The sequence below is a fragment of the Enterobacter cloacae complex sp. 677-3DZ2D5B genome, assembly GCF_004136695.1.
Taxonomy (GTDB): Bacteria; Pseudomonadota; Gammaproteobacteria; order Enterobacterales; family Enterobacteriaceae; genus Enterobacter; species Enterobacter hormaechei_C.
In genome coordinates, this window is sequence record NZ_QFLS01000003.1 from 1 (window position 1) to 57,671 (window position 57,671).

General features: G+C 55.9%; 50 protein-coding genes, 1 rRNA gene and 1 riboswitch (1 of these 52 running past the window's edge). Of the genes, 23 read left to right on the forward strand and 28 right to left on the reverse strand.

Translation table 11 applies throughout. From position 1 onward, the window contains the following. The 3 genes from DD597_RS05235 to btuB all read right to left on the reverse strand — a co-directional run. Positions 1–160, reverse strand: a 16S ribosomal RNA gene (locus tag DD597_RS05235); the annotation flags it as partial. A 386-nt stretch (positions 161–546) separates the two neighbouring features. Further along, positions 547–1,398 (reverse strand): glutamate racemase, encoded by an 852-nt coding sequence (gene murI / locus DD597_RS05240; RefSeq protein WP_129255996.1) that lies wholly within the window; start codon positions 1,396–1,398, stop codon positions 547–549. Beyond that, entirely contained in the window at positions 1,343–3,193 is a 1,851-nt protein-coding gene (gene btuB / locus DD597_RS05245) for a TonB-dependent vitamin B12 receptor BtuB (RefSeq protein ID WP_129255997.1), read from the reverse strand. Before btuB ends, murI begins: the two co-directional genes overlap by 56 nt. A 65-nt stretch (positions 3,194–3,258) precedes the next feature. Continuing rightward, positions 3,259–3,435: riboswitch (cobalamin riboswitch) on the reverse strand. A 104-nt stretch (positions 3,436–3,539) separates the two neighbouring features. Here btuB and trmA point away from each other — a divergent pair. Beyond that, a complete protein-coding gene (gene trmA, locus DD597_RS05250) occupies positions 3,540–4,640 on the forward strand; it encodes a tRNA (uridine(54)-C5)-methyltransferase TrmA (protein ID WP_003862063.1) in 1,101 nt (366 codons plus the stop codon). Between the two features lie 90 nt (positions 4,641–4,730). Here trmA and DD597_RS05255 read toward each other — a convergent pair whose 3' ends face one another. Continuing rightward, positions 4,731–5,090 carry a YijD family membrane protein gene (locus DD597_RS05255; protein WP_003862061.1) on the reverse strand — a complete coding sequence of 120 codons (360 nt, stop codon included), beginning with the start codon at positions 5,088–5,090 and terminating at the stop codon, positions 4,731–4,733. Between the two features lie 9 nt (positions 5,091–5,099). Continuing rightward, positions 5,100–5,738, reverse strand: a complete 639-nt coding sequence (fabR, locus tag DD597_RS05260; protein ID WP_003862059.1) for an HTH-type transcriptional repressor FabR — start codon at positions 5,736–5,738, stop codon at positions 5,100–5,102. A 196-nt stretch (positions 5,739–5,934) separates the two neighbouring features. Here fabR and sthA point away from each other — a divergent pair, with 196 nt between their 5' ends. Further along, positions 5,935–7,335 (forward strand): Si-specific NAD(P)(+) transhydrogenase, encoded by a 1,401-nt coding sequence (gene sthA / locus DD597_RS05265; RefSeq protein ID WP_003862057.1) that lies wholly within the window; start codon positions 5,935–5,937, stop codon positions 7,333–7,335. On the opposite strand, the gene oxyR is transcribed toward sthA, so the two are convergent. The 4 genes from oxyR to argC all read right to left on the reverse strand — a co-directional run bounded on the left by oxyR (position 7,318) and on the right by argC (position 11,808). Beyond that, the gene (gene oxyR / locus DD597_RS05270) at positions 7,318–8,235 is read right to left on the reverse strand and encodes a DNA-binding transcriptional regulator OxyR (RefSeq protein ID WP_008501786.1); all 918 of its coding nucleotides are present in this window, start codon (positions 8,233–8,235) and stop codon (positions 7,318–7,320) included. The genes sthA and oxyR overlap by 18 nt on opposite strands. 306 nt (positions 8,236–8,541) lie before the next feature. Further along, on the reverse strand, positions 8,542–9,915 hold the full coding sequence (argH, locus tag DD597_RS05280; RefSeq protein ID WP_003862053.1) for an argininosuccinate lyase: 1,374 nt from the start codon (positions 9,913–9,915) through the stop codon (positions 8,542–8,544). Between the two features lie 105 nt (positions 9,916–10,020). Further along, positions 10,021–10,797: an acetylglutamate kinase gene (argB, locus tag DD597_RS05285; RefSeq protein WP_086527949.1), complete on the reverse strand. Its 777-nt coding sequence runs from the start codon at positions 10,795–10,797 to the stop codon at positions 10,021–10,023. A gap of 6 nt (positions 10,798–10,803) precedes the next feature. Beyond that, positions 10,804–11,808 carry an N-acetyl-gamma-glutamyl-phosphate reductase gene (gene argC / locus DD597_RS05290; RefSeq protein WP_023323883.1) on the reverse strand — a complete coding sequence of 335 codons (1,005 nt, stop codon included), beginning with the start codon at positions 11,806–11,808 and terminating at the stop codon, positions 10,804–10,806. Positions 11,809–11,896: 88 nt separating this feature from the next. Here argC and argE point away from each other — a divergent pair, with 88 nt between their 5' ends. From argE to DD597_RS05305, 3 genes are all read left to right on the forward strand, one after another. After that, the gene (gene argE / locus DD597_RS05295) at positions 11,897–13,048 is read left to right on the forward strand and encodes an acetylornithine deacetylase (RefSeq protein ID WP_129255998.1); all 1,152 of its coding nucleotides are present in this window, start codon (positions 11,897–11,899) and stop codon (positions 13,046–13,048) included. Between the two features lie 271 nt (positions 13,049–13,319). After that, the gene (ppc, locus tag DD597_RS05300) at positions 13,320–15,971 is read left to right on the forward strand and encodes a phosphoenolpyruvate carboxylase (protein WP_017383108.1); all 2,652 of its coding nucleotides are present in this window, start codon (positions 13,320–13,322) and stop codon (positions 15,969–15,971) included. 102 nt (positions 15,972–16,073) lie between these two features. Next, on the forward strand, positions 16,074–16,922 hold the full coding sequence (locus DD597_RS05305; protein ID WP_045343486.1) for a helix-turn-helix transcriptional regulator: 849 nt from the start codon (positions 16,074–16,076) through the stop codon (positions 16,920–16,922). On the opposite strand, the gene DD597_RS05310 is transcribed toward DD597_RS05305, so the two are convergent. The 5 genes from DD597_RS05310 to DD597_RS05330 are packed head-to-tail and all read right to left on the reverse strand — an operon-like array spanning position 16,909 to position 21,872. Further along, on the reverse strand, positions 16,909–17,265 hold the full coding sequence (locus tag DD597_RS05310) for a PTS fructose-like transporter subunit IIB (RefSeq protein ID WP_129255999.1): 357 nt from the start codon (positions 17,263–17,265) through the stop codon (positions 16,909–16,911). The two genes, DD597_RS05305 and DD597_RS05310, sit on opposite strands and share 14 nt — an antisense overlap. Before the next feature lie 2 nt (positions 17,266–17,267). Then, entirely contained in the window at positions 17,268–18,143 is an 876-nt protein-coding gene (locus DD597_RS05315) for a [formate-C-acetyltransferase]-activating enzyme (protein ID WP_129256000.1), read from the reverse strand. Beyond that, on the reverse strand, positions 18,109–20,406 hold the full coding sequence (locus DD597_RS05320) for a formate C-acetyltransferase (RefSeq protein ID WP_129256001.1): 2,298 nt from the start codon (positions 20,404–20,406) through the stop codon (positions 18,109–18,111). Before DD597_RS05320 ends, DD597_RS05315 begins: the two co-directional genes overlap by 35 nt. A 51-nt stretch (positions 20,407–20,457) precedes the next feature. Then, positions 20,458–20,778: a PTS fructose-like transporter subunit IIB gene (locus tag DD597_RS05325; RefSeq protein ID WP_045346531.1), complete on the reverse strand. Its 321-nt coding sequence runs from the start codon at positions 20,776–20,778 to the stop codon at positions 20,458–20,460. 14 nt (positions 20,779–20,792) lie between these two features. Next, positions 20,793–21,872: a PTS fructose transporter subunit EIIC gene (locus DD597_RS05330; protein ID WP_048209933.1), complete on the reverse strand. Its 1,080-nt coding sequence runs from the start codon at positions 21,870–21,872 to the stop codon at positions 20,793–20,795. A 305-nt stretch (positions 21,873–22,177) separates the two neighbouring features. Between DD597_RS05330 and ptsP the strand changes: the two genes are divergently transcribed. The 3 genes from ptsP to DD597_RS05345 are packed head-to-tail and all read left to right on the forward strand — an operon-like array spanning position 22,178 to position 26,472. After that, complete coding sequence (gene ptsP / locus DD597_RS05335) at positions 22,178–24,679, forward strand: phosphoenolpyruvate--protein phosphotransferase (RefSeq protein WP_129256002.1); 2,502 nt, start codon at positions 22,178–22,180, stop codon at positions 24,677–24,679. Between the two features lie 14 nt (positions 24,680–24,693). Next, the gene (gene fsa, locus DD597_RS05340; protein ID WP_023315033.1) at positions 24,694–25,356 is read left to right on the forward strand and encodes a fructose-6-phosphate aldolase; all 663 of its coding nucleotides are present in this window, start codon (positions 24,694–24,696) and stop codon (positions 25,354–25,356) included. Positions 25,357–25,368: 12 nt separating this feature from the next. Further along, on the forward strand, positions 25,369–26,472 hold the full coding sequence (locus DD597_RS05345; protein WP_023315034.1) for a glycerol dehydrogenase: 1,104 nt from the start codon (positions 25,369–25,371) through the stop codon (positions 26,470–26,472). Positions 26,473–26,564: 92 nt separating this feature from the next. Here the strand turns inward: DD597_RS05345 and katG are convergent, their stop codons facing one another. The 4 genes from katG to metB all read right to left on the reverse strand — a co-directional run bounded on the left by katG (position 26,565) and on the right by metB (position 33,602). Beyond that, positions 26,565–28,745: a catalase/peroxidase HPI gene (katG, locus tag DD597_RS05350; protein WP_003862046.1), complete on the reverse strand. Its 2,181-nt coding sequence runs from the start codon at positions 28,743–28,745 to the stop codon at positions 26,565–26,567. 144 nt (positions 28,746–28,889) lie between these two features. Further along, positions 28,890–29,780: a methylenetetrahydrofolate reductase gene (metF, locus tag DD597_RS05355; protein WP_003862045.1), complete on the reverse strand. Its 891-nt coding sequence runs from the start codon at positions 29,778–29,780 to the stop codon at positions 28,890–28,892. A gap of 226 nt (positions 29,781–30,006) precedes the next feature. Then, a complete protein-coding gene (locus DD597_RS05360) occupies positions 30,007–32,439 on the reverse strand; it encodes a bifunctional aspartate kinase/homoserine dehydrogenase II (protein WP_129256003.1) in 2,433 nt (810 codons plus the stop codon). A gap of 2 nt (positions 32,440–32,441) precedes the next feature. Next, complete coding sequence (gene metB, locus DD597_RS05365; RefSeq protein ID WP_003862043.1) at positions 32,442–33,602, reverse strand: cystathionine gamma-synthase; 1,161 nt, start codon at positions 33,600–33,602, stop codon at positions 32,442–32,444. 275 nt (positions 33,603–33,877) lie between these two features. On the opposite strand from metB, the gene metJ reads away from it, so the two are divergent. After that, positions 33,878–34,195 (forward strand): met regulon transcriptional regulator MetJ, encoded by a 318-nt coding sequence (metJ, locus tag DD597_RS05370; RefSeq protein WP_003862042.1) that lies wholly within the window; start codon positions 33,878–33,880, stop codon positions 34,193–34,195. A 42-nt stretch (positions 34,196–34,237) separates the two neighbouring features. Here metJ and DD597_RS05375 read toward each other — a convergent pair whose 3' ends face one another. Beyond that, entirely contained in the window at positions 34,238–34,918 is a 681-nt protein-coding gene (locus tag DD597_RS05375; RefSeq protein ID WP_022652056.1) for an oligogalacturonate-specific porin KdgM family protein, read from the reverse strand. A 321-nt stretch (positions 34,919–35,239) separates the two neighbouring features. Then, positions 35,240–35,452, reverse strand: coding sequence for a 50S ribosomal protein L31 (gene rpmE, locus DD597_RS05380; RefSeq protein WP_003862040.1), 213 nt, complete (start codon positions 35,450–35,452; stop codon positions 35,240–35,242). A gap of 200 nt (positions 35,453–35,652) precedes the next feature. Here rpmE and priA point away from each other — a divergent pair, with 200 nt between their 5' ends. From priA to rraA, 7 genes are all read left to right on the forward strand, one after another. Then, positions 35,653–37,848 (forward strand): primosomal protein N', encoded by a 2,196-nt coding sequence (gene priA, locus DD597_RS05385; RefSeq protein WP_022652057.1) that lies wholly within the window; start codon positions 35,653–35,655, stop codon positions 37,846–37,848. 119 nt (positions 37,849–37,967) lie between these two features. Further along, complete coding sequence (cytR, locus tag DD597_RS05390) at positions 37,968–38,993, forward strand: DNA-binding transcriptional regulator CytR (RefSeq protein WP_022652058.1); 1,026 nt, start codon at positions 37,968–37,970, stop codon at positions 38,991–38,993. A gap of 92 nt (positions 38,994–39,085) precedes the next feature. Continuing rightward, the gene (ftsN, locus tag DD597_RS05395) at positions 39,086–40,054 is read left to right on the forward strand and encodes a cell division protein FtsN (protein ID WP_003862037.1); all 969 of its coding nucleotides are present in this window, start codon (positions 39,086–39,088) and stop codon (positions 40,052–40,054) included. Between the two features lie 94 nt (positions 40,055–40,148). Continuing rightward, a complete protein-coding gene (hslV, locus tag DD597_RS05400; protein ID WP_003862036.1) occupies positions 40,149–40,679 on the forward strand; it encodes an ATP-dependent protease subunit HslV in 531 nt (176 codons plus the stop codon). A 9-nt stretch (positions 40,680–40,688) separates the two neighbouring features. Further along, on the forward strand, positions 40,689–42,020 hold the full coding sequence (gene hslU / locus DD597_RS05405) for an HslU--HslV peptidase ATPase subunit (protein WP_003862035.1): 1,332 nt from the start codon (positions 40,689–40,691) through the stop codon (positions 42,018–42,020). 68 nt (positions 42,021–42,088) lie between these two features. Next, positions 42,089–43,009 carry a 1,4-dihydroxy-2-naphthoate polyprenyltransferase gene (menA, locus tag DD597_RS05410; RefSeq protein ID WP_022652060.1) on the forward strand — a complete coding sequence of 307 codons (921 nt, stop codon included), beginning with the start codon at positions 42,089–42,091 and terminating at the stop codon, positions 43,007–43,009. A gap of 92 nt (positions 43,010–43,101) precedes the next feature. Beyond that, complete coding sequence (gene rraA, locus DD597_RS05415; RefSeq protein WP_003862032.1) at positions 43,102–43,587, forward strand: ribonuclease E activity regulator RraA; 486 nt, start codon at positions 43,102–43,104, stop codon at positions 43,585–43,587. Between the two features lie 80 nt (positions 43,588–43,667). Here the strand turns inward: rraA and zapB are convergent, their stop codons facing one another. Continuing rightward, on the reverse strand, positions 43,668–43,907 hold the full coding sequence (zapB, locus tag DD597_RS05420) for a septal ring assembly protein ZapB (RefSeq protein WP_003862031.1): 240 nt from the start codon (positions 43,905–43,907) through the stop codon (positions 43,668–43,670). Between the two features lie 399 nt (positions 43,908–44,306). On the opposite strand from zapB, the gene DD597_RS05425 reads away from it, so the two are divergent. From DD597_RS05425 to fpr, 4 genes are all read left to right on the forward strand, one after another. Continuing rightward, entirely contained in the window at positions 44,307–45,152 is an 846-nt protein-coding gene (locus DD597_RS05425) for an MIP/aquaporin family protein (protein ID WP_003862030.1), read from the forward strand. Positions 45,153–45,173: 21 nt separating this feature from the next. Beyond that, positions 45,174–46,682, forward strand: coding sequence for a glycerol kinase GlpK (gene glpK, locus DD597_RS05430; protein WP_129256004.1), 1,509 nt, complete (start codon positions 45,174–45,176; stop codon positions 46,680–46,682). Positions 46,683–46,805: 123 nt separating this feature from the next. Beyond that, the gene (glpX, locus tag DD597_RS05435) at positions 46,806–47,816 is read left to right on the forward strand and encodes a class II fructose-bisphosphatase (protein ID WP_023315041.1); all 1,011 of its coding nucleotides are present in this window, start codon (positions 46,806–46,808) and stop codon (positions 47,814–47,816) included. 96 nt (positions 47,817–47,912) lie between these two features. After that, positions 47,913–48,659, forward strand: a complete 747-nt coding sequence (gene fpr, locus DD597_RS05440) for a ferredoxin--NADP(+) reductase (RefSeq protein WP_003862024.1) — start codon at positions 47,913–47,915, stop codon at positions 48,657–48,659. Here the strand turns inward: fpr and DD597_RS05445 are convergent, their stop codons facing one another. Further along, the gene (locus tag DD597_RS05445; RefSeq protein ID WP_003862022.1) at positions 48,660–49,079 is read right to left on the reverse strand and encodes a DUF805 domain-containing protein; all 420 of its coding nucleotides are present in this window, start codon (positions 49,077–49,079) and stop codon (positions 48,660–48,662) included. 112 nt (positions 49,080–49,191) lie between these two features. Here DD597_RS05445 and DD597_RS05450 point away from each other — a divergent pair, with 112 nt between their 5' ends. After that, a complete protein-coding gene (locus tag DD597_RS05450) occupies positions 49,192–49,788 on the forward strand; it encodes a DUF1454 family protein (RefSeq protein WP_003862020.1) in 597 nt (198 codons plus the stop codon). Between the two features lie 111 nt (positions 49,789–49,899). Beyond that, positions 49,900–50,667, forward strand: a complete 768-nt coding sequence (tpiA, locus tag DD597_RS05455; protein ID WP_003862019.1) for a triose-phosphate isomerase — start codon at positions 49,900–49,902, stop codon at positions 50,665–50,667. A 47-nt stretch (positions 50,668–50,714) separates the two neighbouring features. Here tpiA and DD597_RS05460 read toward each other — a convergent pair whose 3' ends face one another. The 6 genes from DD597_RS05460 to cpxP all read right to left on the reverse strand — a co-directional run bounded on the left by DD597_RS05460 (position 50,715) and on the right by cpxP (position 56,859). Continuing rightward, positions 50,715–52,019, reverse strand: a complete 1,305-nt coding sequence (locus DD597_RS05460; protein WP_032608110.1) for an SLC13 family permease — start codon at positions 52,017–52,019, stop codon at positions 50,715–50,717. Between the two features lie 73 nt (positions 52,020–52,092). Further along, the gene (locus DD597_RS05465) at positions 52,093–52,836 is read right to left on the reverse strand and encodes a CDP-diacylglycerol diphosphatase (protein ID WP_003862014.1); all 744 of its coding nucleotides are present in this window, start codon (positions 52,834–52,836) and stop codon (positions 52,093–52,095) included. A 111-nt stretch (positions 52,837–52,947) separates the two neighbouring features. Next, positions 52,948–53,937 carry a sulfate ABC transporter substrate-binding protein gene (locus DD597_RS05470; protein WP_003862012.1) on the reverse strand — a complete coding sequence of 330 codons (990 nt, stop codon included), beginning with the start codon at positions 53,935–53,937 and terminating at the stop codon, positions 52,948–52,950. A 230-nt stretch (positions 53,938–54,167) separates the two neighbouring features. Beyond that, positions 54,168–55,130, reverse strand: a complete 963-nt coding sequence (pfkA, locus tag DD597_RS05475) for a 6-phosphofructokinase (RefSeq protein WP_003862009.1) — start codon at positions 55,128–55,130, stop codon at positions 54,168–54,170. 184 nt (positions 55,131–55,314) lie between these two features. Next, entirely contained in the window at positions 55,315–56,199 is an 885-nt protein-coding gene (gene fieF / locus DD597_RS05480; RefSeq protein ID WP_022652064.1) for a CDF family cation-efflux transporter FieF, read from the reverse strand. Positions 56,200–56,352: 153 nt separating this feature from the next. Beyond that, positions 56,353–56,859: a cell-envelope stress modulator CpxP gene (gene cpxP, locus DD597_RS05485; RefSeq protein WP_003862006.1), complete on the reverse strand. Its 507-nt coding sequence runs from the start codon at positions 56,857–56,859 to the stop codon at positions 56,353–56,355. Between the two features lie 150 nt (positions 56,860–57,009). Between cpxP and cpxR the strand changes: the two genes are divergently transcribed. Next, positions 57,010–57,671, forward strand: partial view of an envelope stress response regulator transcription factor CpxR gene (gene cpxR, locus DD597_RS05490; RefSeq protein WP_003862004.1) — the 5' portion only. It continues 37 nt past the right edge of the window; 662 of the gene's 699 nt are visible here — the first part of the coding sequence; it begins with the start codon at positions 57,010–57,012; the stop codon falls past the right edge of the window.

Below are 57,671 nucleotides of genomic sequence, written 5' to 3' on the forward strand. Positions count from 1 at the left end.
TCCAGTAGTTATCCCCCTCCATCAGGCAGTTTCCCAGACATTACTCACCCGTCCGCCACTCGTCAGCAAAGCAGCAAGCTGCTTCCTGTTACCGTTCGACTTGCATGTGTTAGGCCTGCCGCCAGCGTTCAATCTGAGCCATGATCAAACTCTTCAATTTAAAAGTTTGATGCTCAATGAATTAAACTTCGTAATGAATTACGTGTTCACTCGTTGAGACTTGGTATTCATTTTTCGTCCGAGGACGTTAAGAATCCATGTCACTTTGAGTGCCCACACAGATTGTCTGATAAATTGTTAAAGAGCAGTTGCAACGCGGCTTTCAGCACATCGTTGCGAGGTGGCGTATATTACGCTTTCCTCATTCAGAGTCAAGCAATTATTTTTACTTTTCTCTGTTGGCGTTCATCTCTGAACCCCGCTGTCCCGGCGGCTTGCAAGCCGTTGTTCCGTGTCAGTGGAGGCGCATTATAGGGAGTTCTCAGACGTTGACAACCCCTCTTTAAAAAAAAACGTTCAACCGTCTCTTTTTTGCTCAAAACCGTGCTACAGCGCCAGTTTTTCGAGCGTTTCAAAGCCATAACGACGTAAAACGGGCAAAAGTTGTTCGGTTTCTTTTGTTATCGCTATACAAAAAGCGATGTTCGCATCAGCGGATTTCGCATCCGGCGCCTCGTGTTCCAGCAACCAGGCCGTCCGACGCGCAATCGCAGCACCGGAATCCACCAGCCGGGTCCCTTCAGGCAGAACCTTTAACAGCTCTTCCTGTAATAGCGGGAAATGGGTACAGCCGAGAACAACCGTATCCGGTGGTTCCTGCATCCGCAGCCATGGACGCAGAATACGACGCAGCTCTTCAAGCGATACCGTCTCGCCGTGCAGTTTCGCTTCCGCCATTTCCACCAGCTCCGCGGAGCCGAGCATGGCGATCTGGCATTCATTGGCAAAGCGCTCAATAAGCTCACGCGTATAAGGACGTTTTACCGTACCACGCGTAGCCAGCAACCCCACAATGCCGTTCGCCGTCAGACGCGCCGCAGGTTTGATTGCCGGAACAACGCCCACAACCGGGAACGGGAATTTTTCGCGCAGGGCAGGAAGAGAGACCGTGCTTGCCGTATTACAGGCAATGACCGCCAGCGCCAGGGGGTAGCGCTTTTGTACCGCGGTGACGATTTCAACCACACGCTCAACAATAAAGTCTTCACTCTTTTCCCCATACGGGAACGCGACGTTATCGAAGGCGTAGATGTAATGGAGATCCGGCAGGAGCTGCCGAATCTCATCATAGACCGAAAGCCCACCGACGCCGGAATCAAACACCAGCACGGTGGGACGCGGATCAGAAGGTGTAGCTGCCAGACAAGGTGTATTCCCGTCCTGCAGTTTGGTAGCCATAAACTGTCTCGTAATCTTTATCGAACAGGTTGGCTATTTTACCACGAACTGTGAGATGAGAGGTGACAGGATATGAAACCGCGACGTCCCACAGGCTGACGCCGCCCATTTTGACGCGTTCTGTTGCATACGTATTCGGATCAACGGCAACGTCATAGCGAGTGCCCAGATAACGGTACGCCAGATTCCAGTCGAGATCCCACACCTGCCAGTCAAGCTGATACTTAACCTGCTGCTTTGAGCGACGTGCCAGGACTTCGTTGGTTTTCGCATTGCGCGGGTCGACGTAGTCATAGGAAATTTGGTGCCCTACCGGTCCGGTATCGAACTGCGCCGTCGCCTCAATCCCTTTGATGCGAGCCTCATCCACGTTGTAATAACGGTAGGTCCGCGGGTCGCTGTTAATCAGGTTATCAATATCATTACGATAACCCGTCACGCGCCAGTTTACCGGCCCCGTCAGGCCTTCAAAACCACCTTCCCACTGCTTACTCTCTTCTGGCTTCAGGTCCGGATTGCCGTAATCCTTACTGTGGATCTGGCTCATGGTCGGCGCTTTATACGCTGTGCCGTAAGAACCGATGATGCGATACCCGTCGATGAACTCCCATGCGGCGCTGGTCTGCCAGGTGGCATGATTGCCAAAGTTAGAGTTATCGTCATTACGCGCCGCCGCTTCCAGCGTCACGCTGTTGAACTGCTGCATCGCCGAAAGGAACACGCCGGTATTACGTTGTTCGTAACCTTTTTCCAGATAGCCCGTACCCGCCTGGGTTTTCTGCTTCTGCCAGTCCAGACCCGCGCCGATATTGCCGTGCCCCACTTCAACCGTATTCAGCCACTGGGTGGTGTACTGCTTCACGTCATCCATGGTTGCGGAGTCAGCGTAGCGGCCTTTTTTCGGATCATAGTTCTGATCTTTGCTACGGCCATACCCTGCCACCAGCTGTGACTGGAAAATACCCTGGTTATAGCGCAACCCGGTGTCCCAGTTCTGGCTGTAAACCTGACGCGTGTCCGGCCGCCCATCAATGCCGGTCGCGCCATAGTGATCGTAACCGTCATACGCGGAGCGGTTATCGTAGCCAAAACCACGGACGAATCCGCTGACGCTGTCGGTAAACTGCTGCTCCACCGAGCCAAACAGCGATTTACTCATAAAACCATCGCGGTCTGGCTGGCGCGGGGCATCTTTTGCGGCAATATCAAAACCACGGGTATAGGTATAATCACCGGCCATGGTGATTTTGGTTTTATCGAACACCTGCTGGAAGGCACCGTTATAGCTTTGATACCCCTTTGAACCGACACCCGCAGAAATTTCCGCACCCGGCTTGTCGCGCCCGGTAATGATGTTAATCACACCGCCAATCGCGTCGGAGCCATACAGCGCCGAACGTGGGCCGCGAATGTACTCAATACGCTGAATCAGCGACGTCGGAATTTGGCTTAAATCGGGAACGTTGCTGATCCCGGCATTATTCAGAGGGATACCATCAATCAGTACCAGAACATGGCGGGATTCCGTACCGCGAATAAACGTTGAAGAGGTCGACCCCATCCCGCCGCTTTGTGCGATGTCCACACCCGGCAGGCGTGACATGATTTCCACAACACTCGTTGCCTGCCAGCGTTCAATATCCTCACGCGTCACGACGGAGGTCGGAGCCAGAACGGTTTTTGCTGGTTGTTCGAAACGGTTTGCTGTCACCACCAACGAGTCGGCGCTTTCCTGCGCCCAGCCCGAAAATGCCGTGACGGAAAACACCGTCAACAGCGATACTTTTTTAATCATTGTTAAAGCATCCACAATATAAGAAGGATGCCGCAGGCCTCACCGATAGCACGCGATGATGAAACCAAATGCGACGTGATCCCGGCAGGTCTTCGGGCTGGGTGGCGTTATACGGATGAAGACTTCCCATTTTCACAGTGTCTACAACTCTCATCCCGCCAGTCTTTACCGCTGCGCGTCAGCTCCAGATTTGCACTGGATTCCCTTTTCACTCTAAGGAGACCGGAAACAGAATGCTACAATTAGACACGTATAGATGTCCAGATAGCTATTAGCCATTAAATCTGGACATCCACTGCACAATCCCTACAATCCCCGCGTAATTCTTTATCACTCAGGACGCATCATGACCCCCGAACACCTCCCGACAGAACAGTACGACGCACAGCTGGCAGAAAAAGTTGTCCGCCTGCAAAGTATGATGACGCCTTTCAACGCGCCCGTTCCCGAGGTGTTTCGTTCTCCGGTCAGCCACTACCGTATGCGCGCTGAGTTCCGCATCTGGCACGATGGCGATGACCTGTACCACATCATTTTCGATCAGCAGACGAAATCCCGTATTCGCGTAGACAGTTTTCCGGCGGCGAGTGAGCTTATCAACCAGCTGATGACGCTGATGATCGACGGTGTGCGCAACAATCCGGTACTGCGCAACAAGCTGTTCCAGATCGACTACCTGACCACCCAAAGCAATCAGGCCATTGTTTCTCTGCTCTATCACAAAGCACTGACTGACGAGTGGCGCGAGCAGGCAGAAGCCCTGCGCGATGCGCTGCGCGCGCAGAATATCAACGTGCACCTGATTGGCCGCGCGACCAAAACCAAAATCATGCTGGACCAGGATTACATCGACGAGCGTCTGCCGGTGGCAGGAAAAGAGATGGTTTACCGTCAGGTGGAGAACAGCTTCACCCAGCCGAATGCCGCCATGAACGTGCAGATGCTGGAGTGGGCGTTGAAGGCGACGGAAGGGTCTAAGGGCGATCTGCTGGAACTCTACTGCGGTAACGGCAACTTCTCGCTGGCGCTGGCGCGTAACTTCGAACGCGTGCTGGCGACGGAAATCGCCAAACCGTCGGTGGCAGCCGCGCAGTACAACATCGCCGCTAACCATATTGATAACGTACAAATTATTCGTATGGCGGCAGAAGAGTTTACCCAGGCGATGAACGGCGTACGCGAGTTTAACCGCCTGCAAGGGATTGATTTGAAGAGCTACCAGTGTGAGACAATTTTTGTCGATCCGCCGCGCAGTGGCCTGGACAGCGAAACCGAGAAGATGGTGCAGGCGTACCCGCGTATTTTGTACATCTCCTGTAACCCGGAGACGCTGTGCAAGAATCTGGAAACATTAAGCCAGACGCACAAGGTTGAACGTCTGGCGCTGTTCGATCAGTTCCCGTATACGCACCATATGGAGTGCGGCGTACTGCTTACTGCACGATAATCTTTAGGCCGGATAAGCGTAGCGCCATCCGGCATTTTTTGGCAGGTGGCGCTTCGCTTACCTGCCCTACAACGACTACAAAACCCTTCTCTACTCCGGCAACTCGCTCTTGCGGCTACGCATGCGAGAGCCAATCCAGAACACCAGCGCCACAGACAGTACCGCAGGCAGGAAGTTAGAGCCAATATCCGGATACTCCGCGCGCACCACCGTGCTATAAAGCAATACACCCAGAATAAAACAGGCTGCGGCCAGTCCCGGTAACCCAACTGGCATCGTGCGGTTCAGATAACGTTGATGCAGGCAGTACACCGTCAGCACCAGCGCGATAATCGGGAAAATCGAGAACGGTACAATTGAGCTGAAAACCGCCGCAAACGTACCATTAATGGATAAGCCAGCGATCAATGCCAGCAACAGCGTTCCTTTATCCTGACCTGACTGTTTCATTACTCACCTTCACTCATCGTTTTGATGTGCCAACTTCTCTTGTTCACGGCGATACCAGTAGTACGCGCCTTTAGAAATCATCCGCAGCTGCAATACCAGTCGCTCTTCGAGTTGCTTACGTTGTTCAATGCTGACATCCAGCGCTTCAGCACCCGCGCTGAACACAATCGTCACCATCGCCTCAGCCTGTGCTTCAGTAAACGCACGCGGCATATGGTTTTCGAGTTCAAGATAGTCGGCAAGTTCCGCGATGAAATGCTGAATTTCACGCGCGACGGCGGCGCGAAACGCGGCTGACGTTCCGGAACGCTCACGCAACAGCAGGCGAAACGCGTTAGGGTTATTGCCGATAAATTCCATAAATGTCGACACGGAAGTGCGGATCACGCTGCCGCCCTTGGCGATACGCTGACGCGCCTGACGCATAAGCTGGCGCAGCATCAAACCGCTCTCGTCGACCATGGTCAGGCCCAGTTCATCCACATCACGGAAATGACGATAGAAGGACGTTGGCGCAATCCCGGCCTCGCGCGCCACTTCACGCAGGCTCAAACTGGCAAAACTCCGCTCAGCACTCAGTTGACTGAATGCGGCTTCCACCAGCGAACGCCGGGTTTTCTCTTTTTGTTGTGCTCTTACGCCCATCACGATAGTTGAATCCTTCCAAAGGCCCGTTGGCACTATACCAGAGAATAAAATTAATCTGTTTACCTGACTTTGTGAATGATTGTTTACGCGCGGTTTGTGCTCCACTGCCCGAAAAAAGCACAACGATAATTGGGTTACCCTGGCAATGATGTTATGATTCTGTTGCTTTTATGTATAAGAACAGGTAAGCCTTGCCATGCCACATTCCTACGATTACGACGCAATAGTTATTGGTTCCGGCCCCGGCGGCGAAGGTGCTGCTATGGGTCTGGTAAAACAGGGAGCCAGAGTAGCGGTTATTGAGCGCTACCATAATGTCGGCGGCGGTTGCACCCACTGGGGCACCATCCCTTCGAAAGCCCTCCGCCACGCCGTTAGCCGCATTATCGAATTTAACCAGAACCCTCTTTACAGCGACCACTCCCGACTTCTTCGCTCCTCCTTTGCCGATATCCTGAATCACGCAGACACGGTCATTAACCAGCAGACGCGCATGCGTCAGGGTTTCTATGAGCGCAACCACTGTGAAATTCTGCAAGGGAACGCGCATTTTGTGGATGAACACACCCTGGCGCTGGAGTGCCACGACGGTTCGGTTGAGACGCTCACCGCTGAAAAATTTGTGATCGCCTGCGGCTCCCGTCCTTACCATCCGGCAGACGTGGATTTCTCGCACCCGCGCATTTACGACAGCGACTCCATCCTCAGCCTGCACCACGAGCCACGCCATGTGATCATTTATGGTGCGGGGGTGATTGGCTGTGAATATGCGTCGATCTTCCGCGGAATGGAGGTCAAAGTTGATTTGATCAACACCCGCGACCGGCTGCTGGCGTTCCTCGATCAGGAGATGTCAGATTCCCTCTCCTACCACTTCTGGAACAGTGGCGTGGTGATTCGCCACAACGAAGAGTACGAGAAAATCGAAGGCTGCGATGACGGTGTGATCATGCACCTGAAATCCGGTAAGAAGCTGAAAGCCGACTGCCTGCTGTATGCCAACGGCCGTACCGGCAACACGGATTCATTGCAGCTGGAGAATATCGGGCTTGAAACCGACAGCCGCGGTCAGCTCAAGGTCAACAGCATGTACCAGACTGCGCTGCCGCACGTTTACGCGGTGGGCGACGTGATTGGTTACCCAAGCCTGGCCTCCGCCGCTTACGATCAGGGCCGCATCGCCGCACAGGCGCTGGTGAAAGGTGAAGCGACGGCGCATCTGATTGAAGATATCCCGACGGGCATCTACACCATTCCGGAAATCAGCTCTGTCGGCAAAACCGAGCAGCAGCTGACGGCCATGAAGGTGCCTTACGAGGTGGGTCGTGCCCAGTTTAAACATCTGGCGCGGGCGCAAATCGTGGGAATGAGCGTAGGTACACTGAAGATCCTGTTCCATCGCGAGACGAAAGAGATCCTCGGTATTCACTGCTTCGGTGAACGCGCGGCGGAAATCATTCATATCGGCCAGGCGATCATGGAGCAAAAAGGTGGTGGCAACACCATTGAGTACTTCGTTAACACCACCTTTAACTACCCGACCATGGCGGAAGCTTATCGGGTCGCTGCGCTGAACGGCTTAAACCGCCTGTTTTAACGCGCTGTCAAAATGGCCATCCATCGCACCGCGGATGGCCTCTGCCAGCTGCTCATAGCGGCTGCGCAGCGGTGACCCCGGACGATAAACCAGACCAATGGTGCGACGCGGCTCCGGCTTAATACACGGCAGATAGACCACGCCATCACGTTTACGCTCGTGCGGCACCGCCAGCGCCGGCAACAGCGTAATACCGCTTCCCGCCGCCACCATATTACGCAGCGTTTCCAGGCTGGTTGCGCGGAAATGGGTATCTTCATCGGCACCCGCTTCGAAGCAGAAGCCCATCGCCTGATCGCGCAGACAGTGGCCGTCTTCCAGCATCAGCAGTTTTTCACCGGCCAGATCGGCCATCGGTACGCGATCGCGGTTCGCCCACGGGTGATCTTCATAGATCGCCAGCATCATCGGCTCATCGAACAGCGGTACTTCAATAAACGCTTCACTCTCTTTAACGAGCGCCAGAATCGCACAGTCGAGCTTACCGCTGTCTAACTGCGCCAGCAGCTGATGGGTTTGCGCTTCATGCAGGTACATTTCGAGTTTCGGGAACGTCTGGTGCAGCATCGGAATGATGTGCGGCAACAGGTACGGGCCAACGGTTGGGATCAGGCCAATATGCAGCGGGCCGGACATCGCTTCCCCCTGCTGGCTTGCCATTTCCTTGAGCACTTTGACCTCGCGCAGTACGGTGCGCGCCTGATCCACCAGCAGCAGACCTGCCTGGGTGAACAGTACCTTACGACTGGTGCGCTCCAGCAGCATCACGCCCAGCTCATCTTCCAGCTTGCGGATCTGACCGCTCAGCGTTGGCTGGCTGACATGGCAGGAGTCTGCCGCGCGGCGAAAATGGCGATGCTCAGCTAACGCTACCAGGTATTCAAGATCACGAATATTCATTATTCATCCTCCGTCGCCACGATAGTTCATGGCGATAGATAGCATAGCAACGAACGATTATCCCTATCAAGCATTCTGTTGAATAATACATCACATAGACGAGGCGGCACGTGTTTGACCCTTGACGTCCCCGCACCGTCAGCGAGTTTCTCTCAAAACTCGAAAAAACTAAAGCCAACGTGAACTTTTGCGGACCCCGTGGTCCGCTTTTTTTTGCGTAAAAAAAAGCCCAGCACTAAGCCAGGCTCCGTTTTTCTCCCTCTCCCAGTGGGAGAGGGCCGGGGTGAGGGCACCAGCCCGCACGGTTTAAACCAACCGGTTTTTCGCATCCGCAATCGCCTGCGCTACCTGCTTCGGTGACACGCCGCCTTTCGCTGCACGCTTATCCAGGCAGGATTGCAGGGCCAGAATCGGGTAGACATCATCCCCGATAACCGCGCTGAATTTTTGCAGGTCGGCAAGCGCCAGCTCTTCAAGGGCTTTACCCTGACGAATCGCTTCCACTACCGCTTCACCCACAATATGGTGCGCCTCGCGGAACGGTACGCCTTTCGCCACCAGGTAGTCCGCCAGCTCGGTAGAGTTAGCATACCCCTGCTGCGCCGCTTCCTGGCAGCGCGGACGTTTCACCTGAATGCCGTCCAGCACCAGCGCGCCCATATGCAGACAGTCCAGCCAGGTGTCGAGCGCGTCGAACAGCCCCTCTTTGTCTTCCTGCATGTCTTTGTTGTACGCCAGCGGCAGCCCTTTCAGGGTCATCATCATACCGGTCAGCGCACCCTGCACGCGGCCACATTTCCCGCGGATCAGCTCCAGCGCGTCCGGGTTTTTCTTCTGCGGCATCAGGGAGGAGCCGGACGTAACACGGTCGGACAGCTCCACAAACCCGGCTTCGCCAGAGTTAAAGAAGATCAGGTCTTCGGCAAAGCGCGACAGGTGCACCATCCCGATAGACGCATTTGAGAGCAGTTCCAGCACGTGGTCACGGTCAGAGACGCTGTCCAGACTATTGCGGGTGGCGGAGGCAAAGCCCAGCCAGCCTGCCAGCTGCTCACGGTCAATTTCATAAGCCGTGCCGGCAAGCGCGCCGCTGCCCAGCGGGCTCACGTCCAGACGCTTTAAGGTATCCTGTAAACGGCTCTCATCACGCGCCAGCATCTCAACATAGGCCAGACACCAGTGCGCGAACGTCACCGGCTGCGCGCGTTGCAGGTGGGTATAACCCGGCATCACCGCGTCCTGATTGTTCTGCGCGGTGTCCACCAGCGCGCCCTGCAACTGACGATTCGCCGCCAGCAGTTCGCCGACGGTCTCTTTGCACCACAGCTTCAGGTCGGTCGCCACCTGGTCATTACGGCTACGCCCGGTATGGAGCTTTTTACCCAACTGGCCGACTTTGTCGATCAGTTTGCCTTCCACCCAGCTGTGAATATCTTCAGCATCGCTCTGGAGGATTTGCTGCGGATCCAGACGCACCTCTTCCAGCAGATTGTTCAGCGCCTCTTCCAGCTGCTGCTGTTCGTCTGCGGTCAGCACGCCAACGGTCACCAGCGCTTTGGACCAGGCCACAGAGCCGACAATATCCTGTTCGGCCAGGCGGTAGTCGAAGCGCAAAGAGTCGTTGAACTGTTTGAACCGCTGATCCGCTGCCTGTGTAAAACGCCCACCCCAAAGTGCCATAACGAATTTCCTTAATGATGATATTTTTGCCCGGTGGCGCTGCGCTTACCGGGCCTACAAAATTCACGTAGGCCGGATAAGCGAAGCGCCATCCGGCACAGAATCTTAAGCCAGAATACGCGTACCAATCGGCGTACCGTTAAACAGCGCCGGGAGTTGCTCCGCGTGCCGCCAGGAGGCGATATCCACCGGGCGGCCCAACGTGCGGGCCGCATCCAGCGCCGCATTCACTTTAACAATCATGCCGTCGGTGATAATGCCTTGATCGATCAGCTGCTCGGCTTTTGCGGCGGTCATTTCCGCAATACGCTGGCCTTTGCCGTCCAGTATGCCGCTCACGTCGGAGAGCAGGATCAGGTCTGCGCCCAGCGTGGCCGCCAGCGCGGTTGCCGCCTGGTCAGCATTAACGTTCATCAGCTCGCCCTCTTCGGTCACGCCGATTGAGCTCACCACCGGCAGAAAACCGCCTTCCAGCAGGGTGTTAATCAGCTTAGGCGAACCTGGCTGCGCCAGTCCAACATGGCCGAGCTCTTCGTCAAGCTGGGTCACTTTTACGCTGTCACCGTCGCCCAGACAGAGGCCAACGGAAGCGATATGGTGTTTCTTCGCCCATGCCAGCAGCGTTTTGTTCGCCGTGCCCGCCAGCGCGCCGGTAATGATGTCAATCTGGTCAGCAGGGGTGACGCGCAGGCCATTTTTCTTTTTCACCGGCAGGTTGAGCCCTTTCATCAGCTCATCCACCACACAGCCGCCGCCGTGCACAATAACCAGCGGACGTTGGTGTGATTCACGATAGTTCACCAGTGCGTTAAACAGGCGCTCCAGCGCTTCTTCGCTGTCCAGCAGTACACCACCGAGTTTGATAATTAATGGGTTCATCATCACACCTTAAATAAGAGCCTGCGTTTCAGGGAAGCCGAAACGAATATTTGCACACTGCATTGCCTGTGCGGCAGCGCCTTTGAGTAGGTTATCTTCTGCTGCCACCACGATGAGATGCTCACCCTGCACGGCAAAGCCGATATCGCAGAACGGCAGGCCGACCACATTTTTCAGCGCCGGCACGCCTTTGTCGTACAGGCGCACCAGCGGTTTGTCCGCATACGCCTGCGTGAAGACCTCGTTCACCTGTTCTTTGTTCACACCCGGCTTCAGGCGGCAGGTAATGGTTTCGAGGATCCCGCGCGGGAAGCTGCCCAGATGCGGGGTGAAAATGACGTCCGCGCCCAGATGCGTCGTGATTTCAGGATGATGACGGTGGTTAAACACGCCATACGGCTGAAGGCTCACTTCGCAGAAGCTGTTGGAAATCGCCGCCTTGCGTCCTGCACCGCTCACGCCGCTGGTGGCGTTGATCACCGGCCACTGGTTCAGATCCAGCAGGCCCGCGTCGATCAGCGGCTTCAGGGAAAGCTGCGCCGCCGTCGGGTAGCATCCCGGAACGGCAATCAGGTTCGCTTCTTTCAGTTTATCTGCGCTCCACTCCGCCAGGCCGTAGACCGCTTTTTCAAGCAGATCCGGATGCTGGTGGGTGAAACCGTAATATTTTTCGTAGAACGCGCCGTCGTTAACGCGGAACGCGCCGGAGAGATCGAACACCACGCATCCGGCTGCCAGGAACTGCGGCGCCAGGTCGTGACTGACCTCGTGTGCGGTGGCTAAAAACACCACGTCAACGCCGTCGGTAAACTCGCTGATGTCAGACATGGGCTGCAAAGGCAAATCAACCACGCCCTTAAGTTGTGGATGCAAATCGGAAATTAACTTTCCGGCATCATTGCTTTGCGCTGACACGGTCAAAGCGGTTATGGTCATATGAGGGTGGCGATTTACGTAGCTTACAAGCTCTGCGCCCGCATAACCGCTAGCGCCTACAATCAGCGTATTCAACATCGGGTTCCTTTATGCTCAACGTTAATGTATTTTTATTCACATTTATTGCATGAATATTGATACTATCACGACCTAAGGTGTGTCAACAATGAAAATGAACTTACCGCCATTTATCGAGATTTACCGCGCCCTGATCGCCACACCCTCCATCAGCGCGACGGAAGAAGCCCTGGATCAGAGCAATGAGTCTTTAATCAATCTGCTGGCGGGTTGGTTTAGCGATCTTGGGTTTAACGTTGAGGTTCAGCCCGTCCCCGGAACACGCCACAAATTTAACCTGCTCGCCAGTACCGGACATGGCGCGGGCGGCCTGCTGCTGGCTGGCCACACTGACACCGTGCCGTTTGATGATGGCCGCTGGACGCGCGATCCGTTCACGCTGACCGAGCATGACAACAAGCTTTATGGTCTGGGCACCGCCGACATGAAAGGCTTCTTCGCCTTTATCCTCGACGCGCTGCGTGACGTGGACGTGACGAAGCTGAAAAAACCGCTCTACATTCTGGCGACCGCCGATGAAGAGACCAGCATGGCGGGCGCACGTTATTTCTCTGAAAACACATCGATTCGTCCTGGCTGCGCGATCATCGGCGAACCGACCTCTCTGCAACCGATTCGGGCGCACAAAGGCCATATTTCTACCGCGGTGCGCGTACTGGGCCAGTCTGGCCACTCCAGCGATCCGGCGCGCGGCGTGAACGCCATTGAGCTGATGCATGACGCGATTGGCCGCATCATGACCCTGCGCGACGATCTGAAAGAGCGCTATCACTACGAGGCGTTCACCGTGCCTTACCCAACGCTTAACCTCGGCAGCCTGCACGGCGGTGATGCGTCCAACCGTATCTGCGCCTGCTGCGAACTGCATATGGATATCCGTCCTCTGCCGGGCATGACGCTAAGCGATCTGGATGGCTTACTGAACGAAGCGCTGGCACCGGTCAGCGAGCGCTGGCCGGGCCGTCTGACGGTCTCCGAACTGCATCCGCCGATTCCAGGCTACGAATGCCCGCCTGACCATCAGCTGGTTCAGGTAGTGGAAAAACTGCTCGGCGAGAAAACCGACGTGGTGAACTACTGCACCGAAGCGCCGTTTATTCAGACGCTGTGCCCGACGCTGGTTCTGGGCCCTGGCTCCATCAACCAGGCACACCAGCCGGACGAATATCTCGAAACCCGCTTCATCAAGCCCACCCGCGAACTCATTACCCAGGTTGTGCATCACTTCTGCTGGCATTAAAACCGCACCGAAAAGTCCCCTCTCCCTGTGGGAGAGGGTTAGGGTGAGGGCAACAAATCGCATGATCACCGTCACATTTCCATAAGCATCTCTTATCTGACGCAATGCGAATTAAATTTCGTAAATTGCCCGCATTTATTCGTCTGCTGAACCGTTTTCGCAGCAATTGACGACGGGGGTTTTACGTGGCTTTATAAAGGGAGATGACAAAATAATGTCCAGAAGATTTTCGCCTGGGCATAAACAAAAATGATGGGGTGACTGGGTTTTTATGAACGAACAATATTCCGCGTTGCGTAGTAATGTCAGTATGCTCGGCAAAGTGCTTGGAGATACCATCAAAGACGCACTGGGGGAGAACATCCTCGACCGCGTTGAAACCATCCGCAAGCTGTCCAAATCTTCCCGCGCCGGTAATGAGGCCAACCGTCAGGAGCTGCTTACCACCTTGCAGAACCTCTCCAACGATGAGCTGCTGCCCGTTGCCCGCGCCTTCAGCCAGTTCCTGAACCTGGCAAACACCGCTGAGCAATACCACAGCATTTCGCCAAAAGGCGAAGCGGCCAGCAACCCGGAAGTCATTGCCCGCACCCTTCGTAAACTCAAAGACCAGCCCGACCTCAACGAAGCGACCATCAAAAAAGCGGTGGAATCCCTTTCGCTGGAGCTGGTGCTGACCGCACACCCAACCGAAATCACCCGTCGTACGCTGATCCACAAAATGGTGGAAGTGAACAACTGTCTGAAGCAGTTGGATAACAAAGACATCGCCGACTACGAACGTAACCAGCTTATGCGCCGCCTGCGCCAGCTGATTGCCCAGTCCTGGCACACCGATGAAATTCGTAAGCATCGCCCAAGCCCGGTCGACGAAGCCAAGTGGGGCTTTGCGGTGGTGGAAAACAGCCTGTGGGAAGGGGTACCCAACTACCTGCGCGAGCTGAACGAACAGCTGGAAGAAAATCTGGGCTATCGCCTGCCGGTCGACTTTGTGCCGGTTCGCTTCACCTCCTGGATGGGCGGCGACCGCGACGGCAACCCGAACGTGACGGCGGAAATCACCCGTCACGTCCTGCTGCTGAGCCGCTGGAAAGCAACCGACCTGTTCCTGAAAGATATTCAGGTGCTGATCTCCGAGCTGTCGATGGTGGAAGCGACGCCGGAACTGCGCGCGCTGGCCGGTGAAGAAGGCGCCAGCGAGCCGTACCGCTTCCTGATGAAAAAGCTGCGCGGTCAGCTGATGGCCACTCAGGCCTGGCTGGAAGCGCGCCTGAAAGGCCAGCGCCTGCCGAAGCCGGAAGGTCTGCTGAGCCAGAACGAACAGCTCTGGGAGCCTCTATACGCCTGCTATAAATCGCTCCAGGCTTGTGGGATGGGCATCATTGCCAACGGCGAACTGCTCGACACCCTGCGCCGCGTGAAGTGTTTCGGCGTGCCGCTGGTGCGTATCGACGTTCGTCAGGAAAGTACCCGTCATACCGAAGCGCTGGGCGAGCTGACCCGCTACCTCGGCATTGGCGACTACGAAAGCTGGTCAGAAGCCGACAAACAGGCGTTCCTGATCCGCGAGCTGAACTCCAAGCGCCCGCTGCTGCCGCGCAACTGGGAGCCAAGCAATGACACCCGCGAAGTGCTCAACACCTGTAAAGCGATTGTAGATGCGCCGAAAGGATCTGTGGCCGCCTACGTGATCTCCATGGCGAAGACCCCGTCCGACGTGCTGGGCGTTCACCTTCTGCTGAAAGAAGCGGGCATTGACTATGCTCTGCCGGTAGCACCGCTGTTTGAGACTCTCGACGACCTGAACAACGCTAACGACGTGATGACCCAGCTGCTGAACATCGACTGGTATCGCGGCTTTATTCAGGGCAAACAGATGGTGATGATCGGCTATTCCGACTCCGCGAAAGATGCGGGGGTGATGGCAGCCTCCTGGGCGCAGTATCAGGCGCAGGATGCACTGATCAAAACCTGTGAGAAAGCCGGTATCGAGCTGACCCTGTTCCACGGACGCGGTGGCTCAATTGGTCGTGGCGGTGCGCCTGCACACGCGGCGCTGCTCTCTCAACCACCAGGAAGCCTGAAAGGCGGCCTGCGCGTGACCGAGCAGGGCGAGATGATCCGCTTCAAGTACGGCCTGCCGGAAGTGACCATCAGCAGCCTGTCGCTTTATACCAGCGCGATCCTCGAAGCCAACCTGCTGCCGCCGCCGGAGCCAAAAGAATCCTGGTGCCGGATTATGGACGAACTGTCTGACATCTCCTGCGATCTGTACCGCGGCTACGTGCGTGAAAACAAAGACTTTGTCCCTTACTTCCGCTCGGCCACGCCTGAACAGGAGCTGGGTAAACTGCCGCTGGGCTCGCGTCCTGCAAAGCGTCGCCCGACCGGTGGCGTTGAATCCCTGCGCGCCATTCCATGGATCTTCGCCTGGACGCAAAACCGCTTAATGCTGCCAGCCTGGCTGGGTGCCGGTGCGGCGCTGCAAAAAGTGGTGGAAGACGGTAAGCAGAGCGAACTGGAAACCATGTGCCGCGACTGGCCATTCTTCTCTACCCGTCTGGGAATGCTGGAGATGGTCTTCTCGAAGGCCGACCTGTGGCTGGCGGAATATTACGATCAGCGCCTGGTGAAGCCGGAGCTGTGGGCGCTGGGCAAAGAGCTGCGCGAACTGCTGGAAGGCGACATCAAAGTGGTGCTGGACATCGCTAACGACTCCCACCTGATGGAAGACCTGCCGTGGATCGCCGAGTCTATCCAGCTGCGTAACATCTACACCGACCCGCTGAACGTTTTACAGGCAGAGCTGCTGCACCGTTCGCGTCTGGCGGAAGAGGAAGGTAAAGAGCCGGATCCACGCGTTGAACAGGCGCTGATGGTGACGATTGCGGGCGTTGCGGCGGGTATGCGTAACACCGGTTAATCGGTTTTGCCGGGTGGCGTTTACGTTTACCCGGCCTAAAATAGGCTTTTCGTAGGCCCGGCAAGCACCAGCGCCGCCGGGCAATACCCTGGTATCCACACCATGCACCACGACATTACCCAGATCCTGACTAACCTGATCAACGGCACAACGCCGCTGCGTCAGGTGCATTTTGCAAACTCCGCTACCTCCGCCCCCGAACTTGCCTTGCAGGTCGATTTTCCACGTCTGGAGATCGCGATCGAAGGTTCGATGAAAGACCAGGCTGGCTGCGTTTTACAGCAGGGTGATGTTTTATACGTCCCGGCTGGCGGCTGGAATAATCCACAATGGCAAGCACCCGCAACAACGCTGAGCATCCTGTTTGGCAAACAGCAGCTTGGGTTTAGCCTTTTGCACTGGAATGGTATAGACGTGCGAAACCTGACAAAGCAGCACGTTGCCCGCCGCGGTCCCCGTATTGGATCGTTACTTTTACAGACGCTTCATGAAATGCAGATGCAACCGCATGAGCAACAAACCGCGCGGCTGATTATTGCCAGCCTGCTTAGCCACTGCGTCGACCTGCTGGGTAGTCAGATCCAAACCGCCTCCCGCAGCCAGGCTTTGTTTGAAGCAATTCGGGTCTATATTGACGAACACTACGCCACTCCCCTTACCCGGGAATCCGTCGCGCAGGCGTTTTATATCTCCCCAAACTACCTGTCGCATCTGTTCCAGAAAACGGGCGCAGTGGGTTTCAATGAGTACCTGACGCACACCCGACTGGAACACGCGCGCCAGTTACTGAAAGGATATGATTTGAAAGTGAAAGAGGTGGCGCATGCCTGCGGATTTGTCGACAGCAACTATTTCTGCCGGTTGTTTCGTAAAAACACCGAGCGTTCGCCGTCAGAATACCGTCGCCAGTATCACAGCCAGCTCACCGGGAAGGTCATTAGTCCAGAATGACCTGAGTATGCTGCGGAGCGGCTAACATTTTACGCACCGCCCCCATCACCTTTTGTGGGTCGCGTAAAAAGGCGCTAATACCGCACTTCACGTAGCGCGCATGCTCGAAACGTTCGCTGCCCGCCAGTTCGATATCGGTAATGAGCAATACGACATCGGCTCGCCGTATGTCGTCTTCCGTAAGCTCGCACTCAACACCCAGCGCTCCCTGCGTCTCAATGTTAACGCTCCACTTATCCTGCTGGCAGAGCTTTTCCAGACGTTCGGCAGCCATATAGGTATGTGCGACGCCACTGACACACGCGGTCACCGCCACCAGATGACGTCCCGTTATCACTGTCATGTTCAGCCTCCCACGGTAACATTGAAACCTTCGCGCTCTGCCAGTTGACGCATCGCTGACACCTCATCTTCTGTCGGAGGGGTCGCTTGCCGCATTCCCCACTCCTGTCCCAGCAGACGGTATTTTGGCTCCCCATACTGATGAAAGGGCAATAAATGCAGTTGCCGTATTCCTGAAGGTAGCAGGAAAGCCAGCACGCGCGCCATGTTCGTTTCGTTAAGCGTATAGCCAGGAATAAGCGGCACACGAGGAATCACGTTTATCCCGTCAGCCACCAGCTGGCGGAAATTATCCAGCACTCTGGGAAGATTCATTGCCACAATCGATTGGGCCAGATCCGCGTCCATGATCTTTAAATCAAACAACACTTCATCACACTGGCGAGCCAGCGGCATTAATCGGGACAAAGGGGCATCGCCTGCCGTTTCGATGGCCGTATGCACGCCGAAACGGCGTAAACCCTGTAGAAATTTTGTCGCGAAAGGCGCATGCAGCAACACTTCGCCACCCGAGAGCGTCACCCCACCTCCAGAGGAACGAAAGAAAACATCGTCTTTCATTACCTCGCTTACCAGCTCCTCCAGCGTAACATCCCGCCCGATAGGCTCAAATGCGCCGGAGGGGCACTCATCGACGTCCCGCAAACAGGGGTCGCAGTGAAGACATTTACTTTCTCTACGTACCGTCTCGATTTTCGGTGAAATCGACTCCGGATTCGCACACCACGGACAACGGTGAGGACAACCTTTAAAAAAGACCACCGTACGGATGCCGCGACCGTCATTCAATGAGTAGCGCTGGATATTGAAAATACGCGCCACCTCGGCGTGCGTTTCAACCACGTCACAGCTGATGCGCTGTGCGGCGGATAATGTCATCCTGGATCTCCTTCGATAACTCAACAAAGAAGGCGCTGTAGCCAGCAACGCGCACCACCAGCCCGGCAAAATCCTGTGGACGCTGTTGCGCTTCACGCAATGTTTCCGCGTTCACCACGTTGAACTGGATATGCTGCAACTTAAGCTGGGTGAAAGCACGAAGGAAATCCGCCAGCTTTTGCAGCCCGGCATCGCCTTCCAGCGTCGCAGGGGTAAATTTAACGTTTAACAGCGTACCGTTAGATAACAGATAGTTATCCAGCTTGCTTACCGATTTAAGTACCGCCGTTGGGCCCTGCATATCTTGCCCAAGCATCGGCGAGAGCCCACCGTCAGCCAGTTGCTCTCCGGCAAAGCGGCCATCCGGTGTAGCTCCCACCACTGCCCCCAGCGGCACGTGTGCCGATACGGTATAAGAGCCTGGCGTGAACTGTCCGCCGCGCGGGTTCCGGTATTTTTCGACCTCTTTACAGTAATGGCGCAACAGTTCAGCGCTGATATTGTCGACATCATCGATATCATTGCCGTATTTTTCGAAGCGATTGATCAACCTTGCACGCACCTTTTCTCCCTCGGGGGTGGCAAAGTTCGCTTTTAACACGGCTAAGAGCTCATCAAAACTTAAGCGCTGCTGTTCAAAGACCAGCCCTTTCAGGGCGTGCAGTGAATCACTCAGATTGGCTATCCCGATCCCCTGAACGCCAGAAAAGTTATATCGCGCCCCGCCGTCGGTAATATCTTTCCCTGATTCAAGGCAATCGCTGATAAATGAAGAGAGCAACGGTACCGGTGCCCAGTCTCGATGGCCGATATCGCAAATGTTGCTCCCCTCAACCATCAGCGCAATGTAGTGGTTAATTTTGGCCCGAATATGGTCCAGCAAGCCTTCATAACTCAGCGTTGAATTGCCTTCGTTCTCCAGCATCGCGATTTCCATTACTTTCAGCAGGTTAAACATCGCGATATCGTGCAGACCGTAGGTTTTACCCGGAATTGACAGTTCTACACAGCCTACCACCGCGTAGTCGCGCGCATCCTCCAGCGACACACCCCGATTCAGGAAAGCGGGTACCACCACTTCATCATTGAAAATCTGCGGAATACCAGTGCCCAGGCGGATCGTCTCTGCCGTTTTAAGCAGGAAAGGTCGGTCGATAAGTTCATTAACCCGTACGCCAAGGTTCGGTTGAGGAAGCTGAACGCTTTGGTAAGCATCCAGGCACAGGAAGGAAAGCACATTCACCGCGTTACGCCCGCTTTCCGTCAGTCCGCCCAATAACGCGGTATACCCGGTCGGGAAGCCGGCAAAATAACGGGCGCTGCTGGTCGAGCGCAAGAGCACCACGTCGTTACACTTCACCCACAGCGATTCCAGCAGCTCTTTCAGAAATGCCGGGTCGTCTCCCTGCGTTAACGAGGCCTGATAAAACGGCAGCATATACTGGTCGAAGCGCCCAATAGAAAGCGAGCTGGCGTTAGATTCGTATTGCAAAATGACGTTCATATACCAGAACAGCTGACACGCCTGCCAGAACGTTTGCGGCTTATGCTCCGCGTTGTGCCGCGAGATTTCGGCAATCTTTCGTAGCTCTTCACGCCGTGAAGCGTCATCACAGACGGTTGCAAGCGTTTCAGCCAGCGCAGCATAGCGCAGAATATGGCGCTGGGAGGCTTCAAGCAGAATCAGCGCGGCGGCATAGAACGTGTTCTGAGCATCGCGGGCACAATATTCTCGCATTTGCTCCACCAGCGCACCCAGCCCGTTATTCAGCAGGCGCGGATAATCAATAATGATATGCCCCTGCCCTTTGTCCGTCTGGTTGACGCTGAAAATTTGCGTCCCTACAGCGGCTTTCACCTCATCCGTCATCTGGCTGTTGATGAAATCTTTCATCGACCGTTTTTCCCAATAGGGATACAGCACGTCGCGGTAGATCTGCTTATCCGCTTCGCCGATCTCGAAGCGGTCCTGCGGACGTGTGGAAAACTGGTCCAGCTCCTTAAGTAGCCAGTACGGATCCATCTCAGGGGACATAATGCCCGCGCGCGGTTTAACGGTGCGGTTTCCGGCAATCAGTTCCTCATCACGAATCGCGATATTCACATGGTCAAGAATGTACGCCGTGGCTTTTGCTCGCCTGAGGATAACCGGCTCGCCCTCCGTCTGTTGATGGCTGGCGGTATAGAGCAAAGCACGCTCAAGCGAGATTTCACGTGGACTGGCAAAAAGTGCGTCTTTCAAACGCTGGATACGATTCGTCATGAGGGAACTCCTGTAACGGAAAACGAACCCGCCCCGAAGGGCGGGAGAGCGTCAGGCGATTTGCGCCAGGTGGGCATCAATTTTGTTCATGATGGCGTCGGCGCGTTTTACCGCGTCGCTGATATTGACGCGTACAATGGTTTTCCCGGCAAAGCGCTCTTCGAATTTAATGCCGATATCTTTGGTCAGGATCACCATATCGGCGGCGGCAACGTCTTCTGCCGTCAGTTCGTTCTCCAGGCCAATTGACCCCTGCGTTTCAACCTTCACTTCCCAACCTTTAGATTTGGCGGCACTTTCCAGCGCTTCGGCCGCCATGTAGGTATGGGCAACGCCTGACGGACAAGCTGTTACTGCGATAATTCGGGCCATGTTCTTTTCCTCAATCAGTTAATTTCGAAATCCAGATCCAGGTCGTCCTCTTTTTCCTCGACCTGTTTTGCATTCTTGCGGGCAAAACTCTTCAGCACGTTAACGCTAATGGCCGTCACAACAGCCCCCACGGCAACCGCCACGATGTAGCCCAGCTTGCCCTCCACCACAGGGAGAACGATGAGCCCGCCCCAACCGGCATAGCATTGTGCGCCCATCACGGCGGCCGTCACTGCGCCACATGCGGATCCCAGCATGATGGAGGGAATAACGCGCAGAGGATCAGCAGCAGCGAACGGAATGGCCCCTTCGGTGACCCCCACGCAGCCCATCACTAATGCAGCCTTACCCGCTTCACGCTCTTCACCGGTAAAATTCTTGCGATTAATCAGCGTCGCCAGGCCTAATCCTAGCGGTGGTATGCAAATAGCCACGGCGGCAATTGCAACGACGGTATAGACGCCCTGCGCAACGCAAATCAGCATGAAGGCATACGCCACTTTGTTGACCGGGCCGCCCATATCGAACGCCAGCATGAGACCGATAATAATGGCGAGTACCACAATGCTGCCCTGCTGCATTCCTTGCAGCCACTGGGTAAGGCCGGTGGTCAGTGCGCCTACAGGCTCGCCCAGCCCCCACATCATGATGCCTGCTGTGATAAACGTGCCGATAATCGGGATGATGAAGATAGGCATGACGGAGCGCAGCACTTTCGGGACCGGCAGTTTTTTCAAGTACCAAACGACAATCCCACCGAAAATCCCGGCGATAATCGCGCCAAAGAACCCGGCACCGAAGCTGTTGCCCACCCAGGCGGCAATTGCACAGGGAGCCAGCGCGGCACGTTCTGCAATGGAGTAGCCGATATAGGCGGCGAGGAATGGCACCATCAGCGTTAACCCCACCACGCCGATATCAAAGAGCTTTTTCAGGTTGGGATCGGTTGCGGCATCGGGCACCGCGCCTTTGCCATACAACATGACCGAAACCGCCAGCAAAATGCCGCCCGAGACCACAAACGGGATCATGTGCGACACCCCAGTCATCAGATGCTGCCGCGTGTTCTTGAGAATATGCACCAACTCTTTCATATGTCGCTCCTGGCCTAAAACCATAAAGATGTTGTGGCAAACAATAGGCAATCAGGAAGACGGCGGACAGGAGACAAAAAGGCCATTTACTGGATTTTTGTAATGTCGAAATAAAAATGCGATCCGCCTCGACATTTCTGATAGACGTTACGCATAAGACAAAGGACCACAACCTGTGAGTCAAATCTCACTTTCCACGTGACATTACATTTGTCCAGCTTTTGGCAGATTTGTCACATGGCGCGCGTCATCAACACACTCGTATGCTGTTGCCCAATGAATGAGGATTGATTTCAGGAGTGTGTATGGCTCTCGTAGTGGAATTTACCTGTGAATTACCCAACGGTGTTCACGCGCGTCCGGCAAGTCATGTGGAAACGCTGTGCAATACGTTTATCTCGCAAATCGAATGGCACAACCTGCGCACAGACCGTAAAGGGAATGCCAAGAGCGCACTGGCAGTCATTGGCACCGATACGCTGGCAGGCGATGCCTGTCGTCTGGTGATCCAAGGTGAAGATGAGCAGAACGCCTATCAGCAACTGGAACAATGGCTCCGGGAAGAGTTCCCACACTGTGATGCGCCGCTCGCAGAAGCCATTAATATTGAGCGCGATCCGCTGCCAGAATCCCTCGCGCGCCTTAATCCAACGCTTTTCCGCGCCCTGCCCGTTTGCAGCGGTAGCGCCCAGGGCGTGTTGACCTTGCTGGCCTCGCTGGATCTCAACGCACTGTCAGATTTAGCCGAAGCGAAAGACGAAGGAGATGAGCAGTTAGCACTGGATAATGGTCTCACCCTGCTGGTGAAAAACATTGAGCTGCGCGCGCTGGACAGCGACAGCACCGCCAGCGCCATTCTTGAAGCCCATCGTTCGCTGGCTACGGATACCTCGCTGCGCCAGCACCTCCTGTCAGGGGTCAACCGGGGCTTAAGCTGCGCTCAGGCCATCATCGCCACGGCGAACCATTTCTGCGATACGTTCTCTCGTTCCAGCAGCACGTATTTGCAGGAGCGTGTGCTGGACGTACGCGACGTCTGCTATCAGCTTTTACAGCATATCTACGGTGAAGCGCGTTTCCCGTCTCCGGGGCAACTGACGCAGCCGAGCGTCTGCCTTGCTGACGACCTCACGCCCGGCCAGTTCCTGGAACTGGATAAAACCTTGCTAAAAGGGCTGCTGTTAAAAAGCGGTGGAACAACCTCGCATACGGTTATTCTTGCACGTTCCTTTAATATTCCGACGCTGGTGGGCGTCGACAATGAAAGCCTGCTGCAGTGGCGCAATCAATCCGTATTTATCGATGGCAATGCTGGTGCCGTCGTGGTCGATCCCAGCGATGCGGTGGCGCGCTACTACCGACAGGAAGCACGGGTACAACAGGCACTACGCGAGCAGCAGGGCATCTGGCTGGACCGGGAAGCCAGAACCGCCGACGGCCTGCGGGTTGAGATTGCCGCGAACATCGCCCATGCGGTGGAAGCGCAGGCAGCCTTTGAGAACGGCGCCGAGGGCGTTGGCCTGTTTCGCACCGAAATGCTTTATATGGACCGCAGCAGCGCGCCCGGTGAAAACGAGCTCTACAACATTTTCTGTCAGGCACTGGAAAGTGCAAACGGGCGCAGCATCATCGTGCGGACCATGGATATCGGCGGCGATAAGCCGGTAGAGTACCTGAAGATCCCGGCCGAAAATAACCCGTTCCTCGGTTACCGCGCCGTACGTATTTACGAAGAGTATGCAGTGCTTTTCACCACCCAGCTTCGGGCGATCCTGCGCGCCTCTGCTCACGGCAGCCTGAAGATCATGATCCCGATGATCTCTTCCATGGAAGAGATCCTGTGGGTGAAAGAGAAACTTGCCGAAGCGAAACAACAGCTCCGCGCTGAGCATATTCCGTTTGATGAGAAAATCCCGCTTGGCATCATGCTGGAAGTCCCTTCGGTGATGTTTATCATCGACCAGTGCTGCGAAGAGATTGATTTCTTTAGCATCGGTAGCAATGACCTGACGCAGTATCTGCTGGCTGTTGATCGCGATAACGCCAAAGTCACACGCCATTACAACAGCCTGAACCCGGCCTTCCTGAGGGCGCTGGATTACGCGGTACAAGCCGTCCATCGCCAGGGGAAATGGATTGGCCTGTGCGGCGAACTGGGTGCAAAAGGCTCGGTGTTGCCATTGCTGGTGGGTCTGGGTTTGGACGAGCTGAGCATGGGGTCGCCCGCTATCCCGGCAACCAAAGCGCGTCTGGCTCAGCTTGATAGCCGCGCCTGCCGCCAGTTGCTGAATCAGGCCATGGCGTGTCGCACTTCGCTTGAAGTGGAGCACCTGCTGGCGCAGTTCCGCATGAATCAGCAGGACACACCTCTGGTTACACCTCGCTGCATTTCACTGGACAATGACTGGAACAGCAAAGAAGAGGTCATGAAGGGAATGACCGATAACCTGCTGCTCGCAGGACGTTGCCGCTACCCACGCAAGCTGGAGGCCGATCTGTGGGCACGCGAAGCGGTCTTCTCCACCGGGCTCGGCTTTAGCTTTGCTATCCCGCACAGCAAATCGGAGCACATTGAGCAATCCACCATCAGCGTTGCACGCCTGAAAGCCCCCGTCATGTGGGGAGATGAAGAAGCACAATTCATCATCATGCTAACGCTGAATAAACACGCCGCGGGCGATCAACATATGCGTATTTTCTCCCGACTGGCACGCCGCATCATGCATGAGGATTTCCGCAATGCGCTGGTTAACGCCAGCTCAGGGGAGGCGATTGCTTCCCTGCTACAACACGAATTAGAACTGTAAAACGAGGAAGAGTGATGGAACTGTACCTGGATACCGCCAACGTAGCGGAAGTTGAACGCCTGGCGCGCATTTTTCCCATTGCGGGCGTTACCACCAACCCGAGCATCATTGCCGCCAGCCGTGAATCCATCTGGGACGTGCTGCCGCGCCTGCAAAAAGCCATTGGGCCGGAAGGCATGCTGTTTGCTCAAACCATGAGCCGCGATGCCGAAGAAATGGTGGCGGAAGCAAAACGGCTGAACAATGCCCTGCCGGACATCGTGGTAAAAATTCCCGTCACTGCACAGGGGCTCATCGCGATTAAGGCGCTGAAGAAAGAGGGAATTACCACGCTGGGCACCGCCGTTTACAGCGCCGCTCAGGGTTTACTGGCCGCGCTGGCAGGCGCGAAATACGTTGCGCCGTACGTCAACCGCGTCGACGCACAGGGCGGCGACGGTATTGGCATGGTACAGGAGCTGCAGTCCCTGCTGGAACTGCATGCGCCGGAAAGCATGGTGCTGGCTGCCAGCTTTAAAACGCCGCGCCAGGCGCTGGATTGCCTGTTGGCAGGATGTGAGGCAATCACGCTTCCCTTAGACGTAGCGCAACAAATGCTCGACACACCAGCGGTAGAGTCAGCCATAGAGAAGTTCGAGCAGGACTGGAAAAACGCGTTTGGTAACCTCAACCTCTAAGGGAGAACTGTTATGGACCGTATTATTCAATCGCCGGGGAAATACATCCAGGGTGCAGATGTTCTTACTCGCCTCGGCGACTACCTGAAGCCGCTGGCGAATCGCTGGCTGGTGGTGGGCGATAAATTTGTGCTGGGTTTTGCTGAAGAAACCCTGCGTCAGAGTTTTAAAAAAGCCGGACTCCATGCCGAAATCGCACCGTTTGGTGGCGAATGTTCGCAAAATGAAATCGATCGCCTGAAAAAGCTGGCCGACAGCGCCGACTGCCTGGCGGTGCTGGGTATCGGCGGCGGAAAAACGCTGGATACCGCCAAAGCGCTGGCGCACTTTATGGACGTGCCGGTGGCTATTGCCCCGACCATTGCCTCCACCGATGCGCCGTGCAGCGCCCTCTCCGTGATTTATACCGACAGCGGTGAGTTCGATCGCTACCTGATGCTGCCGCACAACCCGAACATGGTGATTGTCGATACCAAAGTGGTGGCAGGCGCACCTGCGCGCCTGCTGGCCGCCGGGATTGGCGATGCACTGGCAACCTGGTTTGAAGCGCGCGCCTGTTCGCGCAGCGGCGCCACGACCATGGCGGGTGGCAAGTGCACGCAGGCAGCGTTAGCGCTGGCAGAGCTGTGCTACAACACGCTGGTTGAAGAGGGCGAGAAAGCGATGCTGGCGGCAGAGCAGCATGTCGTCACACCGGCGCTGGAACGCATTATCGAAGCCAACACCTATCTCAGCGGGGTGGGCTTTGAAAGCGGCGGGCTGGCGGCGGCGCACGCCATTCACAACGGCATGACGGCGGTGCCGGATGCGCATCATTTTTACCATGGTGAAAAGGTCGCGTTCGGCACGCTGACACAGCTGGTACTGGAGAACGCGCCGGTTGAAGAAATTGAGACCGTCGCCGCGCTTTGCCACAGCGTTGGGCTGCCGATCACCCTGGCGCAGCTGAACATCAAAGAGGATATTCCGGCCAAAATGCGGCTGATCGCGGAAGCGTCCTGCGCCGAAGGTGAAACCATTCACAACATGCCTGGCGGCGTCACGCCGGATCAGGTCTATGCGGCGCTGCTGGTGGCCGACCAGTATGGACAGCGATTCTTGCAGGAGTGGGAGTAACGAAAAAAGCCGGGTGGCGCTGCGCTTACCCGGCCTACATGGCACTTTAATTTGTAGGCCGGGTAAGGCGTAGCCGCCACCCGGCACATGGGTTACTTCACGTCAAACCGGTCCAAATCCATCACTCGCGCCCACGCGGCAACAAAATCACGGACGAACTTCTCGTGTGCATCACTGCTGGCGTAAACTTCGGCCAGCGCACGCAGGACGGCGTTTGAACCGAAGACCAGATCGGCGCGGGTGGCGGTGTATTTCACTTCTCCGCTGGCGCGATCGCTACCGGCAAACAGCTCGTTTGAGTCATCGGTCGCTTTCCACTGGGTGTTCATATCCAGCAGATTAACGAAGAAGTCGTTGCTCAGCACGCCCTCGCGGTTGGTAAACACGCCATTCTTGCTGCCATCGAAGTTTGCACCCAGTACGCGCAGACCGCCGATTAGCACCGTCAGTTCCGGCGCGGTCAGGGTCAGCTGCTGGGCTTTGTCGATCAGCAGCGACTCGGTGGTGGACACATCCACCTGCGCACGGTAGTTGCGGAAACCGTCGGCAACCGGTTCGAGCAGGTTAAACATCTCGATGTCCGTCTGGTCCTGACGCGCATCTACGCGGCCTGGGGTAAACGGTACGTTGACGTAAACGCCTGCCGCTTTCGCCGCCTGCTCAACGCCCACAACACCTGCCAGCACGATGATATCGGCCAGTGAGGCTTTATTAGTGGTGCGCTGAATAGCTTCCAGAGCCGGTAACGCCCGTACCGCCGCGGCGTTCACATCCCAGTCGCGCTGAGGCGCCAGCGCCAGACGCGCGCCGTTAGCGCCGCCACGCTTGTCGCCGCCGCGGAAGGTCGATGCCGACGCCCAGGCCACGGAAACCAGCTCGCTCACGGAGAGACCAGAGGCCGCGATTTCCGCTTTCAGACTTTCAATATCTTCCTGCGTCGGATGGAACACCGGCTGAGGCAGCGGATCCTGCCAAATCAAATCTTCTTTCGGCACTTCCGGGCCAATGTACCGCGCTTTTGGCCCCATATCGCGATGGGTCAGCTTGAACCACGCGCGCGCAAAGGCTTCGTTGAAGGCCTGCGGATCGTTCAGGAAGCGACGGGAAATTTTCTCGAATTCCGGATCAAAACGCAGCGTCAGGTCGGTGACCAGCATGGTTGGCTTGCGTTTTTTCGACGGGTCAAACGGGTCAGGCATAATTTCCGGCGCATCCACGGCTTCAAACTGAATGGCGCCCGCCGGGCTACGCGTCTGCACCCATTCGTATTTGAACAGGTTCTCGAAGAAGTAGTTGCTCCACTGGGTCGGGGTTTGAGACCAGATAACTTCCAGCCCGGAGGTGATGGCGTCAGCGCCAATACCGGTGCCGTGCGTGCTGGCCCAGCCCAGGCCCTGCGCTTCAATCGGTGACGCTTCCGGGTCAGTGCCCACATGCGTGGCTTCGCCTGCGCCGTGCGTTTTACCGAGCGTATGGCCGCCTGCAATCAGCGCGACGGTCTCTTCGTCGTTCATGCCCATGTTGCCAAAGGTAGCGCGGATCGCCGCCGCCGCAGACAGCGGTTCACCGCTGGCGTTTGGCCCTTCGGGGTTAACGTAAATCAGGCCCATTTCAGTGGCCGCAAGCGGGCGCTTCGCCAGCGCTTCCGGGTCACGGTGGGTCAGCCAGGCTTTTTCATCGCCCCAGTTCACGTCCAGATCCGGTTCCCAGACGTCTTCACGCCCGGCACCGAAACCAAAAGTGCGGAAGCCGGAGTTCTCCAGCGCCACGTTACCCGCGAGGATAAACAGGTCGGCCCAGGAGATTTTTTGTCCGTATTTTTGCTTAACTGGCCACAGCAGACGGCGAGCCTTATCCAGGCTGACGTTATCAGGCCAGGAGTTCAGCGGCGCAAAACGTTGCTGGCCGCGCCCCGCGCCGCCGCGACCGTCAACGGAGCGATAGGTACCCGCACCGTGCCAGGCCATACGAATAAACAGGCCCGCATAGCTTCCCCAGTCGGCAGGCCACCACGGTTGTGAGTCGGTTAAAAGGGCTTTGAGATCGCCCTTAAGGGCGGAATAGTCGAGCTTGCTGAATTCTTTGCGGTAGTCGAAGTCTTCACCCAGCGGGTTCGAACGGTTGGAATGTTGGTTTAGAAGATCGATGCGGAGTTGTTTAGGCCACCAATCTTTGCTGCCGGTACCTGCACCCGCGCTGTGATCGACGCCGCCCTGGTGGAACGGACATTTGCCGGCGGATGCCGCGTTATTGGTCTCGTCTGACATGCTCATCGCTATGCTCCCTTTACAGTGTTACCGTTACGATATACACCACTAGCGATAAGAGATAGTTGAATTAATCCACAGATTCGATAGCTAATACCTTTTAACTCTCTGTTCGATTAAAAAGCCCTCGTTTTATGAGGGCTTTTTACTTTACAGCGCCGGGCGAACACCGAGCGTATGGCAAATGGCATAGCTCATTTCCGCGCGATTCAGGGTATAGAAATGGAAATCTTTCACCCCTTCGCGGCTTAAAATCTTCACCATGTCCATCGCGATATTGGCCCCCACCAGCTTGCGGGTTTCCGGGTCGTCGTCCAGCCCTTCATACATTTTGGACATCCACAGCGGAATGCGCACGTTGGTCATATCCGCGAATTTCTTCGCCTGTTTGAAGTTCGAAACCGGCAGAATACCAGGGATGATTTCGACATCAATACCTGCCGAGACGCAGCGGTCACGAAAGCGCAGGTAGCTTTCAACGTCAAAGAAGAACTGAGTAATCGCACGGTTAGCACCAGCCTCCACTTTACGCTTCAGGTTGAGCAGATCCGCCTGGGCACTTTTGGCTTCCGGGTGAACTTCAGGGTAGGCGGCCACGGAGATATCAAAGTCGGCAACGTCTTTCAGCAGGCCGACCAGATCGGCGGCAAACATCTCTGGCTTACCGCTGCCTGGCGGGAGGTCGCCGCGCAGGGCCACAATGTGGCGAATGCCGTTATTCCAGTAGTCCTGGGCAATGGCGCGCAGTTCATCACGGGTGGCGTCGATACAGGTCAGGTGCGGCGCCGCTTCCAGACCGGTTCGGTCTTTAATGCCCTTAATGATGCTGTGCGTGCGGTCACGCTCACCGGAGTTGGCGCCGTAGGTCACGGAGACGAACTTCGGCTTGAGGCTGCTCAGGCGATCGATAGAGCTCCACAGGGTTTGCTCCATTTCACTGGTGCGCGGCGGGAAAAATTCAAAAGAGACGTTAATCTGGCCGTTTACTTCGGCCAGGCTCTGGTTCAGTGCTTCCCGCTGGTTGGCGTGAAAAAAGCTCATACCCTACCCCTATCAATCGCGTGTCATTGTCTGTTGTGTTGTGAACTTCTATACGTTTAGACGTCCAGATGTAAAAATGACGGAAAAGCGGGATGACGTCAACAGAAATAATCAACATTAACGGTGAGGTTTGTTCAGGGAAGATGAAGGGCATTCATGATGGGGGTGAGTGCGGTCTGATACCCTCACCCCGACCCTCTCCCACAGGGAGAGGGAAATGCAGACGTTACAGCAGCTTAGCCAGACGATTAATGTCGGACTGAATGGCTCCGGCGGTGACATCGCGCCCCGCGCCCGGGCCACGGATCACCAGCGGGTTATCGCGGTACCAGCGGCTTTCGATGGCGAAGACGTTGTCGCATGGCAGGAGCGCCGCCAGCGGATGTTCAGGACGCACGGCCTCCACGCCCACGCGCGCTTTACCGTTCGCCTCGAAGCGCGCCACGTAACGCAGCACCAGCCCCATCTCGTTAGCTGCTTCCAGACGTTGCACCATCTGCTCGTTCAGCTCGTCGCCGTTCTCGAAGAAGTGATCGACGGACCCTTCCTCGCAGCCCGCAGGCACCAGCGACTCAACGCGTACCTGACCCGGCTCAATGTCGTAGCCGGCTTCACGCGCCAGGATCACCAGCTTGCGCATCACGTCTTTACCGGCAAGGTCAACGCGCGGATCCGGCTCGGTTAAACCCTGCTGCCACGCCTGATCCACCAGGTCGGTGAACGGCACGGTGCCGTCAAATTGCAGGAACAGCCAGGAGAGCGTGCCGGAGAAGATCCCGCTCAGCGCCAGAATGCTGTCGCCGCTTTCAATCAGGTCGCGTACGGTATGGTTAACCGGCAGACCTGCGCCAACGGTGGCGTTATACAGCCAGTGACGACCCGTTTTTTCGAACGCGTCGTGGATCTGGCGATATTTATCAGTGCTGCTCGCGCCCGCCAGCTTGTTGGCGCTGATGACGTGGAACCCGTGGCTGGCGAAATCCAGATACTGATCGGCCAGCTGCTCGCTGGCGGTCACATCCAGCACTACCAGATCGTCATACGGGTGCGCACGCATCCACAGGAACAGCGACTCTTCATCTTGCTCGACGGCTTCATCATTAAAGAAGGCCAGCGCGCGGCTGGCATCCAGCCCTTCGTAGTTCAGCAGGCTGCGGCGGCTGTCCACCACGCCTGCGAGAATGAATTCGAACCCGGTACGCGCCGAGAGCGTGACCTGTTCGCGGGCGAACAGCTCCAGCCAGCGGGAACCGATGTTGCCTTTACCAAACAGCACCAGGCCGATGCGTTTTTCCGCACGGAACAGGGAGGTATGCAGGCCCTGAATCAGGCTTTCGGTTGGCCCTTTACGCAGAACGGCAACCAGGCTGATGCCCTCTTCTGATTGCCAGGTGAACTCCACCGGCTGGCCTTTCAGCTGCTGCCAGAAGCGGTGGCAGTGGAGCGGGTTACGGGTGACGCCCGCGCCCACCATCGCCACCAGCGCCAGCCCCTGACGCAGGCGAAGCTCGCCCGGCAGGCCCGCTTCATCCAGAATTTTCAGGGCGCTGTCCACCACTTCGGCGGTATAGCAGAACTGCAACAGCTGGCGATCGTTATGCACGCCAACGGCCAGCGGACGCACCTGAGCACGTTTCAGGATGGTGTCGATATCTTTGTGCGCCAGTTTGAAATCCTGGCCCGCAGGCACATGGAACTCAATCAGGCAGATGTCATCGTGGCTGGTGACAATGCGCGCGCCCGTACCGGATGCCAGCACGCGCTCGATGCGGGTGGAACCCTGATCCGGCGTGTAACTACAGCGTAGTTGCAGGTCGATGTCGCTGCCGGAAACCGGCTGTAGCGTGCGCGCGTGCAGCACCGGGGCCGCCAGACGCGCCAGCTCGCTCGCTTCGTCGAGACGCAGCAGCGGCAGCAGGCAGGCATCTTTCACTTTGCGCGGGTCCGCGCTGTACACACCGGCCACGTCGCTCCAGATGGTGACGCGGGACACGCCCGCCAGGGCACCAATCTGTGTTGCCGAGTAGTCAGAGCCGTTACGGCCCAGCAGAACGGTTTCGCCGGCATTGCTGCGGCTGATAAAGCCGGTGACGACAATACGTTTACCGGGATGTTGCACCAGCAGCTGTTGCAGCAGTGGGTAGGACAACCCTTCGTCCACCTGCGGCTGCGCGGCACGTTCGGCACGCAGGAAATCACGCGCGTCGAGCCAGGCGGCTTCCACACCCAGGTGTTGCAGCACGGCGGCCATCAGGCGCGCAGACCACACTTCACCGTGGCCAACCACTTCGGCATACACCGCATCGGTAATGCCGCTGTCCAGCAGAGCGGCCAGACGCTCAAGGTCGTGCGTAAAAGCGCTAATCAGCCCGTCCGCCACGTCCGCAGGCAGCAAACCGGCAATCAGTTCGCTCTGGTAACGACGTAAGGACTGTTGCACCTGATGCGCAGAGAGGCGATCGGTCTGGCTCAGTTTCAGCCAGCTAATCAACTGGTTGGTGGTGCTGCCTGCCGCAGAGACAACCATCATGTCCCCCGGCTGTGAATACTCGGTCATGATCCCTGCGACACGCAGGTAACATTTCACATCAGCAAGACTACTACCACCAAACTTGTGCAGCTGACGACCCTTCGCCCCTGCCTGCGCTATCACACTCATGATTACCCCTTGGCTGCGACCCGGAAGCCATTTTCCAGATCGGCAATTAAATCTTCAGAATCTTCAATACCGGTCGAGATACGCAGCAGCGTCTCGGAAATCCCGGCGGCGGCACGTGCTTCGGGTGCCATACCTGCGTGCGTCATAGTTGCGGCGTGGGAGATCAAGCTTTCTACTCCCCCTAAGGATTCCGCCAGCGTAAACAATGACAACCCGCTCAGGAAGCGACGCAGCGTTTGCTCGTCACCGTCCAGTTCAAAACTTAACATCGCGCCAAATCCTTTCTGTTGGCGCGCGGCAATCTCGTGCCCCTGGTTTTCCGGCAGCGACGGGTGATAAAGCTTTTTCACCAGCGGCTGGTTTTTCAGGAAATCCACGATCGCCTGGGCATTACGCTGCGCCACGTCCATACGCGGTGATAGCGTGCGAATACCGCGCAGCAGCAAATAGCTGTCGAACGCGCCCGCGGTGACGCCAATGTTATTGGCCCACCATGCCAGTTCGGTGACAACGTCGGGATCTTTGGCAATCACCACGCCCGCCACCACGTCAGAATGGCCGTTCAGATATTTCGTGCATGAATGCAACACCAGATCGGCACCCAGTGCCAGTGGGTTCTGAAGGGCCGGACTGAGGAACGTATTATCCACTACACTTATCGCTCCCGCATCCCTTGCGAGCTGACAAATTTTCGCAATATCGACTACGCGCAACAATGGATTGCTTGGACTTTCCACCAGAACCAGCTTCGGCTGCTCGGCAAGCGCCTGTTTCAGCGCCTGTTCGTCGTTTTGATCGACAAACAGCACACGGTAGCAGCCACGTTTCGCCAGGCTATCAAACAGACGATAGCTGCCGCCGTAACAGTCGTGTGGTGCCACCAGCAGATCGCCAGGTTTCAGGAACACCGTGGTTACCAGGTGAATGGCAGACATGCCGGTATTGGTTAATACCGCCCCTGCGCCGCCTTCCAGTTCCGCCAGCGCTCGCTGGGTGACGTCGCGCGTAGGATTGCCGCGACGCGAGTAGTCATGCGCGCGAGGTTCATTAAATCCGGTGAAATTATAGGTACTGGAGAGATGAATTGGCGGGACAACGCAGCCGTACTGCTCGTCATCATTCAATCCGCTACGCACTGCGATGGTGGCCTGTTTACGCGTCATGGTGAGGCTTCCTGGCGAATGAGGTGAAAAGTCAGGCACCAGAGTAAACATTGAAAGTATGGACGTCAATACATCTGGACATCTAAACTTCTTTGCGTATAGATTGAGCTATGCGCAAATAGCCGTTAAAATTATATGCTTTAGGACACGCTACAGCGGCAATATCCGTGCCTCGGTATCGTCTCTACGGTAAACTACGCAAGATTACGGTTCAAAACTGATGGTTACGGGTTTTGCACCTTTAGATTAATGACTGAGAGGATTAAAGGTATCTCATGGCTGAATGGAGCGGCGAATATATCAGCCCATACGCTGAGCACGGTAAGAAGAGTGAGCAAGTCAAGAAAATCACGGTGTCCATTCCTCTGAAGGTGTTGAAGATCCTCACCGATGAACGTACGCGTCGTCAGGTGAACAACCTGCGTCACGCCACCAACAGCGAACTGCTGTGCGAAGCGTTCCTGCATGCGTTTACCGGCCAACCGTTGCCGAACGATGACGATCTGCGTAAAGAACGCAGTGACGAAATCCCGGAAGAGGCGAAGGTGATCATGCGTGAACTGGGTATCGACCCGGAGACCTGGGAATACTAACAGCGATGCGGTCCCGCTGAGGGTGCTCAGCGGGATGGTTTCTCAGAAGTTGTAACCTAAGCCGACACGCAGACGCGTTTGTCGGTCGTCAGTGGTAGCAGTGTTATAGCCGGAAGAGACATTACCCACCTCCACGAATGGCACCCACGAATCGATGTTATACGCCACGCGGAAGTTATATTCGTAATCCTCTTTTTTGTTGTTATACAGATCTTCGTTGTCGGCGAATTTATAAATTCCGTTCAGCTCAAACATCCAGTTATCAATATTATATCCCAGCCACATTTCCGGGCGATATACCAGTCTGTCATCTTTACCGTCTGCATTACGGCGGGTATATTCGGTACGATAACGGAACGCCGTCCACCAGCTTTCATTAATATTATACTGTACGCGTAAATAGGGTTTATAAATAGCCATGTCGTCACCCATTTCAACCGCGACACCCGGCTGCCAGATAAATCCCTGCCAGGTAAACTGGTAGCTGGCAGTATATTCGTTGCTGTTACTCTCCATATTATTGAGCGCATCATTAGATTGCTTTTCGTCTGAGCGTGAGACGGCCTCTACGGCCACACCAAAGCCCGTCCCGAAACGGTGTGACATGTACACACGGTCATAGTTACGTCCATCGTCGTAATACTCGTGTCGGTAATCAACATATCCCGCCTGCGCCGCGCACGATAGTAATGGAAGCACGAATAAAAGTTGCTTCAGTTTCATCCTTTTTCCCTCAAAGTAAATACACCCTGAAAGCCATCGCTGTTGAAATGGCAAATAAGAATTTATGTCGAGCGCAGTGTAATTTTACACCCAGAGGGAAACCTTTTATTTATTGCCATATCCGGCAATAAAATGGCAAACAGGCCAAGAATACAGAGATAAAGCTCACTATCCGTATAAATAGGAATATATTAAGACACGGTGATTATTTTTCGGAAAAATTAAAATATATATTTGAAGAGGAAATATAAATACAGAATTAATTCAGGAGAGATATTACAGGCACAAAAAAACCGCCCGGAGGCGGTTTCTTCTGGATGCTTATTTAGCGCCCGGGATGCTGAAACGCTTGTTGAAGCGGTCAACACGGCCACCGGTTGCAACATCACGCTGCTTACCAGTGTAGAACGGGTGGCATTTGCCGCACACGTCCAGGTTCAGATCGTGACCCACGGTAGAGCGGATCTGGATAGAGTTACCGCAAGAGCAGTTTGCAGTAATCATTTCGTATTTCGGGTGAATATCTTTTTTCATGGGAGAACCTCAGTTAAGGCCGCGTCGCTCTTCCAGCCCTAACGCCAGACACCACGCGATGTTGAATGTAAGTTCTTTGGCGTAAAATACACCAAAGGCGGCGAATCATACAGAATTTGACCAACGTATGCAAACTGATCCGCACGCCGCTTTCACTAATGTGTATACTAACGCGCCACTTTTCAAGTCAGGAAGATTCGATGCCCGTCGCTCACGTTGCCCTGCCCGTTCCGCTTCCCCGCACCTTTGACTACCTGCTGCCCGACAGCATGAGCGCCAAAGCGGGCTGTCGCGTGACCGTGCCGTTTGGCAAACAGCAGCGCGTGGGGATCGTGGTGTCCGTCAGCGACAAAAGCGAACTGCCGCTTAACGAGCTGAAATCGGTTGTTGAGGTGCTGGACAGCGAGCCGGTTTACTCCACCAGCACCTGGCGACTGCTGCTGTGGGCGGCAGATTATTATCATCATCCGATTGGCGACGTCCTGTTCCATGCCCTGCCCATTATGCTGCGCCAGGGTAAGAGCGCCAGCCACGCGCCAATGTGGTACTGGTTTGCCACCGAGCAGGGCCAGGCGGTGGACATTAACAGCCTGAAGCGCTCGCAAAAACAGCAGCAGGCGTTGGCCGCGCTGCGCCAGGGAAAAATCTGGCGCCATCAGGTCGACGAGCTTGAGGTAAGCGAAACCGCGTTGCAGGCATTAAGGAAGAAAGGGCTGAGCGAGCTGGCCAGTGAAGCACCTGCCCTTCACGACTGGCGCGACGGCTTTTCCGTCTCGGGCGATCGTCTGCGTCTGAATACCGAGCAGGCCACCGCCGTAGGCGCGATTCACAGCGCTGCCGATCGTTTTTCCGCCTGGCTGCTGGCGGGCGTCACCGGCTCCGGTAAAACCGAAGTGTATCTGAGCGTGCTGGAAAACGTGCTCGCGCAGGGCAAACAGGCGCTGGTGATGGTGCCGGAAATCGGCCTGACGCCGCAAACCATCGCGCGTTTCCGTGAACGTTTTAATGCGCCCGTTGAGGTTCTGCACTCCGGCCTGAACGACAGCGAGCGCCTCAGCGCCTGGCTGAAAGCGAAAAACGGCGAAGCGGCGATTGTGATCGGCACCCGTTCATCGCTGTTTACGCCGTTTAAAAATCTCGGCGTTATCGTGATCGATGAAGAGCATGACAGCTCCTATAAACAGCAGGAAGGCTGGCGCTATCACGCCCGCGACTTAGCCGTGTACCGCGCCCACAGCGAGCAAATCCCCATTATTCTCGGGTCTGCCACCCCCGCGCTTGAAACGCTGCACAACGTTCGCCAGCGTAAATACCACATGCTGCGCCTGACGCGCCGCGCGGGAAATGCCCGCCCGGCCATTCAGCATGTGCTGGATCTGAAAGGTCAGCAGGTGCAGGCCGGGTTAGCGCCTGCGCTGATTAGCCGCATGCGTCAGCATTTGCAGGCGGGCAACCAGGTGATCCTGTTCCTGAACCGCCGCGGCTTTGCGCCTGCGCTGCTGTGCCACGACTGCGGCTGGATCGCGGAGTGCCCGCGCTGCGATCACTACTACACCTTCCACCAGGCTCAGCGCCATTTGCGCTGCCACCACTGCGACAGCCAGCGTCCGGTCCCCCGTCAGTGCCCGTCCTGCGGCTCAACGCACATCGTGCCGGTCGGTCTGGGAACGGAACAGCTTGAACAGGCGCTCGCGCCCTTCTTCCCGGATGTGCCCATCTCCCGTATCGACAGGGATACCACCAGCCGTAAAGGGGCGCTTGAGCAGCAACTGGCGGAAGTACATCGTGGCGGCGCGCGTATCCTGATTGGTACTCAGATGCTGGCGAAAGGGCACCACTTCCCGGACGTGACGCTGGTCGCCCTGCTGGACGTCGACGGCGCGCTGTTCTCCGCGGATTTTCGCTCCGCCGAGCGTTTCGCCCAGCTTTATACCCAGGTTGCCGGTCGCGCTGGTCGAGCGGGTAAGCAGGGCGAGGTGGTGCTGCAAACGCACCACCCTGAACATCCGCTGCTGCAAACCCTGCTGCACAAAGGCTATGACGCCTTCGCGGACCAGGCGCTGGCCGAACGTCAGACGATGCAGCTTCCCCCGTGGACCAGCCACGTTATCATCCGTGCGGAAGACCATAATAACCAGCAGGCGCCGCTGTTCCTGCAACAGCTGAGAAACCTCCTGCAAGCCAGCCCGCTGGTGGATAATCAGCTGTGGATTTTAGGCCCGGTACCCGCGCTCGCCCCGAAACGCGGCGGCCGTTTCCGCTGGCAACTCTTACTTCAGCACCCCTCGCGTATCCGTTTACAGCAGATCGTCAGCGGCACGCTGGCGCTGATCAATGCCCTGCCGGAAGCGCGAAAAGTGAAGTGGGTTCTGGACGTCGATCCGATTGAAGGCTGAAGACGGATCGAAAAATTTAATGCGCCTCACACTTTTTATGAAAATTCTGTAACCGATTCCATTAACTATCTGTAAAAATGGTGCGGTCCGCAGTTCGGTGTTCAGGCGAGGAGAAGACGTTGAAGTCCAGGAAAGAGGTTGCCTCGGCGACCATGAAAGACGTTGCCGAGAAAGCACAAGTCTCAACAGCAACCGTGTCCCGCGCATTGATGAACCCTGACAAAGTCTCCCAGGCGACCCGAAACCGGGTTGAAAAGGCGGCGCTTGAGGTCGGTTATTTTCCGCAAGCCATGGGGCGTAACGTAAAACGCAACGAATCCCGCACCATTCTGGTGATCGTGCCGGACATCTGCGATCCCTTCTTCAGCGAAATCATCCGCGGCATTGAAGTCACGGCCGCCGCCCAGGGCTATCTGGTGCTGATTGGCGATTGTGCCCACCAGAACCAGCAGGAAAAAACGTTCATCGACCTGATCATCACCAAGCAGATTGATGGCATGCTGCTGCTTGGCTCACGCCTGCCGTTTGATGCCAGCATTGAAGAACAGCGCAATTTACCGCCGATGGTCATGGCGAACGAATTCGCGCCGGAGCTGGAGCTGCCAACCGTTCATATCGATAACCTCACCGCCGCGTTCAACGCCGTGAACTATCTTCAGGAAATGGGGCATAAGCGCATCGGTTGTATCGCCGGACCAGAAGAGATGCCGCTGTGTCATTACCGCTTGCAGGGCTACGTTCAGGCGCTGCGCCGTACCGGGGCTATCGTCGATCCGCACTACATTGCGCGCGGTGATTTCACCTTTGAAGCGGGCGGGCAGGCGCTGGAAAAATTGCTGGCCTTGCCAGAACCGCCTACCGCGGTCTTCTGCCACAGCGACGTGATGGCGCTAGGGGCGTTATCCTACGCCAAACGTCACGGCCTGCGTGTGCCGCAGGACCTGTCGATAATCGGTTTTGATAATATTTCGCTTTCGGAGTTTTGCGATCCGCCGCTTTCGACCGTTGCACAGCCGCGGTATGACATTGGCCGGGAAGCGATGCTGCTTTTGCTGGATCAGCTGCACGGTCAAACAGTTAGCAGTGGGTCACGGCTACTGGATTGTGAGCTAATTGTGCGCGGCTCTACCCAGGCATTAACTTAAAGTAAATACCTTTCGACACCCTTATCTGGTCAAAGCCCCGTCGCTTAAGTAACATGGCGGGCTGACGAACGAATAAATACAGCGAAACGATAGTGGCACAACGAGATTATGTACGTCGCGGCCAGCCGGCACCTTCGCGACGCAAAAAGAGTAGTTCAAAAAGCAAGCAACGTAGCCTGTCTGCTGTCTCCCCAGCCATGGTCGCCATTGCTGCGGCCGTGCTGGTGGCCTTTATTGGCGGCCTCTACTTCATTACGCATCATAAAAAAGAAGAGTCTGAAGCCCTTCAGGGTAACAAGGTCGTCGGCAACGGCCTTCCTCCTAAACCTGAAGAGCGCTGGCGCTACATTAAAGAGCTGGAAAGCCGCCAGCCTGGCGTACGTGCGCCTACCGAGCCTTCTGCCGGGGGTGAAGTGAAGAATGCCGATCAGCTGACGGACGAACAGCGTCAATTGCTCGCTCAGATGCAGGCGGACATGCGCCAGCAGCCTACGCAGTTGAACGAAGTGCCGTGGAACGAACAAACCCCGGCGCAGCGTCAGCAAACATTGCAGCGCCAGCGTCAGGCTCAGCAGCAAACGCAACAGCAGCAGTGGACGCAGACGCAGCCGGTACAGCAGCCGCGTTCACAACCGCAGCAGCAGACGCGTACCGTACAAACTCAGCCTGTCCAGCAGCAACCGAAGGCGCAGCCGCAGAAGCAAACGGCACAGCCGTATCAGGATCTGTTGCAGACGCCTGCGCATACCACTGCGCAACAGCCAAAAACGCAGCAGGCTGCGCCGGTCACCAAAGAGACCGAGGTGCCGAAGCAGACGGCTGAGAAAAAAGATGAACGCCGCTGGATGGTTCAGTGCGGTTCGTTTAAAGGCGCCGAACAGGCAGAAACGGTGCGTGCTCAGCTGGCATTTGAAGGATTTGACTCACGCATTACCACCAATAACGGCTGGAATCGCGTAGTGATTGGACCGGTCAAAGGCAAAGAAAACGCAGACGGCACCATTTCCCGTTTGAAAGTGGCTGGCCACACAAACTGCATTCGACTCGCCTCCGGGGGTTGAAACCCCCAAAATCCCCCCCATCTATCATTTAATTCAGCCCTGAGCACAGGCTCAGGGCTTCTGTTTCCCGAATCTGTAACCAGGGGGTCTGCTCGTGACAACAATAGTAAGTGTACGCCGTAACGGCCAGGTGGTAATTGCCGGTGATGGCCAGGCCACGCTGGGTAATACCGTCATGAAAGGCAACGTGAAGAAAGTACGTCGTCTTTATAACGACAAAGTGATCGCCGGTTTCGCAGGCGGCACGGCTGATGCCTTCACGCTGTTTGAACTGTTTGAACGCAAACTGGAAATGCATCAGGGTCATCTGGTGAAAGCCGCCGTTGAGCTGGCAAAAGACTGGCGTACCGACCGCATGCTACGCAAGCTCGAAGCGCTGCTGGCCGTGGCTGACGAAAACGCCTCGCTGATCATCACCGGTAACGGCGACGTAGTTCAGCCTGAAAACGACCTGATTGCCATCGGCTCTGGCGGCCCGTACGCCCAGGCCGCAGCCCGTGCGCTGTTGGAAAATACCGACATGAACGCGCGCGATATCGCGGTGAAAGCGTTGGATATTGCAGGTGATATCTGCATCTATACCAACCACAATCACACCATCGAAGAATTACCGTCTAAAGCGTAAGGATCGCCCATGTCTGAAATGACCCCACGCGAAATTGTCAGCGAACTGAACAAACACATTATCGGCCAGGACAATGCCAAGCGCTCCGTGGCTATCGCACTGCGTAACCGCTGGCGTCGCATGCAGCTCGACGAAGAGCTTCGCCACGAAGTGACGCCAAAAAATATTCTGATGATCGGCCCGACCGGTGTGGGTAAAACCGAAATCGCCCGTCGTCTGGCCAAACTGGCTAACGCGCCGTTCATCAAAGTTGAAGCCACTAAGTTCACCGAAGTGGGCTATGTGGGTAAAGAAGTGGACTCCATCATCCGCGATCTGACCGATTCGGCGATTAAGATGGTGCGCGTCCAGGCGATTGAGAAAAACCGCTATCGCGCCGAAGAGATGGCCGAAGAGCGTATTCTCGACGTGCTGATCCCACCGGCAAAAAACAACTGGGGACAGGCTGAACAGCAGTCTGAACCTTCTGCTGCGCGTCAGGCATTCCGTAAAAAACTGCGCGAAGGCGAGCTGGACGATAAAGAGATTGAGATCGATCTCGCTGCCGCGCCAATGGGCGTGGAAATTATGGCGCCTCCGGGCATGGAAGAGATGACCAGCCAGTTGCAGTCCATGTTCCAGAACCTGGGCGGGCAGAAGCAGAAAGCGCGTAAGCTGAAAATCAAAGACGCGATGAAGCTGCTGATTGAAGAAGAAGCCGCGAAGCTGGTTAACCCGGAGGAGCTGAAACAGGACGCTATCGACGCGGTTGAGCAGCACGGTATCGTGTTTATCGACGAAATCGACAAAATCTGTAAGCGCGGCAACGCGTCCGGCCCGGATGTCTCCCGCGAAGGCGTTCAGCGCGACCTGCTGCCGCTGGTGGAAGGGTGCACCGTCTCCACCAAGCACGGCATGGTTAAGACTGACCACATTCTGTTTATCGCCTCCGGTGCGTTCCAGATTGCCAGCCCGTCTGACCTGATCCCGGAACTCCAGGGTCGTCTGCCAATCCGCGTTGAGTTGCAGGCGCTGACCACCGAAGATTTCGAACGTATCCTGACTGAGCCAAACGCTTCTGTGACCGTACAGTACAAAGCGCTGATGGCGACCGAAGGCGTGAACATTGAATTTACCGATGACGGTATCAAGCGCATCGCCCAGGCCGCGTGGCAGGTCAACGAAACCACCGAGAACATCGGTGCGCGTCGTCTGCACACCGTGCTGGAACGCCTGATGGAAGACATCTCTTATGATGCGAGCGACCTTAACGGTCAAAGCATTACCATTGACGCAGACTATGTGGGCAAACACCTGGATGCGTTAGTGGCAGATGAAGATCTGAGCCGTTTTATTCTATAATCGCGTTCAATGCATTTTCATCACTGTTGATGGGGGCTATGGCCCCCATTTTTATTGGCTAAATAACTATGACTGATATCAGCCGTACACAGGCGTGGCTCGAAAGTCTGCGCCCTAAAACGCTTCCTCTGGCTTTTGCCGCCATTATTGTCGGTACCACGCTTGCCTGGTGGCAGGGTCATTTCGATCCGCTGGTAGCAGGCCTGGCGCTTGTCACCGCCGGGCTGCTGCAAATCCTCTCTAATCTCGCCAATGATTACGGCGATGCGGTAAAGGGCAGCGACAAGCCTGACCGTATCGGGCCGCTGCGCGGGATGCAAAAAGGGGTGATTACCCAGGCACAGATGAAACGGGCGCTGATTATCACCGTGGTATTGATTTGCCTGTCCGGGCTGGCGCTGGTGACGGTCGCGTCGAAAACCACCAGTGATTTCATTGGCTTCCTGGTGCTGGGCTTGCTTGCCATTATTGCAGCCATTACCTATACCGTCGGGACGCGTCCTTACGGGTATATTGGCCTGGGCGACATCTCCGTGCTGGTGTTCTTCGGCTGGCTGAGCGTGATGGGAAGCTGGTACTTGCAGGCGCATACGGTGATACCTGCCCTGTTCCTGCCGGCGACCGCCTGCGGTCTGCTGGCGACGGCGGTGCTGAATATCAATAACCTGCGCGACATCGACAGCGACCGCGAGAACGGTAAAAACACGCTGGCCGTGCGTCTGGGTCCTGTAAATGCACGCCGCTATCACGCCTTCCTGCTCATCGGCGCGCTGGTCTGCCTGGCACTGTTCAATCTGATCTCTCTGCACAGCCTGTGGGGCTGGCTGTTTGTGCTCGCCGCACCGCTGCTGATTAAGCAGGCCCGCTATGTCATGCGTGAACGCAGCCCGGCCGCCATGCCACCGATGCTGGAACGTACGGTAAAAGGCGCGTTACTGACTAACCTGCTGTTCGTCATCGGGATTGTCTTAAGCCAGACGCTGAGTTAGCTGACAAATATCAATTAACAATTGATGATTTTGCCAACAACGCATTTCGCACGATATACTGAACACATTCGCAGCAACAGAGCGTTAAACCTATGAAATACGATACCTCCGAGCTTTGTGACATCTACCAGGAAGATGTCAACGTCGTTGAACCCCTGTTCTCCAACTTTGGTGGACGGTCGTCGTTTGGCGGACAAATCATCACGGTGAAATGTTTCGAGGACAACGGGTTGCTGTACGATCTGCTCGAAGAGAACGGTCGTGGCCGCGTTCTGCTGGTGGATGGTGGCGGTTCAGTGCGCCGTGCACTGATCGATGCGGACCTCGCCCGCCTTGCGGTGCAAAACGAGTGGGAAGGGATTGTGGTCTACGGCTCCGTGCGCCAGGTGGACGATCTGGAAGATCTGGATATCGGTATTCAGGCCATTGCCGCCATTCCGGTTGGCGCAGCGGGTGAAGGCATCGGCGAAAGCGACGTGCGCGTTAACTTCGGCGGCGTGACCTTCTTCTCGGGTGACCACCTTTATGCTGACAATACCGGCATTATCCTTTCTGAGGATGCGCTGGATATTGAGTAGTTAATCGGTAAGCGAGATGCATAAAAAAGCCGGGTGGCGGCTACGCCTTACCCGGCCTGTTCAATTCATTCCCAAGGAAATCAGACTTCTTCCATACGTCCCAGCAGCGCCTGCAAGCGTTCCTGCCAGCCGTTCTGCTGTTCGCGCAGCTGGTTGTTTTCGCGCTCCAGTTCTTCGCGGCTGTGCTGAGCGTTCTGAACTTCCTGAGACAGGGAGTTGTTCTTCTCTTTCAGTTCTTCAATTTCCATTTGCAGCAGCGTGATGGTGTCAATCGCCTGCTGTACTTTCGATTCCAGTTTCTCAAACACTTCTAAAGACATGATCCTACCTCTCCTGAATTGCAAGGCGACGCTTTAACGTAAACGCGCACAACATATGTTCCGATTGTATGGAGCGCCGTCGCCCCTGTCCAGCGGCATGCCACGCAGATCGTGGTTTGCAACACTTTTCGGCCTCGTCCTGGTGCGTTCGCCGCATATACCCCTAAGTTGTTAACCCATAAGTTAAAGAAATGATTCAACCCACAATCATTACCTGATGCAAAAACGCGCTTTATGGCGCGAAAACGCTCATTTTATTGACACAGACCACACATTTCGATTTCGATATTTCTCGTTTGTGCTCGTTAACGATAAATTAACACCATGTCTACAGGGCATCGTGACTGTCACGGGCGGTCACGCAAACAATAAACATTACTCTTTTGCAGGATTCCGATTATGAGTCAGACATCAACCTTAAAAGGCCAGTGCATTGCCGAGTTCCTGGGTACCGGGTTGTTGATATTCTTCGGAGTAGGCTGTGTCGCTGCACTGAAAGTGGCGGGTGCCAGTTTTGGTCAGTGGGAAATCAGTATTATCTGGGGTCTGGGCGTGGCGATGGCCATCTACCTGACCGCAGGGGTTTCCGGCGCACATCTTAACCCGGCGGTGACCATCGCGTTGTGGCTATTCGCGTGCTTTGACGGACGCAAAGTTGTTCCTTTCATCATTTCGCAATTTGCCGGCGCCTTTTGCGCAGCGGCGTTAGTTTACGGGCTTTATTACAATCTTTTCATCGACTTCGAACAGACGCATCATATGGTGCGTGGCAGTGTCGAAAGTCTGGATCTGGCAGGCATTTTCTCAACGTATCCGAATCCGCATATCAATTTTGTGCAGGCGTTCGCAGTTGAAATGGTGATTACCGCTATTCTGATGGGCGTCATTATGGCGCTGGGCGACGACGGAAACGGCATTCCGCGCGGCCCGCTGGCACCACTTCTGATTGGCCTTCTGATTGCGGTGATTGGCGCATCCATGGGTCCGCTGACCGGTTTTGCGATGAATCCGGCGCGTGACCTGGGTCCAAAAACCTTCGCCTTCTTTGCGGGATGGGGAGATGTCGCCTTTACGGGCGGCAAAGACATTCCTTACTTCCTGGTTCCGCTGTTCGGGCCAATTGTAGGGGCGGCGCTGGGCGCATTCGGCTATCGCAAATTAATTGGTCGCCACTTACCGTGCGACACCTGTGTGGAAGAGGAAAAAGAGACAACTTCCACCACACAACAAAAAGCTTCGCTGTAATCTGACTACGGGACACATACCATGACCGAAAAAAAATATATCGTTGCGCTCGACCAGGGCACTACCAGCTCCCGCGCTGTCGTAATGGATCATGACGCGAACATTGTCAGCGTGTCTCAACGCGAATTTGAGCAAATTTATCCGCGTCCAGGCTGGGTTGAACACGACCCGATGGAGATCTGGGCGTCACAAAGCTCCACGCTGGTGGAAGTGCTGGCGAAAGCCGACATCAGTTCTGACCAGATTGCCGCTATCGGTATCACCAACCAGCGTGAAACGACTGTGGTCTGGGAGCGCGAAACCGGTAAGCCCATCTACAACGCCATCGTCTGGCAGTGCCGCCGTACGTCAGAGATCTGCGAACAGCTGAAGCGCGACGAGATGGAAGAGTACGTGCGCAGCGCCACCGGCCTGGTGGTTGACCCCTATTTCTCCGGCACCAAAGTGAAGTGGATCCTCGACCACGTGGAAGGTTCACGCGAGCGCGCACGTCGTGGCGAGCTGCTCTTCGGTACCGTCGATACCTGGCTTATCTGGAAGATGACTCAGGGACGCGTTCACGTCACCGACTACACCAACGCCTCGCGCACCATGCTGTTCAACATCAACACTCTGGAGTGGGATGACAAGATGCTGGACGCGCTGGACATTCCGCGAGCGATGCTGCCAGACGTGCGTAAATCTTCAGAAGTGTACGGCCAGACCAACATTGGCGGTAAAGGCGGCACGCGTATTCCTATCGCCGGTATCGCCGGTGACCAGCAGGCAGCCCTGTTCGGCCAGCTGTGCGTAAAAGAAGGGATGGCGAAGAACACCTACGGCACCGGCTGCTTTATGCTGATGAACACGGGCGAGAAAGCGGTGAAATCAGAAAACGGTCTGCTGACCACCATCGCCTGCGGCCCGCGCGGCGAAGTGAACTATGCCCTGGAAGGCGCGGTATTCATGGCGGGTGCCTCCATTCAGTGGCTGCGCGACGAGATGAAGCTGATTAGCGACGCGTTTGACTCCGAATACTTCGCGACCAAAGTGAAAGACACCAACGGCGTGTACGTGGTGCCAGCGTTCACCGGTCTGGGCGCACCGTACTGGGATCCGTACGCCCGCGGCGCGATTTTCGGCCTGACGCGCGGCGTGAACTCAAACCACATCATTCGCGCGACGCTGGAATCCATCGCCTACCAGACGCGCGACGTGCTGGAAGCGATGCAGGCTGACTCTGGCATTCGTCTGCACGCCCTGCGCGTGGACGGCGGTGCAGTAGCCAACAACTTTCTGATGCAGTTCCAGTCCGACATTCTGGGCACTCGCGTTGAACGTCCTGAGGTGCGAGAAGTGACGGCGCTGGGCGCGGCGTATCTGGCAGGTCTGGCGGTTGGCTTCTGGCAAAACCTCGACGAGCTTCAGGAAAAAGCGGTTATCGAACGCGAATTCCGTCCTGGCATCGAAACCACCGAGCGCAACTACCGCTACAGCGGCTGGAAGAAAGCGGTGAAACGTGCCCTGGCGTGGGAAGAGCACGACGAGTAAGCCTATATTCCCTCTCCCCTGGGGAGAGGGTTAGGGTGAGGGGCTCCAACCGCACCGGTCCCCTCGCCCCTCCCCACTCTGTGATAAACTTCGTGCAATTCCTTTTGATTGTACGAGTACCTCATGAAACGTGAACTTGCTATCGAGTTTTCCCGCGTCACCGAAGCTGCCGCCCTCGCAGGCTACAAGTGGCTGGGCCGTGGCGACAAAAATACCGCAGACGGCGCAGCCGTCCACGCCATGCGCATTGTGCTTAATCAGGTTAACATCGACGGCACTATCGTCATCGGTGAAGGCGAGATCGACGAAGCGCCGATGCTCTACATCGGTGAAAAGGTCGGGACCGGCAAAGGCGATGCGGTGGATATCGCGGTCGACCCGATCGAAGGCACGCGCATGACGGCGATGGGCCAGGCCAACGCGCTGGCGGTACTGGCGGTGGGCGATAAGGGCTGCTTCCTCAACGCGCCCGATATGTACATGGAAAAGCTGATCGTCGGTCCTGGCGCTAAAGGCGCTATCGACCTTAGTCTGCCGCTGGACGCCAACCTGCGCAATATCGCTGCGGCGCTGGGTAAAGCGCTCAGCGAACTCACCGTGACCATTCTGGCAAAACCGCGCCACGACGCCACCATCGCGTACCTGCAAACGCTTGGCGTGCGCGTATTTGCTATTCCGGATGGCGACGTTGCCGCCTCTATTCTGACCTGCATGCCTGACAGCGAAGTCGACGTGCTTTACGGCATCGGCGGCGCGCCGGAGGGTGTGGTCTCTGCGGCAGTGATCCGCGCGCTGGACGGCGATATGCAGGCGCGTCTGCTGCCACGCCATGAGGTCAAAGGCGACAGCGACGAGAACCTTCGCATTGGTGCAGACGAACTGGCGCGCTGCGCGGCGATGGGCATCGAGGCCAATAAAGTGCTCGCGCTAAACGAGATGGCCCGCAGCGATAACGTGGTCTTCTCCGCAACCGGCATCACCAAAGGCGATCTGCTGGACGGCATCACCCGCAAGGGCAACATGGCCACCACTGAAACCCTGCTGATCCGCGGTAAATCCCGCACCATTCGCCGCATTAAGTCCATTCATTATCTCGATCGTAAAGATCCGGACGTACAGACGCACATTCTGTAAAACCGTTTGATCGATAGAGCTTTCCGGCCCGAATGGGCTGGAAATGTTTCCCACAAGTACGGAAGATAGAAGAGAGAAACAGCACAGGAGAAGATCATGGCGGACTGGGTAACAGGTAAAGTCACAAAGGTACAGTTCTGGACCGATGCGCTATTTAGCCTCACGCTGCACGCTCCCGTTCATCCGTTTACTGCCGGGCAGTTTGCCAAACTCGGGCTGGATATCGACGGTGAACGCGTACAGCGCGCCTACTCTTACGTTAATGCACCTGATAACCCGGACCTTGAGTTCTATCTGGTCACCGTCCCGGACGGTAAGCTCAGCCCACGCCTCGCCGCGCTGAAGCCGGGCGATGAAGTGCAGATTGTCTCCGACGCGGCGGGGTTCTTCGTGCTGGATGAAATCCCCGACTGTGACACGCTCTGGATGCTGGCGACCGGCACGGCCATTGGCCCGTATCTTTCCATTCTGCAATACGGCAAAGATCTGGAGCGCTTTAAAAATATCGTGCTGGTTCACGCCGCGCGCTACGCCGCAGACCTGAGCTATTTGCCGCAGATGCAGGCGCTGGAACAGCGATATGGCGGGAAGTTAAAAATTCAGACGGTGGTCAGCCGCGAAACCGCAGCCGGCTCGTTAACCGGCCGCGTTCCGGCGTTGATTGAAAGCGGCGCGCTGGAAGAGGCGGTGGGTTTACCGATGAATACCGAAACCAGCCATGTGATGCTGTGCGGTAACCCGCAGATGGTACGCGATACGCAGCAGTTGCTGAAGGATACCCGGCAGATGACGAAGCACCTTCGCCGCCGACCGGGCCACATGACCGCCGAACACTACTGGTGATCAGCGGTACTTCACCTCAAGGGTATCTTTTCCGTATTTGTTCTCGCTCTGGGTGCCGATAAACGCGCCCAGTTCGACAACCATCATTACAAAGATAACCGTCGGCAGCAGTCTGCCCACCACCCATGGGAGGATTGAGGGCAGCAATGACCAGTTCCCCGCCACCAGCATCCACGCCAGGATAATCAGGAAAGCCCATGCGCCGGAGCGGCCACGATCGTGCAGACGTTTCACCACCACGGCGGCGGTTGGCCACAGTAAACAGACCAGCGCAAATGCCGCGGTTTGCGTGCTCAGCCATGCGTTGTAGGCAACAAAAAACAGAAGCAGCATGGCGACAACCCACGTTGCAATCCAGATCCAGAAGTCACGGCGCCCAATACGCCCTTTGAATGAAAACAGCCACTGCTGTATGGTCATGTAAGGTTCCTTATTATTGTTTAGCCCGCATTTTACCCTGGAGTTGTGACCTTTTGACAAGCCGACCAGATATCGTTTTAATCATGGGCAATGACGGCCAGGGGCAATGTTGATGAAAAGTTCGGCACACTCTCTTTATTTGTGTTTAGCGATGCTGAGCGCCAGTTTTTCCCTGTACGCCACGGAAACGGCTTCCCCGGTCACCGCCCCCTATCTTCTGGCGGGCGCTCCCTCTTTCGATCAATCTATCAGCCAGTTCCGCGAAGCCTTCAACAAAGAAAACCCCTCACTTCCGTTGGGAGAGTTCCGAGCGATTGACAGCGCCCGCGATACGCCGACCCTGACCCGCGCGGCCAGCAAAATTAACGAGAATCTGTATGCCTCTACCGCCCTTGAGCGCGGAACGTTAAAAATCAAAAGCATGCAGATCACCTGGCTGCCGATTCAGGGCCCAGAGCAGAAAGCGGCGAAAGCGAAAGCGCTGGAGTACATGAGCGCTATTCTGCGCGCCTTTACCCCCACCTTCACGAAAGCACAAAGCCAGCAAAAGCTGCAAAAACTTCTTACCGCGGGGAAAAACAAACGCTATTACGCCGATACGGAAGGTGCCGTTCGCTATGTCGTCGCAGATAACGGCGAAAAGGGGCTGACCTTCGCGGTTGAACCGATTAAGCTGGCCCTATCAGACGCACTCGAGGGGGCGAATTAATGACAAAAAGCAAAGCCTTTCGAGGGAAAATCTCTATACTGATTCACAGACCATGCTGCCCTTAAGGGTGGCCATATTCCTTAATTCGCTTATTGAGCGTGGAGAATTGAAATGCGACATCCTTTAGTGATGGGTAACTGGAAACTGAACGGCAGCCGCCACATGGTAAACGAACTGGTTGCTAACCTGCGTAAAGAGCTGGCTGGCGTGACCGGCTGCGCGGTTGCTATCGCTCCGCCGGATATGTACCTGGATCTGGCTAAACGTGCCGCTGACGGCAGCCACATCATTCTGGGCGCGCAGAACGTTGACGTTAACCTGTCTGGCGCGTTTACCGGTGAAACCTCCGCTGAAATGCTGAAAGACATCGGCGCGAAATACATCATCATCGGCCACTCTGAGCGTCGCACCTACCACAAAGAATCTGACGAGTTCATCGCGAAGAAATTCGCTGTGCTGAAAGAGCAGGGTCTGATCCCGGTTCTGTGCATCGGTGAAACCGAAGCAGAAAACGAAGCGGGTAAAACCGAAGAAGTGTGCGCACGTCAGATCGACGCTGTGCTGAAAACCCAGGGCGCGGCAGCGTTCGAAGGCGCGGTTATCGCTTACGAGCCAGTCTGGGCGATCGGTACCGGCAAATCTGCAACTCCAGCGCAGGCACAGGCGGTGCACAAGTTCATTCGTGACCACATTGCAAAAGCAGACGCGAAAGTGGCGGAGCAGGTCATCATCCAGTACGGCGGTTCCGTTAACGCATCAAACGCAGCTGAGCTGTTCACCCAGCCAGACATCGATGGCGCGCTGGTTGGCGGCGCATCCCTGAAAGCAGACGCTTTCGCGGTGATCGTTAAAGCGGCAGAAGCGGCTAAGCAGGCGTAATTGCCTTTGGGGCGGGTGGCGCTTCGCTAACCCGCCCTACAAAACCACTACAAACGTCCTAATACGCTAAACCACAAATAATCCAGCGGCAGCAGCACCAGATAAGTCGCAATCGCCAGCGCCAGGCAGAGCAGCATCCCCGCCTTCGCAGGCACTTTCCCTAAGCCCATCGCCACCACAATCGGCGACGCCTGATACGGCAGCAACGGTGTGGAATACCCCAGCACCTGAATCATGATCACCGACAGCAGCGGGAAGCCGGTCGCGTCCGAGAAGCTCTGCGCCAGCGTGGTGTACAGCGCCGGAACGCCATTGGCGGTCATAATGAAGTTGAGCGCCGTGGTGATCCCCGTCAGCGCCAGGAAGCTGGTAAACGGGCGATCTGCATCCAGCGGCATGATATGGAGCAACGCCTCGCCTACGGCCGCACCGATACCGGTCTGCGTCACCGTAATGGCCAGCCCGAGTATACCCGCGACGTAAATACAGGTGCGCATATTCACCCCCGCCGAGAACTCCTCCCCGGTGATAAAACCTATACGCGGCAGCATAACGACGACCGAGGCCGCCAGCCCTGTCCACGCTGGGCCCACGCCGTGCCAGCTCTCCGTCACCCACATCGTCAACACCACCGCCAGCAGCCAGGCGAGCCGTTTTTCGTCACGCCCCATCGGTTCCGATGGCGCGAGATCCTTCGCCGGTTTCGGGTTGCCGGGGAACAGCCAGCAGATCAGGCCAATCAGAATCAGGCCTTTGAGAATACCCAGCACCGGCGTGTGCAGCAGCAGATACGGGACATAGTTGAGGTGGATACCGTATGAGCCTTCCGCCGCGCCGCTCATCACCAGGTTGGGCACGTTGGCGGGCAAAATAGTGGCCGAGAGCTGGAAGGTGCCAAACCCGACCGCCAGCGCCAGGCCAAACCAGGCCCGCGAGCCATCAGGAATGCCGGCCCGCTTCGCCATCGCGGCGACAATCGGCATCAGCAGCGCAATACGTCCCATGTTCGACGGCATCACGAATGCCAGGGCATAGCTCAGTAGCACAACGCTTGCCACCATCAGCACCCAGGAGTCGGTAAGCTTTGCCGACAGCGCCCGGGCGGCCCTGTCCGCCAGGCCGGTTTTCCGAATCGCCACACCCAGCACAAAGCCGCTGAACACCAGCCAGAAGGCAGACGAGGCGAAGCCGCCGAAGATTACTTCCGGCGGGGCGATTCTGGCGGCCATCGCCGCCGTGAAAAACAGCAGCGCGGTGATAAATTCGGGCAACAGCGACGTCGCCCACAGCACGATGGTGACGCCGACGATCAGCGAGGGAAGCAGCAGAGGATGCGTTAACCAGAGCGACATACCTGTCTCCTGTAGAATTTTTCAGCAAGTCTACGGCGACAGGCAGGGCGAGTAAACGCTATTTATGGTGGGGTCACTTCAGGATATCGCATTGATGATCCTGCAATTCCTCAGCCGACGCGCGGTTAAAGGTAAGCAAATTACGCTCTGTCGCCAGCAATACAAACGAGCCGTCTGACTGCTGCGCCATCGCCAGCGCGAAGCGTCCCATATGGTCGCGCGCTTCTGGCAGCTCTTCCGCCAGCATCATAAACGGGCTGCGCTGCACCAGTTCGTTCTCCGTCACCCGACGGGCAAGGTATTCATGCCCTTCCAGCCCGCCCGGAAGCGGTAACCACTGGGTGCTGATTTGCCCCTGCGACGCGTTCAGCTTCTCGCGCACGTCTGGGCGCAGACAGGAGATGTGGATATGAAAATGGTTTTGCGTGCGCCCGGTCGGGGAGTTGATGGTTAGCGAAACGGCGCTGTCAGGCACGTCGGCCCCTCGTTTCATGCTCATAAAATGACGAGACTGCCATGCCAGCCAGAAGAAATTCGGTGTCTGCGGCTCTGTCAGCAATGGGCTTTCGGTGCCGTTGATACGGTACGTGGGCATCAGCAGGTATTGCAGCGGTCCGTTGCGGTCTTTGAACACCACGTAGCCCGCATCTGGCTTCACCTGCGCGCACGGTGCCGGGTTACGGTTATGCAGCTGGTTGGGCACACACTGGTCGAGAACGATATGACGCAACGCATTCGGATTACCCGCTTTCATCCAGTACACGCCGCCTGCGGCAAGGGCGATAACGATCAGAATCAGTAAGATAATTTTTTTCACAACGCGTTCCCTGTTTTCAATAGAGGCAAAAGAGTAACGCAAAATGATGACCAAATAAAAAACCCGGCGGATTTCTCACACCGGGTTACCGTGTCGTTCTTTGTAAAACGCTTAGCGCTTGCTGATCTGGTCGAAGGTGCCGCCGTTAGAAAAGTGCTCTTTCTGCGCTTTGGTCCAGCCGCCAAAAACATCATCGATAGTAAACAGCTTCAGTTTCGGGAAGGCGTTTTCGTATTTCTTCGCGACGGCCTCATCGCGTGGGCGGTAGAAGTTTTTCGCCGCAATTTCCTGCCCTTCCGGTGAGTAGAGGTACTTCAGGTAGGCTTCCGCCACCGCTTTGGTGCCCTTCTTATCAACAACCTTATCGACGACGGAGACGGTCGGCTCAGCGAGGATGGATTCGCTCGGGGTGACGATCTCGAACTTGTCTTTACCCAGCTCGTTGGTCGCCAGCAGGGCTTCGTTTTCCCAGGCGATCAGCACGTCGCCGATGCCGCGCTCGACGAAGGTGTTGGTTGCGCCGCGCGCGCCGGAGTCCAGCACTTCGACGTTTTTAAACAGTGCTTTGACGAAGTCCTGTGCTTTGGCCTGATCGCCGTTGTTGTGGTGCAGCGCGTAGCCCCAGGCCGCCAGGTAGTTCCAGCGTGCGCCGCCGGAACTTTTCGGGTTCGGGGTAATGACAGACACGCCCGGCTTAATCAGGTCGTTCCAGTCTTTAATCTGTTTCGGGTTGCCTTTGCGCACCAGGAAGACGATGGTCGAGGTGTATGGCGCAGAGTTGTCCGGCAGGCGCTTGATCCAGTTTTTGTCGATACGGCCACGCTCCGCGATCGCATCCACGTCATAAGCCAGCGCCAGGGTCACCACGTCGGCTTCGATACCGTTGATCACCGATGTCGCCTGCTTACCGGAACCGCCGTGAGACTGGCGAACCACCACGTTATCGCCGGTTTCCTGTTTCCAGTGCGCCGCGAAAGCTTTGTTGTACTGGTCGTACAGTTCACGCGTCGGATCGTACGACACATTCAGTAACTGAATGTCCTTTGCCAGAACGCTGGTTGATGCCAGCAATAATGTTAACCCCACGCCCCATTTATTCATCGCCCAGCTCTCTTGTGTAGTGTTTTGATGAATGCAGCGTGCCAGAAAGCTAATCGATGATTAAAGAATAAAAAAAGATTGGCTATAACGTGAAGGAATAAAAAAATGAATGAGCGGCCTGATGCCCTCACCCCAACCCTCTCCCACGGGAGAGGGAGCAACCATAAAAAACGGTAACCCAAGGGTTACCGTTTTGCATTTACCTTGTCACCACCGGGCAACAGAGCCAATCAGTACAGTTTTTTCGCACAGTCCAGCCAGTCACCTTTGAACGGACGCTTCATGTTTTCAATGGCGTCGATGATGTCATGGTGAACCAGTTTCTCGTTCTGGATACCGACGCAGCGGCCGCCGTGGCCCTGTAGCAGCAGCTCGATCGCGTACGCGCCCATGCGGGACGCCAGGATACGGTCGTACGGGCCTGGGGAACCGCCACGCTGGATGTGACCCAGAACGGTCGCGCGGGTTTCGCGTTTGGTTTCGGTTTCGATGTACTTCGCCAGCTCGTCAACGTCACAGATGTGCTCGGTGATGGCAACGATGGCATGTTTCTTACCTTTCGCGATACCAGCTTTGATTTCAGCAACCAGATCTTCACGGCTGAATTCCACTTCCGGCACCACCACGAACTCACAGCCACCGGCAATTGCCGCCGCCAGAGTCAGGTCACCGCAGTAACGGCCCATCACTTCAACAATAGAAATACGCTGGTGAGAGGAAGAGGTGTCACGCAGGCGGTCAATCGCTTCCACAACGGTACCCAGCGCGGTGAAGTAACCGATGGTGTAGTCGGTGCCTTTGATGTCATTGTCGATGGTGCCAGGCAGGCCGATGCACGGGAAGCCCATTTCAGTCAGACGTTTTGCACCCATGTAGGAGCCGTCGCCGCCGATAACCACCAGCGCATCCAGACCCCGTTTTTTCATATTTTCGATAGCCACTTCACGGATGTGTTCGTCACGGAATTCCGGGAAGCGTGCAGAACCGAGGAAAGTACCGCCACGGTTGATCATGTCAGACACGCTGTAGCGGTCGAGCTGAACCATGCGGTCTTCATACAGACCCAGGTAACCGTCATAGATACCAAAAACTTCCAGACCTTCCGTCAGCGCTGCACGGACAACCCCACGGATTGCCGCGTTCATGCCCGGCGCATCACCGCCGCTTGTCAACACACCGATTTTCTTAATCATGACTACCTCTGAACTTAGGAATGCAAAATTGAAATCTGCTGCCGGAAGAAACTGTTCAACCGTCGAATACTGCAAATAGTATATCAATCCCTTCCAGCTGAATTGATTCAGGTCAGGCCATATGGTGGTAATTTATCCACAAAATGCTGCTCTGGCTCACTTTTTTACAACGAATTACGAAAGCTCAAAACGCCCTGGGTACGACAGAGCACGGATCCTGATGAATAATGACGTCTGACCCAGGGAAACGCTGCAAAATCGCCTGCTCCACCTGTTCAGCGACCATATGCGCCTGAACCAGTGGCAGGTTGTCTTCCATTTCCAAATGAATCTGAATAAAGCGGGTCGGCCCTGACTGCCGCGTACGAAGATCGTGAGCACCACTGACGCCAGGCCAGTTGGTCACGATGGCATAAATTTCATCACGTTCTGCATCCGGAAGCGCACGGTCAAGAAGCGACTGTACCGCGTCATACCCCATCCGCAAGGCGCTGTATAAAATATAGATCCCTATCCCTAACGCAAACAACGCATCGGCCCGATGCCAGCCATACCAGGCCAGACCAAGCGCAATAAGAATAGCCCCATTCATCATAACATCAGACTGATAATGAAGCATATCAGCCCGTACAGCCTGGCTTTGTGTTTTGCGTACAACCCAGCGCTGGAACGTTACAAGAACAAGTGTGCTTATAAGTGCAACTACCGTTACGACCACGCCAACGCCCGGATCGTTCATTGGTGACGGCGAAACAAGATGCTGAATGCCTGTCAAAAACAGGAAAAGCGCAGAGCCCGAAATAAACATGCTTTGTGCCAGCGCGGCCAGCGATTCCGCTTTGCCGTGGCCAAACGTATGCTCTTCATCCGCCGGTTGCAGCGAGTAGCGCACCACCAGCAGGTTGGTCAGCGAGGCGGCAATATCCACCAGTGAGTCCACCAGCGCCGCCAGAATACTGACCGATCCGGTGTACCACCACGCGAAAATTTTAATGATCAGTAAACACGACGCCATCACCGTCGCGGCTATTGCGGCCCGGCTTACCAGCCGTCCATAGGATTGATTCATAAACACTCCTGTCATGCCATGGCGCTAGTATAACGGATGGTGGTGGAGTGAAAGGATGAATAAAGCGTTAACAAACCGGAACGATGGGCAAAAAAAACCCCCACATCATGTGGGGGAAGACAGGGATGGTGTCTATGGCAAGGAAAACAGGGTTTACTGGTTACTACGGGTACTGCTATTGCTACTGAAAAGCGTCATATCTGAGCTTCGCTGCATCCGTGCAACCTCACGCAACTGGTTCATACGTTGCTGATGTTTGGTATTCAAAACCGCTTGCTGCTCGGGCGTTAGCAGGTGGAACATCTGGTTGCGAACCTTCGCCATCTCTACCTGGCGGGCAACCTGTTCCTGCGCCATTTTTTCGGCCTGAGCGCGTACAGCGCTTTCGTCAAAATTTTCTGCGGTGACAAGGCGATGCATTGTCTCCATTTCGCTAACATTAACAGGGGGCTGGTCGTGTCTTGCCCTCTGCATCAGATCTCGCATCTGTTGACGCTGATGTTCGGTTAAACTTATGCCGTCAAACATATGGCTTTGGCTGCTGTGCTGCGTTGCGCCCTCTGCTGAGGAACCGTTATCACTGATGATAGCTACAGCAGCCTGGCTAAACGCACTGAAGGCCAGCGTTGAGGCCATGACGGCAGCGGTAACTTTGCGCATCACTTGCTCCCAAAATCTTTCGTGTCGCGATTCAACGAGAGACAGTCTACGATTCAGGCTGCAAACATGCGTCAGGGGGTGTAAAACAACGTAAAGTCATGGATTAGATAGCCTTGATGTCGTAATTTCTGCCTCGGAGGTATTTAAACAATGAATAAAATCCTGTTAGTTGATGATGACCGAGAGCTCACATCTCTTTTAAAGGAGTTGCTCGACATGGAAGGTTTCAACGTCCTGGTTGCCCATGATGGCGAGCAGGCGCTGAGTCTCCTTGACGACAGCATCGATTTACTTTTGCTCGACGTCATGATGCCGAAGAAAAACGGTATTGATACGTTGAAAGAGCTTCGCCAGACACACCAGACCCCCGTCATTATGCTAACCGCACGCGGCAGCGAGCTTGACCGCGTACTCGGCCTTGAGCTGGGTGCGGATGACTATTTACCTAAGCCGTTCAACGACCGTGAACTGGTGGCCCGTATTCGCGCGATCCTGCGCCGCTCTCACTGGAGCGAGCAGCAGCAGAATACCGACAACAGCTCACCTACGCTGGAAGTGGACTCCCTGAGCCTGAACCCGGGCCGCCAGGAAGCGAGCTTCGACGGTGAAACGCTGGAGCTAACCGGCACCGAGTTCACCCTGCTGTATCTGCTGGCGCAGCATCTCGGCCAGGTGGTGTCGCGTGAACACTTAAGCCAGGAAGTGCTGGGCAAACGCCTCACCCCGTTTGACCGCGCCATCGACATGCATATCTCGAACCTGCGCCGTAAGCTGCCGGAGCGTAAAGACGGTCATCCCTGGTTCAAAACCCT

Excerpts from the sequence above, each read along its gene's own strand:
- katG (WP_003862046.1), bottom strand. The coding sequence starts at position 28,745 with ATGAGCATGTCAGACGAGACCAATAACGCGGCATCCGCCGGCAAATGT.
- zapB (WP_003862031.1), bottom strand. The coding sequence starts at position 43,907 with ATGTCTTTAGAAGTGTTTGAGAAACTGGAATCGAAAGTACAGCAGGCG.
- rraA (WP_003862032.1), top strand. The coding sequence starts at position 43,102 with ATGAAATACGATACCTCCGAGCTTTGTGACATCTACCAGGAAGATGTC.
- argH (WP_003862053.1), bottom strand. The coding sequence starts at position 9,915 with ATGGCACTTTGGGGTGGGCGTTTTACACAGGCAGCGGATCAGCGGTTC.
- DD597_RS05445 (WP_003862022.1), bottom strand. The coding sequence starts at position 49,079 with ATGACCATACAGCAGTGGCTGTTTTCATTCAAAGGGCGTATTGGGCGC.
- murI (WP_129255996.1), bottom strand. The coding sequence starts at position 1,398 with ATGGCTACCAAACTGCAGGACGGGAATACACCTTGTCTGGCAGCTACA.
- glpX (WP_023315041.1), top strand. The coding sequence starts at position 46,806 with ATGAAACGTGAACTTGCTATCGAGTTTTCCCGCGTCACCGAAGCTGCC.
- metF (WP_003862045.1), bottom strand. The coding sequence starts at position 29,780 with ATGAGCTTTTTTCACGCCAACCAGCGGGAAGCACTGAACCAGAGCCTG.
- priA (WP_022652057.1), top strand. The coding sequence starts at position 35,653 with ATGCCCGTCGCTCACGTTGCCCTGCCCGTTCCGCTTCCCCGCACCTTT.
- DD597_RS05450 (WP_003862020.1), top strand. The coding sequence starts at position 49,192 with ATGAAAAGTTCGGCACACTCTCTTTATTTGTGTTTAGCGATGCTGAGC.
- menA (WP_022652060.1), top strand. The coding sequence starts at position 42,089 with ATGACTGATATCAGCCGTACACAGGCGTGGCTCGAAAGTCTGCGCCCT.
- DD597_RS05310 (WP_129255999.1), bottom strand. The coding sequence starts at position 17,265 with ATGACAGTGATAACGGGACGTCATCTGGTGGCGGTGACCGCGTGTGTC.
- cpxP (WP_003862006.1), bottom strand. The coding sequence starts at position 56,859 with ATGCGCAAAGTTACCGCTGCCGTCATGGCCTCAACGCTGGCCTTCAGT.
- DD597_RS05255 (WP_003862061.1), bottom strand. The coding sequence starts at position 5,090 with ATGAAACAGTCAGGTCAGGATAAAGGAACGCTGTTGCTGGCATTGATC.
- DD597_RS05305 (WP_045343486.1), top strand. The coding sequence starts at position 16,074 with ATGCACCACGACATTACCCAGATCCTGACTAACCTGATCAACGGCACA.
- fsa (WP_023315033.1), top strand. The coding sequence starts at position 24,694 with ATGGAACTGTACCTGGATACCGCCAACGTAGCGGAAGTTGAACGCCTG.
- pfkA (WP_003862009.1), bottom strand. The coding sequence starts at position 55,130 with ATGATTAAGAAAATCGGTGTGTTGACAAGCGGCGGTGATGCGCCGGGC.
- ptsP (WP_129256002.1), top strand. The coding sequence starts at position 22,178 with ATGGCTCTCGTAGTGGAATTTACCTGTGAATTACCCAACGGTGTTCAC.
- fieF (WP_022652064.1), bottom strand. The coding sequence starts at position 56,199 with ATGAATCAATCCTATGGACGGCTGGTAAGCCGGGCCGCAATAGCCGCG.
- DD597_RS05345 (WP_023315034.1), top strand. The coding sequence starts at position 25,369 with ATGGACCGTATTATTCAATCGCCGGGGAAATACATCCAGGGTGCAGAT.
- DD597_RS05425 (WP_003862030.1), top strand. The coding sequence starts at position 44,307 with ATGAGTCAGACATCAACCTTAAAAGGCCAGTGCATTGCCGAGTTCCTG.
- rpmE (WP_003862040.1), bottom strand. The coding sequence starts at position 35,452 with ATGAAAAAAGATATTCACCCGAAATACGAAATGATTACTGCAAACTGC.
- DD597_RS05315 (WP_129256000.1), bottom strand. The coding sequence starts at position 18,143 with ATGACATTATCCGCCGCACAGCGCATCAGCTGTGACGTGGTTGAAACG.
- DD597_RS05375 (WP_022652056.1), bottom strand. The coding sequence starts at position 34,918 with ATGAAACTGAAGCAACTTTTATTCGTGCTTCCATTACTATCGTGCGCG.
- argE (WP_129255998.1), top strand. The coding sequence starts at position 11,897 with ATGAAAATGAACTTACCGCCATTTATCGAGATTTACCGCGCCCTGATC.
- DD597_RS05360 (WP_129256003.1), bottom strand. The coding sequence starts at position 32,439 with ATGAGTGTGATAGCGCAGGCAGGGGCGAAGGGTCGTCAGCTGCACAAG.
- DD597_RS05470 (WP_003862012.1), bottom strand. The coding sequence starts at position 53,937 with ATGAATAAATGGGGCGTGGGGTTAACATTATTGCTGGCATCAACCAGC.
- oxyR (WP_008501786.1), bottom strand. The coding sequence starts at position 8,235 with ATGAATATTCGTGATCTTGAATACCTGGTAGCGTTAGCTGAGCATCGC.
- btuB (WP_129255997.1), bottom strand. The coding sequence starts at position 3,193 with ATGATTAAAAAAGTATCGCTGTTGACGGTGTTTTCCGTCACGGCATTT.
- metB (WP_003862043.1), bottom strand. The coding sequence starts at position 33,602 with ATGACGCGTAAACAGGCCACCATCGCAGTGCGTAGCGGATTGAATGAT.
- DD597_RS05320 (WP_129256001.1), bottom strand. The coding sequence starts at position 20,406 with ATGACGAATCGTATCCAGCGTTTGAAAGACGCACTTTTTGCCAGTCCA.
- argC (WP_023323883.1), bottom strand. The coding sequence starts at position 11,808 with ATGTTGAATACGCTGATTGTAGGCGCTAGCGGTTATGCGGGCGCAGAG.
- glpK (WP_129256004.1), top strand. The coding sequence starts at position 45,174 with ATGACCGAAAAAAAATATATCGTTGCGCTCGACCAGGGCACTACCAGC.
- argB (WP_086527949.1), bottom strand. The coding sequence starts at position 10,797 with ATGATGAACCCATTAATTATCAAACTCGGTGGTGTACTGCTGGACAGC.
- DD597_RS05460 (WP_032608110.1), bottom strand. The coding sequence starts at position 52,019 with ATGTCGCTCTGGTTAACGCATCCTCTGCTGCTTCCCTCGCTGATCGTC.
- sthA (WP_003862057.1), top strand. The coding sequence starts at position 5,935 with ATGCCACATTCCTACGATTACGACGCAATAGTTATTGGTTCCGGCCCC.
- trmA (WP_003862063.1), top strand. The coding sequence starts at position 3,540 with ATGACCCCCGAACACCTCCCGACAGAACAGTACGACGCACAGCTGGCA.
- DD597_RS05330 (WP_048209933.1), bottom strand. The coding sequence starts at position 21,872 with ATGAAAGAGTTGGTGCATATTCTCAAGAACACGCGGCAGCATCTGATG.
- fpr (WP_003862024.1), top strand. The coding sequence starts at position 47,913 with ATGGCGGACTGGGTAACAGGTAAAGTCACAAAGGTACAGTTCTGGACC.
- hslU (WP_003862035.1), top strand. The coding sequence starts at position 40,689 with ATGTCTGAAATGACCCCACGCGAAATTGTCAGCGAACTGAACAAACAC.
- metJ (WP_003862042.1), top strand. The coding sequence starts at position 33,878 with ATGGCTGAATGGAGCGGCGAATATATCAGCCCATACGCTGAGCACGGT.
- ppc (WP_017383108.1), top strand. The coding sequence starts at position 13,320 with ATGAACGAACAATATTCCGCGTTGCGTAGTAATGTCAGTATGCTCGGC.
- DD597_RS05325 (WP_045346531.1), bottom strand. The coding sequence starts at position 20,778 with ATGGCCCGAATTATCGCAGTAACAGCTTGTCCGTCAGGCGTTGCCCAT.
- tpiA (WP_003862019.1), top strand. The coding sequence starts at position 49,900 with ATGCGACATCCTTTAGTGATGGGTAACTGGAAACTGAACGGCAGCCGC.